This is a genomic window from Sulfitobacter sp. 1A13353 (genome assembly GCF_043557255.1).
Classification (GTDB): domain Bacteria; phylum Pseudomonadota; class Alphaproteobacteria; order Rhodobacterales; family Rhodobacteraceae; genus Sulfitobacter; species Sulfitobacter faviae.
Genome location: NZ_JBIFFS010000002.1, coordinates 282,177 through 336,153, shown reverse-complemented (window position 1 = coordinate 336,153; position 53,977 = coordinate 282,177). Strand labels below are relative to the sequence as shown.

Sequence of the window (53,977 nt, the reverse complement as noted above, 5' to 3'; positions counted from 1 at the left end):
TCAAGGAAGTTACGGGTCAGCGGGGCGGTGAGTTCGGATTGGTCCGAGAAATAGGCCCCGACCCGACAGATATGCGCCGCGAATTCAGGATGCACCCCGGCGTCGTCATAGCGTCGGATGCGGTCCTTGCTCAGCCAGCCGCGCTTCTTGGCCTCTTTGCTGATCAGTTTGAGCCGCTGCACCGCATGGAAGGTCAGGTAGACCGAGAGGTAATCGAGGTAGTCGGGCAGGGCGATGCCGCAGGTCGGATCGAAGGCGTCGATCACCACGTCAACCATATCCGGCGGGGCGATGGGCCATGCCTCATCCCCGATCAGCCAAGCGATGTCTTCGGCCCCGTGGCGCAGACCGGCATATTCAAAGTCGAACCAGCGCAGCTTGTCATCCGCCCCAATCGCGGCATTGCCTGAGCGGCAGTCCCATTTGACGAATTGCCGCGCCGGGGCGTTGATGCGCTCATAGGCGGCGGTGCGGTCGAACTGGTCCGAGATGCCGTCGCCGAGGTCTTTCAGAAAATCCACCGCATCGACAAAGTTCAGCACCCAGTCGCGGTTGTTGCCCAGATGCGGCATGATCGCGTTCAACTCGGTCTGGCGCGCGGCGCCGTGGATGCGGAAGATGGCTGAGACGGCCTCGGCTGCGAGGTCAAGCTGTTCGGCGCGTTCCACCCGCGCGATCTCGACGTTGAGGCGGCGCTTGCCGACGTCGGATTGGAACATGATCTCTCCCACAACGCCCAGACATTCGGGCAGGTCGCTGCAGTGGCGGCCAAGCTCGGTCAGCACATGGGCTTCGAGATGGGTGCGGCGGAAGTTCGGGCGCAGGGTGGCGATCACCGTGCGGTCGGTCAGATGCAGCCGAAAGCTCGACCGGTTTTCGCCGCCCGGGGCCGATACCCGCGCCACATCTTGCCCGAAATGCTTGCGCGCCGCCGCGACGATCTGGGCCTGAGCGCTTTGTTCCTTGGGTCGTGCCATGAGGCCTCCGCTGGTGTTTTCGCCTGTCTAGGTCGGCTGGCTGACGAGGGTACGGCGGGTTTTGGGCAAAACAAAGGCAATTTCCACCTATCCCGGCGGGAGTGATTCGCACCCCATCAGCGCATTTGACCTATACGAAAGAACAATGCCCGCTCGGGGTATCTCACTGTTTCGATTTATCGTGCTTTGTTGGCCTAATTTACCCGAAAAATGGAAAGAATTTGGCGGAAATAGGTGCCGCTGCTAGGTTCACAGGTCAGTGGGGGATGCGGCGCTGCAAAGCGGCCGCGGCTGCAAATGCATATGAGGGATTGGCGTCATGGGTTACAGATTCTCAAAGGGTTGGAACAGCAAGGACAATAGCTGGTCCACTGGCGGTGAAGCGGGCAGCGGTTGCGATGCCAGCGGAACGAAGTCCTATCACAACGGCGGGGTAGAGGGCTCCTCCTTCGCGAAGTGGTATGACAAGCACTTGGCCGAGAAGTTCGACTGAAACGATGACGGCAAAGGCTTTGGTTCGGGTGGGACCAAGGGTTCCGGTTCTGGCGGCACGAAAGGTTCCGGCTCGGGTGGTACAAAGGGTTCCGGTTCGGGTGGCACGAAGGGGTCTGGCTCTGGCGGCACGAAAGGCTCCGGCTCGGGTGGCACCAAGGGTTCCGGCTCCGGTGGAACGAAGGGTTCCGGCTCTGGCGGCACGAAAGGCTCCGGCTCCGGTGGCACAAAAGGTTCCGGTTCTGGCGGCACGAAGGGCTCCGGCTCGGGTGGGACCAAGGGTTCCGGCTCTGGCGGTACGAAAGGCTCCGGTTCTGGCGGTACGAAGGGTTCCGGCTCGGGTGGCACCAAGGGTTCCGGCTCCGGTGGCACCAAGGGCTCCGGTTCTGGCGGTACGAAGGGCTCCGGCTCGGGTGGCACTAAGGGTTCCGGTTCTGGTGGCACGAAGGGCTCCGGTTCCGGTGGCACCAAGGGTTCCGGTTCCGGCGGTACGAAAGGCTCCGGTTCTGGTGGCACCAAGGGCTCCGGTTCTGGCGGCACGAAGGGCTCCGGTTCTGGCGGCACGAAGGGCTCCGGTTCTGGTGGCACCAAGGGCTCCGGTTCTGGTGGCACCAAGGGTTCCGGTTCTGGCGGTACGAAAGGCTCCGGCTCTGGCGGCACCAAAGGTTCCGGCTCTTGCGGCACTAAGGGGTCTGGTTCGGGTGGTACGCAAGGGGGTCATACCGGTGGCGACGATAAGTCCGTTCTTAATTTCCTGATGGGAGAGAGTGGGGAGATCACAATCGCCGTCACGGAAACGCCGGAGGGGCAGTTGCACTTCAACCTCTCGCCCACTGATCCCGAAGCGGAATCCCACGCTGACATCAACGGGCTTTTCTTCAATGTGACTGATGGCAGCGCAATCGAAGAACTGAACTTCTTCCCTGATGTGAACGCCGAAGGCTATCACCTGACGGATGTGAAGGCCGCGGATGACGGTGTCGACGGTTTCGACGATGGTCCCCAAGCGGGAGGCAGCTTCGATGTGGGTCTGCAGTTCGGCACGACCGCTGACAGTTCCGATGGTGAAGTCCCAAGCACGAACTTCACCCTATGGACCTATCCCGGCTCGTTGTCTTTTGAAGATATCGATCTGAGCGGCATGCGTGTTGTGGTGGACTCGGATGAGAGCGGCGGCGAGGTGCTTGAGGTGTCCGGTATGGTCGATCCTGACATGGAGGACTCCGATGCCGATACCTCCGACCCCGCGAGCGCCCTCATGGACGCGCTGACCCTCACTTCCGTGCCGGAGGAGGAAGACGAAGGGGGCGACACCTGCGAGGATGACGCCTTCGACATGGCCTGAGGGGCCGTCAGTCTAAAAACGAAAGGCGCGTCCCTCGGGGCGCGCCTTTTGCTTGGCGGGCGTCGCCCTCAGCGTCCGCGCATCCAAAGGACGAAGGGCAGGGCCACCAGATACATCGTGATGCCATAGACCGCCGAGGGCAGAGCATAGGCGCTGAATCCCGACGCTTGGCCCGAGATCAATCCGGCGAGGGTGATGCCAAGCGTCGCGTTCTGGATGCCCACTTCGATCGAGATCGTCTTGCGGGTCTGCCATGCCAGCCCGGCCGCGGCGGCAATGCCCAGCCCTAGCAACATCAGCGCCGCGTTCATGCTAATAAGCGCGGGACCAAGCCGGGCGAGGTTCTCGGTGAAAACGCTCCAATTTCCGGCCAATGCGGCGAGGACAATCAGCACGAAGAGCAGCGCGGCGAGGGCGGAGAGGCCCGGTTCGATCCGCGCGGCAAAGCCGGGGGCGAGGTGGCGCAGGGCAAGCCCAAGCGCCACGGGCAGGGTGGTGATCACGAACATCGCCACCGCCAGCGCCGCGACCGAAACATCCGGCGCGGCATCGCCCATGAAATGCCGCACAGCGATGGCGGTGAAGACCGGCACGGTCAAGATGCTCAGAAGCGAGACCACCGCCGTCAAAGTCACCGAAAGCGCCACATCGCCCCGCGCGAATTTGCTGATCATATTCGAGGTCACGCCGCCCGGGCAGAAGGAGAGGATCATCAGCCCGACGGCCAGTTCTCCGCGCAGGCCAAAGGCCATGGCCACCGCCCATGCGGCAGCGGGCACCAACACCACTTGGCAAAGCGCGCCCAAGGCAAAGGCGCGCGGGTATTTCGCCACGCGGGTGAAGTCTGAAACCGTGAGGCCCACGCCCAGCGACAGCATGATGATCGCCAATGACAGCGGCAGTACGACGTTGATCAGAATGTCCATTTGTCCCCCCAAAGCTGGAAATCAGCCTAGGGGCGGCAAATGCGTTCTGGCAAGCCTCACGCGCGGGGATGCCGGGATTACAGCGGCCAGAAAAATAGGATCGCGGGGATCGAGACGGCGACCACGATGATCTCCAGCGGCAGCCCCATGCGCCAATAATCCCCAAAAGAGTAGCCGCCGGGGCCAAGGATTAGCGTGTTGTTCTTATGCCCTATCGGCGTGAGGAATGCCGAAGAGGCCGCCACCGCCACCGCCATCAGGAACGGATCGGGAGAGACGCCGAGCGACTGCGCCATCTGGATGCCCACGGGCGCCGCGACGATGGTCGTCGCCGTGTTGTTGAGCACATCCGACAGCGACATGGTCACCACCATCAGAACCGTGAGGACCACCCAAGCGGGCAGCCCCTCGGTCAGCCCCACCAGCGCGCCCGCGATCAATTCGGTCCCGCCCGAAGTCTCCAGCGCCGCGCCCAGTGGGATCATCGAGCCCAAGAGCACGATCACCGGCCATTCGATATGGGTATAGAGTTCCGACAGCGGCACGATCTTGGCCAGCACATAGCCGACCACGACGATTCCAAGCGCGATAGGCAGGTAGATCAGCCCGAAGGAGGCCGCCGCCACGGCCCCCGCGAACATCGCGATGGCAAGCCATGTCTTGCTGTCTTGCGTCACCGCAAGGCCCCGGTCGGCCAGCGGCAGCACGCCCAGCCAGTCGGTGACATGGGCCACCGTGTCGCGCGGGACCAGCAGCAACAGGATGTCCCCCGGTTTCAGCTCAGTCGTGCGCAGTTGCGAGGTGATCTTGCGGCCCTGTCGCGACAGGCCCAACAGCACCGTGCGCTGACGCCACGACAGGCCCACCGCCTGCGCTGTGCGCCCGTTGAGCCGGGAGCCATCGGTCACCACGACCTCGACAATCTCGACCCCGTCACCATCGGCCAGCAGGAGGTCTTCACGGTCCCGGTCGGCCAGCGCGAGGTTCAGCGTGCTGCGGAATTCGTCCAGTGCATCGGGCGTGGCCTCAAGCACAATCGCGTCTCCGGCTTGCAGCACCACGTTGCGGGCCGTGCCATAGCGCCGCTTGCCGTCGCGCATCAGGCCCAAGATCGCCACATCGGCGCGATGCGCCTCTTCTTGCAACTCGGCCAGCCGTTTGCCGATCTGTTTGTTGCCCTCGGGTACGGTTAGCTCGGCGATATATTGGGCGATGTCCTCGGCCTCGATCATCGCGTCTTCGCGGGCGGGGATCAGCCGCCAGCCGATCAGCGCGACAAAGATCAGCCCCGCGATGGCGGCCAGCCCACCGACTGGGGCGAAATCGAACATCTTGAAAGGCGCGCCCAAGGATTCCTGCCGGATGGAGGCGATGATGATATTGGGCGGCGTGCCGATCAGCGTAGCCATGCCGCCAAGGATGGTGGCGAAACTGAGCGGCATCAGGCTCAGCCCCGGCGCGCGGCCCGCTTTGCGTGCGGTCTGGATGTCGACCGGCATCAGCAGGGCCAAGGCGGCGACGTTGTTCATAAAGGCCGACAGCACCCCGCCCACGGCACCCATCATGGTGATATGCGCGCCCAAGTTGCGCGAACTGTCAACCAGCGTGCGGGTGATCAGCATCACCGCGCCCGAACGGACCAACCCAGCCGAAACCACCAAGACCAGCGCCACGATCAGGGTGGCCGGATGGCCGAAACCGTCAAAGGCGTTTTCCGTGGGCACCACCCCCAGCACCACGCCGAGCATCAGCGCCCCGAAGGCCACGATGTCATAGCGAAACCGCCCCCAAAGCAGCAGACCAAAGACCGCGCCGAAGAGGGTGAAAAGGATGATCTGATCAGTGGTCATAAATCCGGTCTAACGTAGTTGCCCCATTGGCGGAAAGCTAAGCACAGGCCGGGTGGCTTGTTCCAGCGGTGATGCTGGCATATAGAGTGGCGCAAACGCATTGCCAGAACGAGGTATTCATGGCCGGTCACTCCAAATGGGCAAACATCCAGCATCGCAAGGGCCGTCAGGACAAGCTGCGCGCCAAGGTGTTTTCCAAACTTTCCAAGGAAATCACCATCGCGGCCAAGATGGGCGACCCCGACCCGGACAAGAACCCGCGTCTTCGCCTTGCCGTGAAAGAGGCCAAGGGCCAGTCCATGCCCAAGGACAACATCGAACGCGCCATTAAGAAGGCCGTTGGCGGCGAGGGCGAGGATTACGAGGAAATCCGCTATGAGGGCTATGGCCCCAATGGCGTAGCCGTGATCGTTGAGGCGATGACCGACAACCGCAACCGCACCGCTTCGACGGTGCGCTCGACCTTCACCAAGAACGGCGGCAATCTGGGCGAGACCGGTTCGGTCGGCTTCATGTTTGAGCGCAAGGGCGAGGTGATCTATCCCGCTTCCGTCGGCGACGCCGACACCGTGATGATGGCGGCGATCGAAGCCGGTGCCGAAGACGTGGAAAGCTCCGAAGAAGGCCATGTGATCTATTGCGCCGACACCGACCTCAACGACGTGTCGACCGCGCTGGAGGCCGAACTGGGCGAGTCGGAATCGACCAAGCTGATCTGGCGTCCGACCACCACCACCGAGATGGATCTCGAGAACATGGAAAAGCTGATGAAGCTGATCGATGCGCTTGAGGAAGATGATGACGTGCAGCGCGTCACCACCAACTTTGAGGCCTCCGACGAGGTTATGGCGCAGCTTTAACGCGGCATTTGCACCAGCGCCTCGCGCGCCGCGGCTCTTATGGCGGCGGTGAGCGGGGCCAGCGCGGGCGCCATGATCCGCGCGACCTGCCAGTAAAGCGGCACATCCAGTGGCAGCGCCTCGTCCAGTGATACGAGCCGCCCCGCCGCCATATCCTCGGCCACCAGCGGCGCGGGGTTCATCGCCCAGCCCAGCCCTTGCCGCGCCGCTGCGACAAAGCCGTGGCTTGAGGGCAGATGGTGGCTTGGCGGGGTCAGTCGCTGCCCGGTCTTTCGCATCAGCCATCGCCCTTGCAGTTGATCCTTGTGGTCGAAGGTGAGCATCGGCGCGCGGGCCAGTGCCTCGGTCGTGACGCCCTCGGCAAACCACGTCTCGCGATAGGCAGGGCTGGCAGTGGCATGGTAACGTAGCGCCCCCAAGGGCAGCACGTCGCAGCCCGGTGCCGCGCGGGCTTGCCCCGTCACCGCCGCGCTGACCTCCCCCCGTCGCAGCCAATCGGCAGAGGTGTCTTGGTCGTCAATCATCAGATCGAAAAGCATGTCGGGCACCTGCGCCAGCGCCGGGATCAGCCATGTGGCCAAGACATCCGCAGGCACCGCAAGGCGCAGCCGGGGCGGGGCGGTGGCATCGCCCGCGCCAAGCGCCTGCGCTTCGAGCAGCGCCACATCCTCCGCATGTTTGGCAAGACGCTGGCCCATGGGCGTGCCGGTGCAGGGCTGTCCGCGCAGAACGAGGGTGGCCCCCACACGGTCCTCCAGCGCCTTCACCCGTTGCGAGATTGCCGAGGGGGTTAGCCCCAGCACCGCCGCCGCGGCATCAAAACTGCCGAGCCGCAGGATATGGGCCAATGCGGTTAGTTGCGCGCTGTCGAGCTGCATAAGTTTCGCTAATCCTGGCGTAGACTATTGAATTTGAGTAATCTGAACTGCCGGGCTAGGCAAAGGCAACCCATGTTATAGGACGCCTTTGATGTTCACCTCTCTCCTTCCCGGCTTCGCCCTCAGCCTCACCCTCATCATGGCCATCGGGGCGCAAAACGCCTTTGTCTTGCGCCAAGGGCTGCGCCGCGAACATGTGCTGCCGGTGGTGCTGGTCTGCGCTGCCTCGGATGCGGTGTTGATCATGTCGGGGGTCGCGGGTTTTGGCGCGCTGGCCGAGGCGGCCCCGTGGTTCGGCCCGCTGATGCGCTATGGCGGCGCGGCCTTCCTGCTGTGGTACGGCTGGCGCAACGCGGTTTCCGCATGGCAGGGCGGGGAGGCGCTGGAGGCCGAGGGGCAATCCACCCGCAGCCTGCGCAAGGCGATCCTAACACTGCTGGCGCTGACTTGGCTGAACCCGCATGTCTACCTCGACACCTTGGTGCTGCTCGGCTCGATCTCGGCGCAATATCCCGACCGGCTCAGCTTTGGCATTGGGGCGGTGCTGGCAAGCTTCGTCTTCTTCTTCTCACTGGGCTATGGCGCGCGGCTGCTGGCGCCGCTCTTTGCCAGACCGCGCAGTTGGCAGGTCTTGGACGCCATCATCGCCGTGACCATGTGGGCGATTGCCATCAAATTGCTTGCGATGTGAATAAAAATGCCGCGCCCATCTTGCCCTTGGCAGCGCTTTGGGAAAGGGTCGCGGCATGACACACTCTCCCGCCACCACCCCCGACATCCCCGCTCCGCCCAACCGTCCGCTTGTCGGGGTCTTTTGGATGTTGGTGACTGGGGCCTGTTTCATCGGCGTGACCGCGCTGGTGAAATACATGGGGCCGCGCTTGCCTTCGGCAGAGGCTGCTTTCCTGCGCTACGCCATGGGGTTGGTCTTTGTCCTGCCGGTCCTGCGGTCGCTGCTGGCCACACCGGTGAGCCGGCGGCAATGGGGGCTGTTCGGCATGCGGGGCCTGTGCCACGCAGGCGGGGTGATCCTGTGGTTCTACGCCATGACCCGCCTGCCCATCGCCGAGGTGACGGCGATGAACTACCTCGCGCCGATCTATGTCACCGTGGGTGCCGCGATCTTTCTGGGAGAGAAGCTGGCGGCGCGGCGCATCGTGGCGGTCTGTCTGGGGCTGGCCGGGGCGGCGATCATCCTGCGGCCCGGTTTTCGCGAAGTCTCTACCGGGCATCTGGCGATGTTGCTGGCGGCGGTGGTCTTTGCCGGGTCCTACCTCTTGGCCAAGGTGCTGGCGGATGAGGCGCGCCCGGTGATGATCGTGACCATGCTGTCAATCTTCGTCACCATCGGGCTGGCGCCCTTCGCCTTCGCCGTCTGGATCACGCCGACACCGCAGGAACTGCTGATCCTTGCCGGGGTCGCCTTTTTCGCAACGGCGGGGCATTTCACCATGACGCTGGCCTTTGCCGCCGCCCCGGTGACGGTGACGCAGCCGGTCACTTTCCTGCAATTGGTCTGGGCCACGATCCTCGGCGTGGTGGTCTTTGCCGAGCCGGTGGACCTCTGGGTCGTGCTGGGCGGGGCGGTGATCTTGGGCTCTGTCACCTTTATCACATGGCGCGAAGCGATGCTGAAACGGCAGGTCACGCCCCCCTCGCATGCGACGAAATTCTGACCTTCCGCCCCGTCGGTCGGTACTTGATTGACGAGTCAATAAAGATTCCCCTATCCTGAGGCGGTCAACACTGCCCCAAGGATCCGAATCCAATGCCCAAAGTCGGAATGGAACCCATTCGCCGCTCTGCGCTGGTCAAAGCCACCATCGCCGAGATCGGCGAGGCCCAGTCGCTGGATGTGACGGTGAGCCAGATCGCCAAACGGGCAGGCATGTCGAGCGCGCTGGCGCATCACTACTTCGGCGGCAAGAACCAGATCTTTCTGGCGGCGATGCGGCATATCCTGTCGGAATATGCCGCCGGGGTCCGCGAGCGGCTTGCCACGGCCCGCACGCCGCATGACCGCGCGGCGGCGATCATCGTGGCAAGTTTCGACGACACCGGCTTTCACCCCGGCACGATCAGCGCGTGGATGACACTCTACGCCCATGCCCGCACCAACCCCGAAACCCGGCGGCTGCTGACGGCTTACCAAAGCCGGTTGCGGTCCAACCTCACACATGCGCTGCGCCCGATCAGCCCTCAGCCCGAAGGCGACGCCGAAACCTTGGCGGCGTTGATCGACGGGCTCTACCTGCGCGCGGCGCTGTCGGACGGCGTCAGCGCGGCAGAGGCTATGACCCGCGCGCTCTATACACTCGACCTGCTGCTTAAAGCGGGCCGTTGAACACCGCGGAGACGGGCGGCACCGCCGCGCTCCGCCTCTCTGAACACTCCTCGCCTCAGGCAAGAAAGTCCCTTTGATGTCCTATGATCCCCAACCCACCGCCAGCCACTTTATCGACGGCGCCTATGTCGAAGACACCAATGGCACGCCGATCCCGGTGATCTACCCGGCAACGGGCGAAAAGATCGCCACGGTCTATGCCGCCACGCCTCAGATCGTGGAGCAGGCCATCGCCTCGGCCCGCCGCGCGCAGGCCGCATGGGGCGCGATGAGCGGCACGGAGCGGGGCCGCATCCTGCGCCGCGCCGCCGACATGATCCGCGACCGCAACCACGACCTCTCGGTGCTGGAAACCCAAGACACCGGTAAACCCTATCAGGAGACCTCTGTAGCCGATGCCACCAGCGGGGCGGACGCGCTGGAGTATTTCGGCGGCCTCGCCGGGAGCCTGACGGGCGAACATATCCAACTGGGCGAGGACTGGGTCTATACCCGCCGCGAGCCCTTGGGCGTCTGCGTCGGCATCGGTGCATGGAACTACCCCACCCAGATCGCCTGCTGGAAGGCCGCGCCGGCGCTGGCCTGCGGCAATGCGATGATCTTCAAACCGTCCGAAACCACGCCGCTCTGCGCCCTGAAGGTCGCCGAAATCCTGATCGAGGCCGGGCTGCCCGCGGGGCTTTTCAACGTGGTGCAGGGCATGGGCGAGGTCGGCCAGTCGCTGGTCACCGACGCCCGCGTCGACAAAGTCTCGCTCACCGGCTCGGTGCCCACGGGGCGCAAAGTCTATGCCGCCGCCGCCGAGGGCATCAAACATGTGACGATGGAACTGGGCGGCAAGTCGCCCCTGATCGTCTTCGAGGATGCGGATATCGACAATGCCGTCGGCGGCGCGATCCTGGGCAACTTCTACAGCTCCGGCCAGATCTGCTCGAACGGCACGCGGGTCTTCGTGCACCGCGACATCAAGGAGAAGTTCCTCACGCGGCTGTCTGAGCGGTTGGGCAACGCCGTGATCGGTGACCCGATGGACCCCGACACCAGCTTCGGCCCGATGGTCAGCGAGCGGCAGATGCAAATCGCGCTGGACTACATCGAGAAGGGCAAGGCCGAGGGCGCGCGGCTGGTCTATGGCGGCGCGCGGATCGAGCGTGAGGGCTTCTACATGCAGCCCACCGTCTTTGCCGATGTGAAAGACGACATGATCATCGCCCGCGAAGAGATCTTCGGCCCCGTCATGGCGGTGCTCGACTTCGAGGACGAAGCCGAGGTAATGGCCCGCGCCAACGCCACCGAGTTCGGCCTCGCCGCCGGTGTCTTCACTCGAGACCTCGCCCGCGCGCATCGCGTGGCCGCGAGGTTTGAGGCCGGGACCTGCTACATCAACAGCTACAACGACGCCCCGGTCGAGGCGCCCTTCGGCGGCATGAAGAACTCCGGCGTCGGCCGCGAGAACGCCAAGGCGGCCATCGAGCACTACAGCCAGGTGAAGTCGGTCTATGTGCGCATGGGCGATGTCGAGGCGCCCTTCTAAGGGGTGAATTTGCTGAGAGGTGCTTGAGGGATCGGCCTGATCCTCAAGTCACCTCGTCAATTCTGGGGAGCGATTCCCCACCGCCTCAAGGACAAGCCGCGCCTTCGCGCGGTGCTGCGCATCCTTGACCCGGCGGGGAATCACGGAAGGAAGAGCTATGGAAGCTGAATTTGTCATCGTCGGCGCGGGCTCCGCGGGCTGCGCCATGGCCTACCGTCTGGCCGAGGCGGGCCGGAAGGTCATCGTTATCGAACACGGCGGCAGCGATGCGGGGCCTTTCATCCAGATGCCGGCGGCGCTCAGCTACCCGATGAACATGCCGCGCTACGACTGGGGCTATAAATCCGAGCCCGAGCCGCATCTCAACAACCGCGAGCTGGTCTGCCCGCGCGGCAAGGTGATCGGCGGCTCGTCGTCGATCAACGGCATGGTCTACGTCCGCGGCCATGCCAAGGACTTCGACCATTGGGAGGAGGTCGGCGCGCGCGGCTGGTCCTATGCCGACGTGCTGCCCTACTACAAACGCATGGAGACATGGCACGAGAACGGCCACGGCGGCGATGCTGCATGGCGCGGCAAGGACGGCCCGATGCACGTCAGCCGCGGCCCGCGCGAGAACCCGCTTTTCGACGCCTTCGTGCAGGCCGGGGCACAGGCGGGCTACCCGGTGACCCATGACTATAACGGCGAGCAGCAAGAGGGTTTCGGCCCGATGGAGCAGACTGTCTGGAACGGGCGGCGCTGGTCGGCGGCCAATGCCTATCTGCGCCCGGCGCAGAAGACCGGCAACGTCACCCTGATCCGTGCGCTGGCGCAACGTGTCGTGATCGAAGAGGGCCGTGCTGTGGGTGTCGAGGTCAAGCGTGGCCGCGCGACGGAGGTGATTCGCGCCAGCCGCGAGGTGGTGCTGGCGGCCTCGTCGATCAACTCGCCCAAACTGCTGATGCTCTCGGGGATCGGCCCCGCCGCGCATCTGGCCGAACACGGGATCGAGGTGCTGGCTAACCGCCCCGGCGTTGGGCAGAACCTGCAGGACCATCTGGAGCTTTACATCCAGATGGCCTCGCGCCAGCCGATCACGCTCTACAAGCACTGGAACCTCTTGTCGAAGGCCGTCATCGGCGCGCAATGGCTCTTTACCAAGACCGGGATGGGGGCCTCGAACCAGTTCGAATCCGCGGCCTTCATCCGCTCGAAGCCCGGCGTGGAATACCCTGATATCCAATACCATTTCCTGCCCATTGCCGTGCGCTATGACGGGCAGGCGGCGGCCGAGGGGCACGGGTTCCAAGCCCATACGGGGCCGATGCGCTCCAAATCGCGCGGTGCCGTTACCCTGCGCTCCGCCGACCCGGCCGAGGCGCCGCGTATTCGCTTCAACTACATGTCCCATCCCGACGATTGGGAGGAGTTCCGCACCTGTATCCGCCTCACGCGGGAAATCTTCGCGCAGGATGCCTTCAAACCCTTCGTTAAACACGAGATCCAGCCCGGCGCCGCGCTGCAGTCGGACGCGGAGCTTGATGCCTTCATCGCCGAACACGCCGAGAGCGCCTATCACCCCTGCGGCACCTGCCGCATGGGGGCGGCGGACGATCCGAACGCCGTGGTCGACCCGCAGGCACGGGTGATCGGGGTCGAGGGGCTGCGCGTGGCCGACAGTTCGATCTTCCCGCGGATCACCAATGGCAACCTTAACGCGCCTTCGATCATGGTCGGCGAAAAGGTCTCGGACCTCCTTCTGGGCCGCGATCCGCTGCCGCGCGCGAATGACGAACCTTGGGTGCATCCGAACTGGCAGGTGGCGCAGCGCTGATCGTTAACTTGCCTTAACCTCCTGTCTTGAAGGCCGCGGGGCAGGGCGTCATACCTGCCTCATGTTAAGGATTTGTTCACTTTTCGCCCTCAGTCTGACACTGAGCCTCGCAACTGGATCGGCGGGGGCGCAGACCGTCTCGGGCGTGGTTCGCGTGATCGACGGGGATACTTTCGATCTCGGCGGTACGCGCATCCGCTTACACGGCATCGATGCGCTCGAATCCAGCCAGACCTGCGAGACCGAGGGCGGGCAGGCTTGGGCCTGCGGAGATTGGACAACGAGGGAGGTGCGCGACAGATACCAAGGGGCCAACGCGCATTGTGAGGCACTAGACCGCGACCGCTATGATCGCATCGTCGCCCGCTGCCATGTGGGCAACGTTGACGTGGGGCAGGCGCTGGTGCGTGACGGGCTGGCCTTTGCCTATCGGAAATATTCGATGGACTATGATCTGGATGAGAAAGCCGCCTTTGTCGCAGGCCGTGGGATTCACGGGTTCAAGACGGTTTCCCCCGCCCGCTACCGCGTGACCCGCCGCAGCGGGTCCGAGCCTGCCCGGCCCGAGGGGAGCTGCCAGATCAAAGGCAATATCAGCGCCAAGGGTGTCAAGATTTACCATATGCCGGGGCAGGAATTTTACAGCCGCACCCGCATCAGCGCCCGCAAGGGCGAGCGTTGGTTCTGCTCCGAAGCCGAGGCGCGCGGCGCGGGGTGGCGGCGCGCGCGGCGCTGATCACTCCACCTGGTAGGGCAGGGTGTCGCGCAGATGCGGGTCGACCACCAACTGCCGCTCTAGCGGCGGGACGGAGCGTTGATGGCAGTCCCGGCGCTCGCAAATCCGGCAGGAAATGCCTATCGGTTCAAAGGCATCGCTGCGGGTGACATCCATCCCATCGGCATAGACCAGCGCGGGCGCATGGCGCACCTCGCAGCCGAGTGAGATCGCGTAGCGCCGCACCGGCGCGCCAAACCGCCCCGCCGGTTTCGAGATGTCCCGCGCCAAACTGATATAGCGCACCCCATCCGGCGTCTCGGCCAGCTGCCGCAGGAACCGCCCCGGCGTCTCAAAGGCGCGGTGGACGTTCCAAAGCGGGCAGGCGCCGCCGAAACGCGCGAATTGCAGTCGGGTCGCGGAATGGCGTTTGGTGATCGTGCCTGCCTGATCGACCCGGACGAAGAAGAAGGGCACCCCCTTCGCGCCGGGGCGCTGCATCGTCGACAGCCGATGCGCCACCTGCTCGATCGAGGCACCGAAATGCCCGGCCAGCACCTCCAGATCATGGCGGCAGTCCTGCGCCTTTTGCAAAAACCGCCCATAGGGCAACAGGGCCGCCCCGGCGAAATAATTGGCCAGCCCAATCTTTGCGATATCCCGCGCCGCGGCGCTGTGGAAGCGGGCAAGGTCCAGCGTCGCCTCCAGCAGCGCATCCTGCTGGGTCAGCGCCACCTGCAACAACATCTGAAAGGTCTGCGTCTCAGGCGCTGCACGGGCCGATAGATGCAGCACCCTGCGTGCGGGATCATAGGCGCGCAGCCGGTCGTCATCCTCAAAAACCACGCGCACCCCGGCACTCTCAAGCGCACGCGCCGCGGTCGCCCGCGTATCACTTCCGCTGCCTTCGCGGGTCGCGAAATGCTCTGATGCACGGTCGACAGCATCGATGTAATTGTCGCAATAGTGAAAGAAGTCCCGCACCTCTTCCCAAGGGGAGGGCATCGCGCGGGCATCCTCACGGCCCAGGGCTTCGTCCAGCGAGGCCAACCGTTCATGTACCTGTCGGTAGCTTTGATGCAGCGCGAGAAAGGCATGTGCCAGCCCCGGCGCGTTGGAGGCGGTAAGGCGCAGATCGGCCACCGGGGGTGCCTTTCCGGCGAAAATCGGATCGGCCAGCGCCTCGCGCAGATCGCTGACCAACCGCTCCCCATCGCCGCTGGAAAGCTCGGTCACATCCAGCCTGAACTCCGACGCCAAGGCGAGCACGACATTGGTGCTGACGGGCCGGTTGTTGTTCTCCATCTGGTTGAGATAGGGCAAGGAGACGCCCAGCCGGGCGGCGAAATCTTTCTGCGTCAGCCCCGCGCGGGTGCGGGTCTCACGCAGTTTCACACCGGCATAGAGTTTCTGGATCGCCATCCGCGCACCTTTGCAACTTTGCAGTCAGGTGCAGCCTAGCTTTGCAAAGCTAGGGTCACAAGTCCGAGCAGCTTCGGGTTAAAGCCCTAAAGCTTTCTCGCGCCGGACCACCACCCAGATGGACGCGACCGAGGCAATGGCTGTCAGCAGCATCAGCCACAGCAGCGGATAGGCTCCGGTTTCGGGGGTGAGCAGGGCGCCCGCCAGCGCGCTGAGCGCCGCGCCGCCAACGATCATGATCGCCCCGCCCAGCCCGGAGGCCGTACCCGCCAGATGCGGGCGCACCGACAGCATCCCGGCGGTGGCATTGGGAATGCAGAGCCCGTTGCCCAGCCCCACCAGCGTCATCAGCCCGAAAAAGCTGAGCGGGGAGCCGTATCCTGCAAGGAAGATCAGCAGCGACACCGTGCCACCCACGGCATTGGAAATGCAGCCCCAAAGCACCAGCGTATTGACGCCAAACCGGGTCGCCGTCCGCGCGGTGACGAAGTTACCGATGAAATAGCCAATCGCGGGTGCGCCGAAATAGAGGCCAAGCACCGCAGGCTCCATCCCGAAGACCACGGTCCCCACAAAGGGCGCGCCGCCGAGATAGGCAAAGAAGGCGCCCGAGCAAAAGCCCGTGGCCAGAGCATAGCCCCAAAAGCGGGGGGAGCGGAGCAACTCGGGGTATTCGCCGAACTGCTGCCGCAGCGATTTGCCGCTGGCCCGGGCGGTTTCGCCCAAATCCGCCCAAGCCACCCAAAAGACCAACCCGCCGAGGATCAGCATCGCCCAGAAGGAAGCCTGCCAGCCGAAACCCTGCTCCAGCAAACCGCCCAGGGCGGGGCTGATCATCGGCACCAGCGCCATGCCCATCGTCACATAGCCGATCATGGAGGCGGATTCGTCTTGGGTATAAAGGTCGCGGATCACCGCACGGCTCAGCACCATGCCCGTGGCGATCACGGCCTGCGCCATGCGGAATACCAGAAACACGGCGATGTTCGGCGCCAGCAGACAGCCGACCGTAGCCACGAAAAAGATGCCCAAGCCCCAAAGCATCACCCGCCGCCGCCCGAGGTTGTCCGAAATCGGCCCGATGAAAATCTGCAGTATCCCGCTGAAGAACAGGTAGAGCGGCACCGAAAGCTGGATCACCGCATAATCCGTGCCGAAATGCTCTGCCATCTTCGGCAGACTGGGCAGGAAAATGTTCATGACCATGGCCGAAAGCCCGGCCAGCAGGATCAGCGTTGAGATATGGGGTGGGGTCGTCCGGTCTAAATACCGGACCCGGGGGATATCGCTCATGCAAATGCAAGTAGTCGCGGGTATGGGAAATGTCCATGTTAACTAGATTGTTTTGCAACTTTTCATTTTGCTTCACCACGCCTGTATTGATTTTGCAAATTTGCAAAATTGCGCTTTGGTCAGTTGCGCTCCTCCGGTAGACTGGTCGAAATCACAATAGGGGTGCGTCATGAAAGACATTCTCGAACAACTGGAGCGGCGTCGCGAAGATGCGCGTTTGGGCGGCGGTCAGGCACGGATCGATGCGCAGCACGGCCGCGGCAAGCTCACCGCGCGGGAGCGGGTCGATCTGCTGCTTGACGAAGGCTCGTTCGAGGAATTCGACATGTTCGTCACCCACCGCTGCACCGATTTCGGTATGCAAGATCAAAAGCCCGCAGGCGATGGCGTGGTCACCGGTTGGGGCACGATCAACGGCCGCCTCGTCTATGTCTTTAGTCAGGATTTCACCGTCTTCGGCGGCTCGCTCTCTGAAACCCATGCTCAGAAAATCTGCAAGATCATGGATATGGCAGTGCAAAACGGCGCGCCGGTGATCGGCATTAACGATTCCGGCGGCGCGCGGATCCAAGAGGGCGTGGCCAGCCTTGCAGGCTATGCCGAGGTCTTCCAGCGCAACATCGAAGCCTCCGGCGTGATCCCCCAGATCAGCGTCATTATGGGCCCCTGTGCGGGCGGGGCGGTCTATTCGCCCGCGATGACCGACTTCATCTTCATGGTCAAAGACAGCTCCTATATGTTCGTCACCGGTCCGGACGTGGTGAAGACCGTCACCAACGAAGTCGTCACCGCCGAAGAGCTGGGCGGCGCCACGACCCACACGCGCAAATCCTCCGTCGCCGATGCGGCCTTCGAGAACGATGTGGAGGCACTCGCCGAGGTGCGCCGCCTCGTCGATCTGCTGCCCGCCAACAACCGCGAAAAACCGCCGGTCCGCCCCTTCTTCGACGATCCCAATCGGATTGAGCCCTCGCTCGACACGCTGGTACCGTCGAACGCCCACACCCCATATGACATGAAGGAATTGATCCTCAAACTGGCGGATGAGGGCGACTTTTACGAAATCCAAGAGGAATTCGCTAAGAACATAATCACCGGTTTCATCCGTCTTGAGGGGCGTACCGTTGGCGTGGTGGCCAACCAGCCGATGGTGCTGGCCGGCTGCCTCGACATCGACAGTTCGCGCAAAGCGGCGCGTTTCGTGCGCTTCTGCGATGCCTTCGAAATTCCGATCCTCACGCTCGTCGACGTGCCCGGCTTCCTGCCCGGCACCGGTCAGGAATTCGGCGGCGTCATCAAACACGGCGCGAAACTGCTCTTCGCCTATGGCGAGGCGACCGTGCCAATGGTCACCGTCATCACGCGCAAAGCCTATGGCGGCGCCTATGACGTGATGGCCTCGAAACACCTGCGCTCGGATTTCAACTACGCTTGGCCCACCGCCGAAGTCGCCGTGATGGGCGCCAAAGGCGCAACCGAGATCATTCACCGCAAGGATCTGAACGACCCCGAAAAGATCGCCAAACACACTAAGGATTACGAGGATCGTTTCGCCAATCCCTTCGTCGCCGCCGAACGTGGCTTCATCGACGAGGTGATCCAACCCCGCAGCACCCGCAAACGGGTCGCCCGCGCCTTCGCCTCTCTGCGCAACAAGAAAGTGCAGACCCCGTGGAAGAAACACGACAACATCCCGCTTTGAGCGCCATCATGCAGCTTCATCCTTTCTTAAATACCGATCCCACGAGGGCCGCGCACGGAACCCTCGGCGGGCTGGGTGGTTTTCCTTGCAAAGGAGGACCGGATCATGCCGAATTCATCCATCAAGGACGAAGAGACCTACAAGTCCCTGCGCGAGGATGGGGCGAGCAAGGAGAAAGCCGCCCGCATCGCCAATGCGCAGGCCAACGACAGCCAGCATCCCGGCCAGAAGGGGGGCAAACAGCCGCCCTACGAGGATTGGACCAAGGACGATCTCTACGACCGGGCGCAGGAGCTCGGGATCGAAGGACGCTCGGACATGGACAAGGACGCGCTGATCGACGCGCTGCGCAACCACTAGGCGCTCTTCTGCGCTGGGCTTGGCTGCCAGCCCTGCTGGCGGTCGGGCTTGCAACCCCCGCGCGGGCCATTGATGTCCCCTCTGGCCAAACCGTTGACCTGCAAGAGGTCTTGGTCGAGGAGCTCGGCGGTGAAACTTGGCTTCGCTTCCGTTTTATCGCGCCGCAGATTGCCAAAGGGCCGGGGGCCATCGCCTATGACCGCGCCGCGCCGGATATGGAACATCTCTGCGCGGTCGTCGCACTTCCTTACATGACTGAACATGCGCTGGCGGGGCAGGTGATCGTCGTCTCCCTCGCCGACCGTCCGGTGGAATTCGGCGCGGCCGACCCCGAGGCGACCCAGTATTTCGAAGCTTTCCGGGCGCAGAATGACACCTGCATTTGGGAGGGTTTGTGATGCGCAGGCAATATCTTGCAAGAATCCGCCGATCCTCGGATTGGAATGATGCTTTGGAGTCACAACGTGACCGATTGCACTTGCAACCGTATCCATTGCCATGTGAATCGCATATGATGCGGTCAAGGAATACCCACGTATCCCTTACCTCAGAACCCGGGCTTGGCCGGCGTGTTGTCGTGTCAGGTTCATTTAACATTGATAGGAGATTTACATGTCCAAGAGCATCAAGTTGCTGGCAGCCATCGGTTTCGTTGCAGCGGTTTCGGCCTGCGCGCAGCAAGAAGAAGAGTTTGTCGTGGTCGAGCCCGAGCCCATCTCGGTTGAGCCCGTCTACACCGGCAAGTACAAGTAATGCCGTTGCAGGGCAGGCGTTTGCGCCTGCCCTGATCCCAGCCACCCCTGCAACCGGGAGGGGTGTCTGATGCCCGCCTATATGCTAAAACACCGCGGGTTCCCTGGGCGTTTGCCCGGCACCGATTTTCAATTCACCATTCGCCGCCCGAACCCCAAAGGGGTCACGCCCATCACCCGGCGTGAGCGTCGCCCCGACCGCCGCGCCCCGGACCGTCGCGCCGATACCGCCTTTGTCAAAGCCCTTTGGGAAGCCTTTGGCGAACATCCGTTCGAGCGGGGCAATCTGGATGCGGGCCGCCTCTCTTGGCTCTTTGGCCGTGAGGTTCTGCCCGCGACCGATCCTTTCGACCCTGCCGATTACGAAGCGCTGCTGGTGCTTGACGTGGCCGCCGCCCGCGCCGCCTTTCCCGAAGCGTTCGAGGATTGATCGGCATGATGTCGCCGCGCCTTTCCGCCGTTCAGCACACCTTTGCCGAAGTTCCGTTCGGGACTGGCGCAGGCTTGGCGCCGCTGCGGGCTTGGGCCAAGCTTGCCTTGGCTAGCGGCACATCATTTGTCCTTCGTGCCGTTGGACATGAAGACCATACCCCTTCCCCTATCGGGCAGTCGCGCGCTGGTGCGGGGCTGCCCGACTTTTCGAAAGGGTGGTTTTCGCGCCACAAGGCAGCAGACCGAAAAACCGACCGGGAACTTGTCAAACGGCAGGGCGTTGGTCGGATAGTAGATAGCAGTGAAGGAGCAGGCACATGTCCATTCGTAACATCATTCTCGCGCTTGGCGCGACAGCCGGTCTGGCCGCATGCGGCGACAACATCGGCGAACAAGGTTTGGGCGGCGCAGCCGTCGGCGCAGGTGCGGCAGCCGTCACAGGCGGGTCGCTGGCGCAGGGCGCAGCCATTGGCGCTGCAGCCAACGTCGGTTATTGCCAGCTCAATCCCGGCAAATGTAACTGATCCAGCTACAATAGCCGCTTTGCCCGCCATCCGCGCGGGCAGGGCGGCCTCCGTTTCATCTTTACCCCTACAGGCACCCGCGCAGCCCCGGCTGACGCGGCATTTTGCGTGGCCTGTCACCGTCAAAGGAACTGCTGATGTTTGACAAGATCCTCATTGCCAACCGGGGCGAAATCGCCTGCCGCGTGATCAAGACCGCCAAGAAAATGGGTCTGATCACCGTGGCGATCTATTCCGATGCAGATGCGCAGGCGCTGCATGTGGAAATGGCGGATGAGGCCATTCACATCGGCCCGCCCCCGGCGAACCAGTCCTATATCGTCATCGACAAGGTGATGGAGGCGATCAAGCAATCGGGCGCGCAGGCGGTGCATCCGGGCTATGGTTTCTTGAGCGAAAACAGCAAGTTCGCCGAAGCGTTGGAGGCCGCTGGCGTGGCCTTCGTCGGCCCGCCGAAAGGGGCCATCGAGAAGATGGGCGACAAGATCACCTCGAAAAAGATCGCCAAAGAGGCCGGGGTTTCGACCGTGCCGGGTTACATGGGGCTGATCGAAGACGCCGAGGAAGCGGTGAAGATCTCCAATGAGATCGGCTACCCGGTGATGCTCAAAGCCTCCGCTGGCGGTGGTGGCAAGGGCATGCGGATCGCTTGGAACGACGAGGAAGCACGCGAGGGTTTCCAATCGTCCAAGAACGAGGCCGCGAATTCCTTCGGCGATGACCGTATCTTCATTGAGAAATTCGTGACGCAGCCGCGCCACATTGAGATTCAGGTCCTTTGCGACAGTCACGGCAACGGCATCTATCTGGGCGAGCGCGAATGCTCGATCCAGCGCCGCAACCAAAAGGTGGTCGAAGAGGCGCCGAGCCCCTTCCTTGACGAAGAGACCCGCCGGGCCATGGGCGAACAGGCCGTCGCATTGGCGCAGGCCGTGGGCTACACCAGCGCGGGCACCGTGGAATTCATCGTCGACGGCGACAAGAATTTCTACTTCCTCGAAATGAACACCCGCCTGCAGGTGGAACACCCGGTGACCGAGCTGATCACGGGCGTCGATCTGGTTGAGCAGATGATCCGCGTGGCCAACGGCGAAAAGCTGTCGATCACCCAAGACGACGTGACCCTGACCGGCTGGGCCATTGAGAACCGGCTTTACGCCGAAGACCCCTACCGCGGCTTCCTGCCCTCCATTGGCCGCTTGACCCGCTACCGCCCGCCGCAGGAGGTGGCCGCGGGGCCGCTTCTGGAGCAGGGCACATGGCAGGGCGACGCGCCCGCGGGCGACATGGCCGTGCGCAACGACACCGGGGTTTACGAGGGCGGCGAGATTTCGATGTATTACGACCCGATGATCGCCAAGCTTTGCACTTGGGCGCCGACGCGCGCCGAGGCGATCGAGAAGATGCGCGTGGCGCTCGACAGTTTTGAGGTCGAGGGCATCGGGCACAACCTGCCCTTCCTCAGCGCGGTGATGGATCACCCCAAGTTCGTCTCGGGCGAGATGACCACCGCCTTCATCGCCGAGGAATATCCCGAGGGCTTCGAAGGCGTTGAACTGCCGGAGAGCGAGCTGCGCCGCATCGCCGCCGCCTGTGCCGCCATGCACCGCGTTGGCGAAATCCGCCGCGCCCGCGTCTCGGGCCGGATGGACAACCACGAGCGCAAAGTCGGCAGCGACTGGAACGTGAAGCTTCAGGGTGAGAACTTTGATGTGGTCACCAAGGCCGATCCCGAAGGAGCGACGGTGGCTTTCTCTGACGGCAGCGAAATGCGGGTCAGCGGCGATTGGACCCCGGGCGACCAACTTGCCGAGATGACCGTCGATGGCGCGCCTCTGGTGCTGAAGGTCGGCAAAATCTCAGGCGGCTTCCGCATCCGCACCCGCGGTGCAGACCTGAAAGTCCATGTCCGCACGCCGCGCCAGGCGGAACTGGCGGCCCTGATGCCCGAGAAGCTGCCGCCTGACACGTCGAAGATGCTGCTCTGCCCGATGCCGGGTCTGGTGGTGAAGCTCGACGTCGAAGTGGGTGACGAGGTTCAAGAGGGTCAAGCGCTCTGCACCATCGAGGCGATGAAGATGGAAAACATCCTGCGCGCTGAGAAGAAGGGCGTCGTCAGCAAGGTCAACGCCGGTGCGGGCGACAGCCTTGCGGTGGACGATGTAATCATGGAGTTCGAATAGGGTGCGACGCGCGGGCGATCAGGGCGGGCAGGGCGCGGGGCATCAGCGGTTGACGTCGCGCTCCTTCGCCTCTCTGATCTCTCGCTGCCTGAGCGGCATCTTGTCGATGCTGCGGGTGATCTCGCGCACGTCCCAAGGGAAGGGTTTGCGCAGCTCAATCTGGCCTTCCTTGTCGACCAGCACCAGCATGAAACCACGCGGGCGCATCCGCAGGCGCAGCGGGCTCTGCGCGGCGGGGTCGGTATCGGTCAGCACGACGACATCGCGCAGGCGCAACTCGTCCTCACGCTCGCGGAGGTATTCCATCTGCGCGACGAAGGCGGGGTCGTTCTCGGAATTGGCAAAGACCAGTACGGGCCGTTTGGTCCATTGGAAGGTGCTGAGATCGGCCATATCGGCAGGCAGGAACAGTGAGTCTTCCACCGGGGCATCGGCCCCTTGGGCCATGGCCGCCGTGGTCATCAATCCTGCAAAAACTAGTGAGATCAAACGTTTCATCAAGGCTCCTGTCCCCTCAAATATAGGGGGCCTGTGCCAGTTTGCGAAGGGCAAAGCGCCGCAGGGGGGATTTATCCCCCTAGGGGTGCGGCCTTTGACAATTCAGCCGCCCCAGTTGCGCAGGCCGATGCCTGCCGCCGGGCGCTAAGGGAGAAGGACAAGCATATGACATCCGACCAAAAGGACGCGAAGGCGCGTTGGCAGGAACTGGCTACCGGCGAATTGCGTGGGCGCAGCCTTGACGATCTCACGTGGAAGACGCTGGAGGGGATCGACGTCCAGCCGCTTTACACCGCCGAGGACGTGGACGGGCTGGAGCATCTGGGCAGCATCCCCGGCGAGGCGCCCTTCACCCGCGGCGTGAAGGCCACGATGTACGCAGGCCGTCCCTGGACGATCCGGCAATACGCGGGCTTCTCCACCGCCGAGGAATCTAACGCCTTCTACCGCCGTGCCTTGGCCGCGGGCCAGCAGGGTGTTTCCGTCGCTTTCGACCTCGCCACCCACCGCGGCTATGACAGCGACCACCCCCGGGTGGAGGGCGATGTGGGCAAGGCCGGCGTGGCCATCGACTCGGTCGAGGACATGAAGATCCTCTTCGACGGCATCCCGCTCGATCAGGTCTCGGTCTCCATGACGATGAACGGTGCGGTGATCCCGATCCTCGCGAGCTTCATCGTTGCGGGCGAAGAGCAGGGCCATGACCGCGCCAAGCTTTCGGGCACGATCCAGAACGACATTCTCAAGGAATTCATGGTCCGCAACACCTATGTCTATCCGCCGGAGCCGTCGATGCGGATCATCGGGGACATCATCGAATACACCTCGGACCACATGCCGAAGTTCAACTCGATCTCGATCTCGGGCTACCACATGCAGGAGGCGGGCGCGAACCTCGTGCAGGAACTGGCCTTCACCATCGCGGACGGGCGCGAATACGTGCGTACCGCCATCGCTGCGGGCATGGACGTCGACCGCTTCGCGCCGCGTCTGTCGTTCTTTTTCGCCATCGGCATGAACTTCTTCATGGAGGCCGCCAAGCTGCGCGCCGCGCGTCTGCTCTGGGCGCGGGTGATGGAGGAGTTCGAACCGAAGAACCCCAAGTCTTCGATGCTGCGCACCCATTGCCAGACCTCCGGCGTGAGCTTGGCCGAACAGGACCCCTACAACAATGTTGTGCGCACGGCCTACGAAGCGCTTTCGGCGGTGCTGGGCGGCACCCAGTCGCTGCACACCAATTCGCTCGATGAGGCGATCGGCCTGCCGACCGAGCATTCCGCCCGCATCGCCCGCAACACCCAGCTGATCCTGCAGGAAGAGACCGGCATCACCAATGTCGTCGATCCGCTGGCGGGGTCGTATTACGTCGAGAAGCTGACCGCCGATCTGGCCGAGGCGGCCTGGAAGCTGATCGAGGAGGTCGAGGAGATGGGCGGCATGACCAAGGCCGTGGCCTCCGGCATGCCGAAGCTCAGGATCGAGGAAGCCGCGGCACAGCGTCAGGCGGGTATCGACCGCGGCACCGAGGTGATCGTCGGCGTCAACAAGTACCGCCGCGACAAGGAAGAGCCGATCGACATTCTCGACGTCGACAACGTCAAGGTGCGCGCAGGACAAGTGGCCCGTCTGGAGCGCATCCGCGCCGAGCGTGACGAGGACGCCTGCACGGCGGCGCTCGATGAGTTGACACGGCGGGCAGCCGAGGGCGGCAACCTGCTCGACGCGGCGGTCGAGGCCGCGCGCGCACGCGCCACAGTGGGGGAAATCAGCATGGCGATGGAAAAGGAATTCGGACGGCACCGGGCCGAGGTCAAGACGCTCTCGGGGGTCTATGGCGCGGCCTACGAAGGCGACGCGGGCTTTGCCGACATCCAGAAATCGGTCGAGGAGTTCGCCGAGGCCGAAGGCCGCCGCCCGCGCATGCTGGTGGTCAAGATGGGCCAGGACGGTCATGACCGCGGCGCCAAGGTGATCGCCACCGCATTCGCCGACATCGGCTTCGACGTCGACGTAGGCCCGCTGTTCCAGACGCCCGCGGAGGCCGCGCAGGATGCGGTAGACAACGACGTGCATGTCATCGGCATCTCGAGCCAGGCTGCGGGGCACAAGACGCTGGCGCCGCAGCTCATTCAGGCGCTGAAGGACGCGGGCGCCGAAGATATCCTCGTGATCTGCGGCGGAGTGATCCCGCAGCAGGACTACAAGTTCCTGCAAGACGCGGGCGTGAAGGCGATCTTTGGTCCCGGCACCAATATCCCAACCGCCGCGCAGGATATCCTGAAGCTGATCCGCGAGACGCGGAAGTGATGCAAGACGACGGAAGCGCCGCCCTGAGGGGCGGCGCGATCCGCCCCGCCGTGGCGCAGGATGCCGCCGCCGTGGCGGCGCTGTGGAACGGTATGATCCGCGACAGCCTGTCGACCTTCACCACCGACGAAAAGACGCCGGCGGAAATCGCGGCGCTGATCGCCGCCCGCGCCGATGCCTTTTGGGTGGCCAAAGGGGAGGGCGCGGTGCTGGGCTTTGTCACCTATGGCAGCTTTCGGGGCGGGCCGGGCTATGCCGCGACGGTGGAGCATAGCATCGTCCTGTCCGAGGCGGCGCAGGGGCGGGGGCTGGGCCGCGACCTGATGACACAGGCCATAGAGGCGGCAGCGGCGCAGGGCCGTCACACCATGGTCGCAGCGATCAGCAGCGCCAATCCCGGCGCTGTGACGTTCCATGAAAAACTGGGCTTTGCGCAGGTCGGGCGGATGCCCGAGGTGGGGCGCAAACATGGCCAATGGCTCGATCTCATCTTGATGCAAAAAACGCTGACTGCATCCTGACTTCCCCGATGCCAGCGGTTAAGCTGGGGGCCGAATACCAAAGGGTCAGCCCATGTCGATCTGGACGCGCATCTCCGAAGCTCTGTCAGCCCTCACCGCGGGCGAGGGGCTGTCGGCTGTCTTTGACCGGCTGCGCAGCCCGCCCGAACGCTCGGTCGCCTTTACCATCGCGGTGATCGCGCTTGGCGCCAAGATGGCCAAGGCCGATGGGCTGGTGACCCGCGATGAGGTGACCGCCTTTCGCGAAGTGTTCCAGATCGCCGAAGCGGATCAGGAGGGGGCGGCGCGGGTCTTTAACCTTGCCCGCCAAGACGTGACCGGTTTCGAGGATTACGCCCGCCGCATCGCGCGGATGTTCAGCGACCAGCCCCAGACCCTGCATGACCTAATGGAGGGGCTGTTTCACATCGCGATGGCCGATGGCATCTACCACCCCAACGAAAACGCCTTTCTTGAGGATGTGGCCGCGATTTTCGGCATGGATGAAGAGGCTTTCGCCTCGCTCAAAGCGCGTTTCGTGCCCGATAGCTCGCCCCTGCCGCGCACGGTTCTGGGCATCGGCCCCAATGCGACGTTGGAAGAGGCCCGCCGCGCGTGGCGGCGGCTGGTGCGTGAAAACCACCCCGACGCGCTGGTGGCGCGCGGGCTGCCGCAAGAGGCGATCAAGATGGCCGAGAAGCGCATGATCGACATCAACCGCGCGTGGGAAACGCTCTCGGGCAAACACGCTTGATGCGCATCGCGACCTACAACGTGGAGTGGTTCGCGAGCCTTTTTGACGATGACAATCAGCTCTACGACGATGGCGAATGGTCTTCGCGCTATCAGGTGACCCGTGCGCAGCAGACGGCGGCTTTGGGCCAAGTGTTCAGCGCCCTGGATGCCGATGCGGTCATGGTGATCGAGGCGCCGAACCACGGGCGGTGGCAATCCACCGTGGCGGCGCTTGAGCATTTTGCCGCGCGGTTTTCCCTGCGCACGCGGGCCGCTGTCATGGGGTTTTCCAACGACACTGAGCAAGAGATCGCGCTGCTCTATGATCCCGACAAGCTCAGCGCCCGCCATGTACCTCAGGGTGCCACCAATGCCCCGCGCTTTGACCAGACGCTGCGGATCGACCTTGACGTGGATGCCACCGAAGACGCGGTGGTCTTTTCCAAACCGCCCTTGGAGTTGGAGGTGACCACGCAGGCCGGTTTCACCTTCCAGATGATCGGCGCGCATCTCAAATCCAAAGCGCCCCATGGGGCCAAGTCCGAGGCCGATGTGCTGCGCATCGCCATTGCCAACCGGCGCAAGCAATTGGCACAGGCGATCTGGCTGAGGCGGCGGATCGACATGCATTTGGCGGCGGAACGGCCCATAATGGTCTTGGGCGATCTGAACGACGGGCCGGGGTTGGATGAATTCGAAAGCCTGTTTGGTCGCTCTTCGGTCGAGATCGTGCTGGGGCAGGGGGCGGCGGCGCTGTTCGATCCTCATGCCAAACAGGCGCTCAGCCGCCGTTTGGGGGCCGCGCCGACCAGCGCGCGTTTCTGGATCGCGCCGGAGGAACGCTATCTTCAGGCGCTGCTTGACTACATCATGGTCAGCCCGCAGATCGCCGCCCGTGCGGCCCGCTGGCGGATTTGGCACCCGATGGATGACCCGGCCTGCTGGCAAGACGTCGCCCTGCGTGACGCGCTGCTGGCCGCCTCGGATCACTTCCCAGTCACGCTGGATGTCGATCTTTAGGCGGGGGGCTGCCAGCGGCGTGGCGTAAGACTGGACATGCGCGCGGCGCCGCCTACTTCAATCCTATGACACGCTTTATGCCCCTTATCGCCCTTTGTGCGGTACTGCCCCTCGCAGCCCATGCGCAGGAAGAATCCGAAGAACGCGGTCTCGGCCTGATGGAGCGCGGCGCGCAGATGTTCATGGACGGGATCATGGATGAAATGGGCCCGGTCATGGAGGGGTTTGAAGGGTTCACCGAGGCCATGCGCCCCGCGCTGCGTGACTTCGCGCGGGAGATGGGGCCGAAGCTTACGGAACTTTTGGACGAGGTCGAGGATTGGAGCGCCTATCAAGCGCCCGAGATGCAGCCCAACGGCGATATCATCATCCGCCGCAAGCCCGATCACCCGATGGTCCCGCCAGAGACTCCAACCGAACCCGCGCCGCAGATCGAGCTTTAACGCGCGGCGCGTTTGCCGGTGCGAACATGCACCTCTGCCTCAAGCGATTTGGCGAGTGAGTTCAGCCGCGCCTCTGCGACCTCTCCGAAAAGGGGGACCATGTCGGGGGTGAGCCAGAGTTCCAATTGCTTCTTCTTGGGGAACCAGCGCAATTCGCCGCGCTGTTCGCCCTTGTCCATCCAGAGCATCGCGCCAAAGCGCATGGCCTTGCCAAGGATTTCGGCCTCCAACCGGGTCTTTTCGTCGACCATTTCATAGAGGTCTTCGAAACGCGTGTTTTCACGCTTGTTGGAATAGCGGTGCAGCAGGGCCAGCCCGAGGTAGATGCGTTCGGCGTGTTTCAGCCCACCGAGATTGGCGCGGGTGGCATTGTCGAAACAGGTCTCGGCCCGGTAGTCGGGATGCGCGCGCCAACTGACATCATGCAAAAGGCAGGCCGCTTTGACCAAACGCCTACGGGCGTGGGGGGCAGAGCGGTAGAGCGGCAGGATGAAGTTATAAAGCACCTTGCCGAAACCGGGCATCCGCGCGTCCTTCGCCTCGGCAAAATAGCAGGCTTCGATCAGTGGATCCCGGTCGCGCAGGCGCTGCGGCATCTGCTCATAAAGCATGCCTTCGCGGATGCCGTAGCTGGAAATGGCGATGTCCTTGGGCCGGAAGGTTTTGACCAGACGGCTCAGCACCTCGGCGGCGTAGGGCACCAGCGACATCCGGCTGGCGGAGACGCCGCAGGCATTGCGCAGCTCTTCCAGATCGGAGGATTGGATGAACTTCACCGTCTCGCGAACCGAGGTCACGGTCATGCGGTATTCATGCAGCACATGCAGCGGATAGCCCCGGCGGTACATGTCGATCCGCGCGATCGCCCGCCATGAGCCGCCCACAAGGAACAACCGGTCGCGCTGGCTGCCCATTTTTTCCTGAAGCCCGGTGATGACCTCTTTGATATGCGCGTGCCGCCCCTTGGCCCCGCCCTTGAGGTCGCGCAGCTTAAGGGGGCCAAGCTGGGAGGTGACCCGCCGCCCGACGCGCCCGCCCGAGATTTCGGCAAGCTCCATCGAAGAGCCGCCGATGTCGCAGACAAGGCCGTAAGCGCCGGGCCAGCCCAAAAGCACCCCTTGCGCCGAGAGCCGCGCCTCTTCCTCGCCGTCGATCACCCAGATGCGGAGCCCGGTTTCGCGCAGCACATCGGCGCAGAAGGCGCGCCCGTCACTGGCATCGCGCACCGCCGCCGTGGCGACGACGGTAAGCTCCGACAGGCCCATGCCATCGGCCAATTTGCTGAACCGCCGCAGGGCCGAGAGCGCGCGGGCGCGCCCTTCGGGGGACAGATGCCCGGTCTCGGCCATGCCCGCGCCCAAGGCGCACATGATCTTTTCGTTGTAGAAATAGGCCGGAGAGCGCGCCGCGCCGTCAAAGACCACCAGCCGGACGGAGTTCGACCCCACATCCACCACGCCGACGCGGGCCAGCGCCCGCGCGCCCGGATCCTGAAACAAGGGTTTTCCGAAAAGGCCCAGTTCCGCCACGCCCGTCTCAGGGACGGGGGCGGCTCGGGAAGGGTCGGTCTGGTCTGCCATCAATGCTCCTGCGGGCCATCCGTTTCACTGGATAATTGGCGCAGGGGGGCGGTGAGGTCAATTGCCAAAGGGGCGCTTGCCGGTCAATCCTCGGTATGGGTTAGCTTTGGCACATCCGACGCCCCGGCGCTGCCCCGACCTGAAAGTGAGGGATTTTCCATGAAAAACCGGTGGCAATTGAAGGCAAAAGTGCCTTCAGGGATCGCCGGGCGGGTGAATTTACCATCCGGCCCCATGACCCAGCTTTGCGCCACGTCAGCCAGATTGGCCGCCATGATCTGGCTGGTGATTTGCGCCTTCACGGTGGGGTTTTCGATCTCGACCAATGTCTCGACCCGCCGGTTCAGGTTGCGGCCCATCCAATCGGCAGAAGACATGAAGACCCGTGCCTTTTTATGCGGCAGCCCGTGGCCATTGCCGAAACAGACGATGCGGCTGTGTTCCAAAAAGCGCCCGATGATGGATTTGACGCGGATGTTGTCCGACAGCCCCTTCACCCCGGGGCGCAGCCCGCAGATGCCGCGAATGACGAGGCTGATTTCCACCCCGGCTTGGCTTGCGTCATACAGCGCGTCGATCACCTCGGCATCAATGAGCGCGTTCATCTTGGCCCAGATCACGGCGGGGCGTCCGGCGCGGGCATGTTCGGCCTCGGCGCGGATCATCTCAAGCAGGCGCGGCTTGAGCGTCGTGGGCGAAATGGCAAGGTTTTCTAACTGCTCCGGCGGGGCGTAGCCCGACAGAAAGTTGAACACTTTTGTCGCATCGCGCCCAAGGCTCGAGTCGCAGGTAAAGAGCGACAGGTCCGTATAAATCCGCGCGGTGATCGGGTGATAGTTGCCGGTGCCGTAGTGGGTATAGGTCACCAGTTGATCGCCCTCACGGCGCACCACGGTCGAGATCTTGGCGTGGGTCTTGAGATCGAGAAAGCCGTAGACCACATGCGCGCCCGCGCGCTCCAAACGGCGCGATTGGCGGATGTTGGCGGCCTCATCAAAGCGGGCCTTCAGCTCGACCAGTGCGGTGACCGATTTCCCATCCTCCGCCGCTTCGCAAAGCGCGCTGACGATGGGGCTGTCGCGCGAGGTGCGGTAGAGCGTCTGCTTGATCGCCACCACATCTGGGTCGCGCGCCGCTTGGGCAAGGAAACGCACCACCATGTCGAAGGTCTCGTAAGGGTGGTGCAGCAGCATGTCTTTCTGCCGGATCGCCGCGAACATATCGCCGTCATGGTCGCTGACCCGCTCAGGCACGCGCGGGGTAAACTGCGGCCAGAGCAGGTCTGGCCGGGCATCGGTCACCAATTTCGACAGGTCAGCGATGCCCAACATGCCGTCGATCTCGATCACGTCTTGGGGGCGCACGCAGAGCTCGCGCATGACGACGGATTTCAGCTTTTCCGGCGCGCCTGCGGAATGGGTCAGGCGCACGACTTCGCCCCGGCGGCGGCGTTTCAGGGCGACCTCGAATTCCCGTACGAGGTCTTCGGCCTCATCCTCGACCTCAAGATCGCTGTCGCGCAGCACGCGGAATTCGAAATGCGCCTTGAGTTTGTAGCCCGGAAAGAGGTTGGGGATATTGATGATCAGCAGATCTTCCAGCGGCAGGTAGCGCAGGCAGCCATCAGGGGCGGGCAGGGGGACGAAACGGTCGATCTGCGCCGGGATCGGCAGCAGCGCCTGTAGCGGGCGTTTGTCGCGGGTCCGCTCCAGTTGCAGCGCCAGCGCATAGCCGGTGTTAGGGATGAAGGGGAAGGGGTGCGCCGGGTCGATGGCCAGCGGCGACAGGACGGCAAAGACTTGGTTGAGGAAGACCCCTTCGAGATGTTTGTGATCGGCCTCGGTCAGATCGGCGGTGCGCTCCAGCATGATGTTCTGCGCGTCCATCTCGGCCATGAGGTCGACCAGCACGCGCTGCTGGGACATCATCAGATTGCGCGCGTCTTCGTTGATCAACACCAGTTGCTCACCGGGGCTCAGCCCATCGGCGGCGGCGGTGGTGTTGCCCGCCTGCGCAAGCTCGCGCAGGCCCGCCACGCGCACGGTATAGAATTCATCCAGATTGGTTGCCGAAATCGACAGGAAGCGCAGCCGCTCCAACAGCGGCACGCGCGGGTTCTCGGCCTCTTCCAGCACCCGCCAGTTGAAGTCGAGCCAGCTCAACTCACGGTTAAAGAACCGGCCCGGCCCGGCGGTGTCGAGATCGGGCAGATCGGTGGCGGGCGGAAAGGGCGCTTGCAGGAAATCGGCTTGGGTCATGCGGGCCTCATGACATTGGAATGTAACGGGTTTGCGAAGGCTTGCGTTAATTATTCCAGTATCACGTGCGCGGCGGGGCGATGTCCAGCACCTGCGCGGCTAGTGCGCGGGTCAGGGGGCGCTTCTGTGCAAGGCTGGCGGCATCCAGCCGGTCAACCAGCGCGATGGCGGCGGCAAAGGATCGGTCCATCCGCGTCATGAGGTAGTTGATTAGCTCCGGCTTGGGCGTCAGTTGCCGGTCGGCCAGCAGTTTGACCAGCAGGGCCGAGAGCAGCGCATCGTCGGGCGCCTCCATCTCGACCATCGTGGCGCCGCGCATCCGGCTGACCAGATCGGGCAGGGTGAGCCCCCAATGCGCCACCGGCCCGGTGCCGGTGAGCAGCAGCGCCTGACCTTCGGCCAGCACGAGGTTGTGCAGATGGAACAGCGCCGTTTGCGCCGCCGCGTCACCGGCGATCAGATGCACATCCTCCACCGCCACGGGGCCACGGGCGAGGGCGGGAATGTCGGCCTCCAACAGATCCACCGCACTGATGATCCGCGCGCCCGAAAGGTCTGCCCAAACATGCGTCAGATGCGTCTTGCCCGAGCCTTGCGGCCCGGTCAGCGCCAGCTTGCCGCCCGCCCAACCGCGCCAGCCGTCGATCATCGCCATGGCCATGGCGTTGGAGGGGGCGACAAAGAAAGCGTCGCGGCCCAGAGCCGTTCGGCTGGGCAGGTTCAACCCGAGTTGGTGGGCCATGTTAGCGGATGTCCTCGTCGACGGTCGTTTCAGGCTCTCGGCCTTTGTAGAGCACGCTTTCGCGGTAGCGGGCCGTGGCGAAACGCGCGATCACCCCGATGGCGGCGGCCACGGGCACTGCAACCAAGAGGCCCACGAAGCCGAAAAGCGTGCCGAAGACGGACAGTGCCAGCAGCAGCCAGACCGGGTGCAGACCGACCGAGTTGCCCACGAGCTTTGGCGTCAGCAGGTTGCCCTCGACCACTTGGCCCAGCACAAAGATGCCCGCGACGAGACCGATGGAGAGCCAATCCCCCCAGAATTGAAACAACGCCAGACCGATCGCCAGCGCCCCGCCGATCAACGCGCCGAGGTAGGGGATGAAGGTGACCAGCCCCGCGACAAAGCCGACGACGAGGCCGAATTGCAGCCCCACCAGCATCAACGCCACGGCGTAATAGGTGCCAAGGATCAAGCAGACCGTGCCCATGCCGCGCACGAAAGAGGCCAACGTCGCGTCAATCTCGCGTGCCAACTGGCGAATCGTCGGGGCATGGTCGCGCGGCAGCAGCCGGTCGATCGCGGCGACCATACGGTCCCAATCGAGCAGCAGGTAAACCGCGACCACCGGGACGATGACGAACAGGAGCAGGACGTTGATCAGCGAGGCAAAGGAGGCCAGCGCGGTTTGCAGCAATTGCCCGCCGCGTTCCTGAATGGTGGTGCCCAGCGTCGTCAGCGAGGTGCGCAGGGTCGAATCGTCATCCAAGAGAGAGGGGAAACGGTCGGTGATGAAATCGGTGAAATTGCGGGTGAGCTTGGGGGCGGTCTCGATCAAGTTCACGGTCTGATTGACCAGCGTCGGGATCACCAAAAGCGCCATCAGCACGAAGACCAAAAGCGCCACCACGGTGATGACGGCGGTGGCCATCGTACGGCTGAGCCCCAAACGTTCCAACCGGTCGGCCACGGGGTCGAGAAAATAGGCAATCGCCCCGCCCAGCAGGAAGGGCAGCATCACATCGCCGATGAACCACAGCGCCACCATGAACACCGCTGCCGCGATGCCCCAGTACTTCAATTGGTCTCTGATTGGCAGGGCCATGGCGCTCTCCGGCAGGGAATGCCATCACATCGCCCATGTGGCGTTTCGTTTCAAGCCTTGGCTGCGGGTGGCGCGCGGGTGAGAGGCGCGGAGCGGGGTCGTGGTGGAACTGGCCCGGCGGGCCGCCAGACCTCTGCGATGTGATTGTCTCGCCCTTTGACATGCACTAGTCAGGGGGCAATGCGTCAATGAGGAAACACCATGCGTCTGTCCCAATATTTTCTGCCCGTGCTGAAGGAAAACCCTGCCGAGGCGCAGATCGTCAGCCACCGGTTGATGCTGCGGGCGGGGATGATCAAGCAATCCAGCGCGGGGATCTATTCTTGGCTGCCGCTGGGCTACAAGGTGCTGCGCAAGGTCGAAGAGATCGTGCACCAAGAGCAGCAGCGCGTGGGCCATATCCCGATGCTGATGCCAACGCTGCAATCGGCGGACCTGTGGAAGGAATCGGGCCGCTATGACGCCTATGGCCCCGAGATGCTGCGCATCCGCGACCGGCAGGACCGCGACATGCTCTATGGTCCCACCAACGAAGAGATGATCACCGACATCTTCCGCAGCCATGTCGGCTCTTACAAGGACCTGCCGCTGACGCTCTACCACATCCAGTGGAAATTCCGTGACGAGATCCGCCCGCGTTTCGGCGTGATGCGGGGGCGTGAGTTCCTGATGAAGGACGGCTACAACTTCGACCTCACCAAAGAGGACGCGTTGCACGCCTATAACCGCCATCTGGTCAGCTACCTGCGCACCTATGAGCGGATGGGCCTGCAAGCGATCCCGATGCGCGCCGACTCTGGCCCCATCGGCGGCGACGACACGCATGAGTTCCTCGTGCTGGCCGAAACGGGCGAGTCGGAGGTTTTCTATGACAGCGAGATCACCGATCTGACCTTCGGCGACCGCGAGATCGACCCCAATGATCACGACGCCTGCCGCGCGGTGCTGGAGGAGTTCACCTCCCGCTACGCCCGCACGGATGAGACCCATGATCCGGAGGTATTTGCCAAGGTACCGGAAGAACGCCAGCGCAGCGCCCGCGGCATCGAAGTGGGGCAAATCTTCTATTTCGGCACCAAATATTCCGACGCGATGAACGCCAAGGTGCAGGGGCCGGACGGCAAACAGGTGCCGGTGCATATGGGCAGCCACGGCATCGGCGTCAGCCGTCTGCTGGGCGCGATCATTGAGGCCAGCCATGACGACAAGGGCATCATCTGGCCCGAAGGGGTGACGCCCTTCCACGCGGGGATCGTGAACCTCAAACAGGGCGATGCGGAGGCCGACGCGGCCTGTGACGCGCTTTACAAGAGCCTCAAGGCGCTGGGCCTCGATCCGCTTTATGATGACCGCAAGGGCGGGGCGGGGATGAAGTTCGCCACGATGGATCTGATCGGCCTGCCGTGGCGGATCACCGTCGGCCCGCGCGGGCTGAAGAACGGCGTGGTCGAACTCACCAGCCGCCGCACGGGCGAGAGCGAGGAACTGCCGCCCGAACAGGCGGTTGAGAAGATCGCCAAGATCTACGCCGGTATCGTCTGAGGGCCGCGATGATCCTGCGGGCGCTGACATTGGCCGGTGGGATCGTAAGCGCAGGCATTGCCGCACAAGGCCCGGGGTTCACCCGGGCCTATGTGTTTCAACTGGAGGCGGCAGAGCAGCGCCTCGCCAAAGTCGTGGCGGATTTCGATGCCGCCGCGCAGGCCGCGGGGCTCGACCGGGAAGGCGCCGTGGCGCGGCTGCGTGGATCGGCGCTGCTGGAGCGTCGGCGCTTGGACATGCGCCGCAACATCGAACGGCAAGGGTGGCTTGAGGCCACATTGCCGAGGCTCCAATCAGCGGGCCCGTTCCTGCGTTGCTATCTGCTATGGCGTAACCCGGATGCCGAAGCCTTGCGCGCCGCCCTGCGCGGCTTTGCCCCCACAGCCCCGCGCAGCCGGGCCGAATGGCTCTTCGCCGGTTTGGGGTTCATCGCGGGGGCCAGTCTTACCCGCCTGCTGCTATGGCTGCCCACATGGCCCGCGCGCTTCCGCCGCCGCCGGGCATTGCGTTCTTGACCCTGGTGGGGCAAAGCCTCAGGTTGCGCGCACCTCAGACCGGAGCCTTCCCCCATGGCCAGCAAACCCACACGCACCGCCCCATTCGCGGCCTTTGAATGGATGATCGCTTGGCGCTACCTGCGCGCCCGCCGCGCCGAAGGGGGCGTCAGCGTCATGACGTGGATCAGTCTCATCGGCATCACGCTGGCGGTCTTCGCGCTGATCGCCACGCTTTCGGTCCGCTCAGGGTTCAGGGCCGAGTTCGTCGACACGATCCTCGGGGCCAATGCCCATGTCACCGTCTACACGATGGGAGAGGTGCTGCCCAACGGCCAGATCGACCGCACCATCGACGATTACGAGGCCATGGCCGAGCGGGTGGCAGCCGTCGAAGGCGTGACCCGTGTGGCCCCGCTGGTGCGGCAACAGGTCATGGCCAATCGCCGCCAGTCGAACGCGGGGGTCGAGGTTTTCGGCATCGCTTCGGACGATTTGATGACCATCCCCGGCATCCAGCCTTCGGAGCGTTCTTTCGGTGACATCACGCGTTTTGAAGATGGCATGGCCATCGGCAGCGGCGTGGCGCAGTCCTTGGGCGTGCAGGTGGGCGATAGCGTCAAGCTGATCTCGCCCAATGGGGTAAAGACCGCCTTTGGCACCAGCCCGCGGGTCAATGCCTATGAGGTGGTCTATATCTTCTCTGCCGGGCGCTACGATATTGATAAGACAAGGGTTTACCTGCCAATTGCCGAGGCGCAGAGCTTTTTTAACCGCGAGGGCGTGGCGGATGAGCTGGAGGTTATGGTCGAGGATCCCGAGGGGGTGGACGCCATGGCGCACACGCTCATGCAGGCGGCGGGCGAGCGGGCGCAGGTCTGGACTTGGCGCGACGCTTCGGGTTCCTTCCTCTCGGCGCTCGACATAGAAGACCGGGTCATGTTCGTGATCCTCAGCGTGCTGGTGCTGATTGCGGCGATGAACATCGTTTCGGGGCTGATCATGTTGGTCAAGAACAAGGGCCGCGACATCGGCATCCTGCGTACCATGGGGCTCAGCGAAGGCTCGGTGCTGCGGGTGTTCTTCATCTGCGGTGCCTTCACCGGCATCATCGGCACCATTGCGGGCGTGGTGCTGGGGGTACTGTTTGCAATTTACGTCGACCAGATCTTCGCCTTTGTGAACTACCTCAGCGGCGGCAATGCCTGGGATGCTTCGATCCGCGGCATCTATTTCTTGCCCGCGAAACTGCAATTGGGCGATGTGCTCTCAGCCGTGGCGCTCTCGCTCGGCCTGTCTTTCGTCGTCACGATCTTTCCCGCCCGCCGCGCGGCGCGGATGAACCCGGTGGAGGCCCTGCGCTATGAATGATCCCGTCCTGCGCCTGAGCGGCATTTCCAAGTCCTACAACCCCGGCAAGCCGAACGAGGTGCAGGTGCTGCGCGGCATCGACCTTGAGGTGGCCCCCGGCGAGGTGGTCGCGCTGGTGGCGCCCTCCGGGGCGGGTAAGTCGACGCTGCTGCATATCGCGGGGCTTTTGGACACCGCCGACAGCGGCACGGTGCAGATCGCGGGCGATGACCTGACGGGCCAGAGCGACCGCCGCCGCACGGCCGTGCGCCGCGCCGACGTGGGCTTCATCTACCAGTTCCACCACCTGCTGCCCGAGTTCACGGCGCTGGAAAACATCGTGCTGCCGCAGCTGGCAAATGGCGTGGTGCGCAAGGAGGCCGAGGCGCGGGCGCGGGAGCTACTGACGCAGGTCGGCATCGCCGAGCGCGCCGATCACCGCCCCGCCGCCATGTCGGGCGGTGAGCAGCAGCGGGTGGCCTTTTGCCGCGCGCTGGCCAATGCGCCACGCCTGCTGCTGGCGGATGAGCCAACGGGCAACCTCGACCCTTCGACCTCGGATCAGGTTTTCGCCGCGCTGATGGCGCTGGTGCGCGGCACCGGGCTTTCGGCGGTGATCGCTACCCATAACCTCGAGCTGGCGGCCCGGATGGACCGGCAAATCCGGCTCGACGCGGGGCAGTTGGTGCCGGTCTGACTCAGCCGCAGATGTTTTCTAACTCGACCCCGTCCCAGGGCAGGCCCACGTCATAGGGGCGGCTCTGGGGCAGGGGGGCCACGGGCATGACCTCCGACAGCATCGCATGCAACCGCTTGGTGCGCGGCGCCTGCGGGTCGAGCGCGCGGCAGCAGACGAATTCCTCCACGATCGAGCCTTGCTGTTCATAGCCGAAATCGAGGAAGCGCGGCTTGGTATCCACGTCGAAGAGGTAGGGGTCCGGGCTGGAGAACTGCTCGGAGGCCGCGCGCAGGGGCGAATAGCCGGTGAGGTCGCGGTTCTGCCATTGCCAGACATGGGTGATCTCATGCGCCAGCAGCATGGCGGCGATCAGCCCGATGCGGTCGGGATGGTCGGGCAGGTAATCCTCAAGGTACCAGTCCTTGTCGAAGAGCACATGGTTGAAGAGCGCCACGGCGGCGGGTTTCGAGGTGACGGTCTCGCCCACCTGCGGCGGCAGGATACGCTCGCGGCAGGTGGTGCGCGGGCGCGGCTTGCGGCGGAAGGTGACCGCGCGGGTGGGCGCGCCGTCGTGCAAGCGCACGCGGTCGTAGTTGAGGGTGGGCCCGTGGATGGTGGCGAGATAGGCGCGTTCGTTGTCCGTCAGCGGCCGACCGCAGGCGGTGAGGAGGAGGCAGAGGAGAAGTGCGCGGATCATGGAATGAGTTAGGCGCGGGGCAGGCTGTGGATCAAGGGGGAAGTTTGGACAGCCGCGAAACAGTAGGGCCGCGCCCGACCTCGGGCCGGAGGGCTACTTGGAAAAGGTCCAGTGGACCTTTTCAGCCCGGAGGGCGGCGCAAGCCGCGGGGTGCACGCATGTGCGCCCTCCCCGTGGGGGAGGGTGAAGACCGTCTCGCAAACTCTCTGGGGGAGAGTTTGAGGTCTGAACGGGCGGAGCCCCGGACAGGCGCGGCCCGGGACGGGGTCCCGGGCTGGTTTTTCAGATGACTTCGATTTGAGCGTAAACGCCTTACTTCTTGGAAGAAGGGGCGCTGATGCTGCTGGGCTTAGAGCCGACGATGACCTGCCAGCACCTAAGAAAAGACGTTTAAAGAGGCCGAATTGTAGCGGCATTAAGCAGTCGTTTGATCACAGCAGGCCAGTAAACAAAATACGCCAAGCCTAATGTGATGATCGACAGTAGAAGCCAGAACAATGCGTGCCCTATGATGTCCGCGAAAGAGACTTCAACATTGATCTTCCCCACAGTGTTTCCCGCAGGGTCGACCAAGGTGGATCGGTTCATCGGCGCCTTCAAAAAGTAATAAGGCAGGACGAACAAAGCCAAACCAAAAGTTATAACGGAAAGCAGAATCCAAATGATGATTTGGCCTATCGCTTCCCCAACCGAAAAATCGCATTTAAGCTTATAGCCGTTTAGGGTCATGGGAAATTACCTCAGTTAAAAAAGTAACTATTCCCATAGTTGTTTTCTTCGGTCAAACTCAACTTAAGCTTCGGGTTGGCTCTTTTCAGCCCCCTCAAACATCCAACTCCTCCACAAACTGCGCATTTTGCTGAATATAAGCAAAGCGCATCTCCGGCTTCTTCCCCATCAACCGCTCCACCAGATCCCCGGTCTCGCCCGGCACGTCCTCGTCCACGGTCACGCGGATGAGCTTGCGGGTCTCGGGGTCCATCGTGGTCTCCTTAAGGTCCTTCGCGTCCATCTCGCCCAGACCCTTAAAGCGGCTGACGTCGATCTTGCCTTTCCCGCCCAAGCCCTTCTCCAACCACATGTTTTTCTCAGCCTCATCAAGGCAATAGACCCGTTTTGCACCTTGGGTGAGGCGGAACAGCGGCGGGCAGGCGAGATACAGATGCCCGGCATCGATCAGCGGGCGCATCTGGGTGAAGAAGAAGGTCATCAAAAGCGAGGCGATATGCGCGCCGTCGACGTCGGCGTCGGTCATGATGATGATCTTGTCATAGCGCAGATCGTCGAGGTTGAACTTGGTGCCCATGCCGACGCCAAGCGCCTCGCAAAGGTCGTTGATCTCGGCATTGGTCGTCAGCTTGCTGGAGGCAGCGCCCAGCACGTTGAGGATCTTGCCCTTAAGCGGCAGCAGCGCTTGTTTCTCGCGGTTGCGCGCACCCTTGCCGGAGCCGCCGGCGCTGTCGCCCTCGACAATGAAAAGCTCCGTGCCCTCGCGCGATTTGCTGGTGCAATCGGTCAGCTTGCCGGGCAGGCGCAGTTTCTTGGTGGCGGATTTGCGGGCGGTTTCTTTCTCCTGCTTGCGGCGCATCCGCTCCTCGGCGCGCAGCACCAGAAAGTCGAGGATCGCGCCCGCGGATTTCGTATCCGCCGCCAGCCAGTTGTCGAAATGGTCGCGCACCGCGTTTTCGACCAGCCGCTGCGCCTCGGTGGTGGCCAGACGGTCCTTGGTCTGGCCCACGAACTCCGGCTCGCGGATAAAGCAGGAGACCAGCGCACAACCCCCGGTGATCAGGTCGTCGCGGGTGATGTCCTTGGCCTTGCGGTTGTTGGCCAACTCGCCGTAGGCGCGGATGCCTTTCAGGATCGCGGCCCAGAAGCCGCTTTCATGGGTGCCGCCCTCGGGCGTGGGGACGGTGTTACAGTAGGACTGGATGAAACCGTCGCGCGCGGGCGTCCAGTTGATCGCCCATTCGACCTTGCCCGGCACGCCAAAGCGCTCTTGGAACTCGACGGTGCCCGCAAAAGGGTTCTCGGCATAGGTCGTGGCCTTGCCCAGCGTCTCGCGCAGGTAGTCGGCCAGGCCGCCGGGGAAGTGGAAGGTCGCCTCCATCGGCGTGTCGCCGTCTTCGATCTCGGACTTCCAGCGGATCTCGACGCCGGAGAAGAGATAGGCCTTGGAGCGGACCATCTTGAGCAGGCGCGAGGGTTTGAAGCGGTGCGCGCCAAAAATCTGTTCGTCGGGGTGGAAGGTCACGGTGGTGCCCCGGCGGTTGGGGGCCGCGCCGATCTTCTCCACCGGGCCCTGCGGGATGCCGCGCGAGAAGCGTTGCTCAAAGAGTTCACGGTTCCGCGCGACCTGTACGACCATGGAATCGCTGAGCGCGTTGACCACCGAAGCGCCAACCCCGTGCAGACCGCCCGAGGTCTGATAGGCCTTGCCCGAGAACTTGCCGCCCGCGTGCAGGGTGCAGAGGATCACCTCGAGCGCAGATTTGTCGGGAAACTTCGGGTGCGGGTCGATCGGGATGCCGCGGCCGTTGTCGCGGATGGTGACCGAGTAATCGGCGTTCAACTCCACCTCGATCCGGTTGGCATGGCCCGCGACAGCCTCGTCCATCGAGTTGTCGAGCACCTCGGCCACCATATGGTGCAGCGCGCGCTCATCGGTGCCGCCGATATACATGCCGGGACGTTTGCGGACGGGCTCCAGCCCCTCCAGCACTTCGATGGAGGAGGCATCGTATTCGGTGGGTTCCTGGCCGGAAAGAAGGTCGGTCATGCGGGCCTGCTCTTTGTTTGTGGGTGGGGGCCATTTTGACAGCCCCGCGCGCCGGGGGCAATCGCGGGTTTGTCTTGGGCTGCTGTTTTGCCCCGGTCAGCCAGCTTTGGCGCGCAGCCAATCGGCAAGGGTCTCTTCATCGATGCGGCCTTGGGCCACTTCGCGGATCAGATCGCCTGCCTCGATGGTTTCGTGGTCAAGCTGCACCCCATTGAGATCAAGGCAGATATCGAGAACGAGATGCGCGGTTCGCTTGTTGGCGTCGTTAAAGACATGCCCGGTGGCAACTGCCACGCAATAGGCCGCGGCAAGGTCGAAAACATCTTCGATCATGCCGTAGACTAGCCGGTTATCGACCCGCGCCAATGCCCCTTCTAGCGATTTGTCCAAGGCCATGCCGGCCAACTCGCCTGGGTTCAGTGCGGAATCGTGAATTTTGACGACGAGGTCAGGTGAAAGCAGCACATAGGTCATTTATCTTTGAGGTAGTCCAGAACGGGCTGATTGATGTGCTTCCTGCGGGCAATGCTCTCCATCACCTCATCCAGCGTGGCCACACGCGGCTCTTCTTGCAACGTCGCCTCGGCGGGTACGAAATAGCCCACGCAGCGCGAGTTCTTCATCACCGCCACGGGCTTGCCGCCCGAGCGTTCCAATACCTTATGCGGCTCGCGCATCTCGGTCATGGTGGCGATGTGGTTGGTGTGAATGCGGGTCATGGCGCGGCTCCTGAATGCATATCTTAATATACATTATTTCGCCCATTTTACAAGGGCCGCTGCCTGCTCCAGTCCAGCACCGCCGCCGCGACCTCCGACGGCTTTTGGTGGTGCAGCCAGTGATCCGCCCCTTCGATCTCGACCCGGGTGAGGTCCGGCGCGAAAGCCTCCAACCCGGCGGTGGCTTCGGGCAGAAGGGCGGTGTCCTCCGTTCCCCAAATCAGCAGATGCGGGCAGGTGATGCGCAAACGGTCGACCGGGAATTCTGGCAGGTCGCGTAGGGGCTTGCCGGGCGCGGCGACTTGCAGGGGGGAGGCGCGATACCAGTTGATCATCGCCCTGAGCCGCCCCGGCCGCCCCCATTCCGCGCGGTAGTCCTCAAGCCGCGCGGGCGTCAGCCAGCTGAGGTCCATATGGGCGGAAAAGAGGTCGAGCAGGCCCGCGAAATCGTCCCGCGCCAACCGCACCGCGCTGCCTTCGGCGCGCAGGGCGTTAATATATTGCGAGGCGCGCGACTGCGCACCGCCTGCGGCCATGGCGCGCTGAAACGGCACGGGATGCACGCCGTTGAGGACGACCAGCCGGGCCACCAGCTCAGGCCGGAACATCGCCAAAGCGTAGCCCACGGAGGCCCCCCAGTCATGTGCCAAGACGGTCACCGGCCTGTCGCCGATCAAAGCGGCCATATCGGCCATGAGATGCGCCATCGCATAGGGTTCGATCCCCTCGGGCGCGCTGCTTTGGCCATAGCCGCGCTGGTCGGGGGCGATGCAGTGGAAGTCTTGGCTCAACAGCGGTGCCAGATCACGCCACGCGCCGCCGTATTCGGGAAAACCGTGAAGCATCAACAACGGCGGCAGGCTCTCATCGCCCCAGTGGCGAATGAAAATCTCCTGACCGTTCAATCGGCGGGTTTCGGTCCGTGTCGGTTCCATCGCGAGCCCTCCTGCCATCAGCTTTGCTGTTAAGGGCCGCGGACGCAAGGATTTCATGGCAAAACAGTGGCATCGACGCCGCGCAAACCCATGGCAGAGCGTAAAAACCGCACTTCCCCTTTGCAGCGACCCGGCGTAAGGCTTGGGCCATGAGCAAGACTATGACCAACCGCAATCACGTCCGGGCGATCCTGACACTCGGCCTGCCGCTGATCGGCGGGCATCTGGCACAGATGGCCATCGGCGTGACCGATACCGTCATGCTCGGCTGGTATTCGGTCGAGGCACTGGCGGCGGTTGTTCTGGGCAGCACTTATTTCTTCGTGCTGTTCATTTTTGGTTCGGGCTTTGCCATGGCGGTGATGCCCTTGGTGGCCGCCTATGACGCCGAGGATGACGAGATCGGCCTGCGCCGCGCCACGCGCATGGGGCTGTGGCTCTCGGTGGGGTTCGCCATGATCGCGCTGCCCGCGATGATCTGGTCGCCCGCGGTGCTGGACCTTTTGGGGCAGGGGCCGAACCTTGCTGACCGGGCGGGCGATTACCTCAAAGTGGCGGGCTGGGGGATTCTGCCCGCGCTTTTGGTGATGGTGTTGAAATCCTACCTCGCTGCGTTGGAGCGCACGCAGGTGGTGCTGTGGATCACCCTGCTGGCCGCCGGGGTCAATGCGTTGGCGAATTACGCGCTGATCTTCGGCAACTGGGGCGCGCCGGAGCTTGGCGTGATGGGGGCGGCTGTGGCCTCGGTCACGACGCAATGCGTCTCGTTGATCGGGGTGGTGATCTATGTGCTGATCGCCCTGCCGCAGCACAGCCTGTTCGTGCGCCTCTGGCGGGTGGACGGGCAGATGTTGCTGCGGGTGTTTACGCTGGGCCTGCCGATTGGCCTGACCACGCTGAGCGAAGTCGGCCTTTTCGCCGCCTCCTCGCTGATGATGGGCTGGCTGGGGACGATCCCGCTGGCCGCACATGGCATCGCGATCCAACTCGCCTCACTGACCTTCATGGTGCATCTGGGGCTGAGCAATGTCGCCACGATCCGCGCGGGCAATGCCTATGGCCGCCGCGACGTGCCGCATATGAAGCGCGGCGCGGTGATCGTGCTGGTCCTGTCGCTGGTCTTTGCGCTGATCACTATGATCGGTTTCGTCGGCTACCCCGAGCCGCTGATCTCGGTCTTCATGCAAGAGAATGAGCCTGCGCGGGCCGAGATCCTTGCCATCGGCACCGGCCTTCTGGTGATGGCGGCGCTGTTCCAACTGGTCGATGGGGCGCAGGTGGTAGCCCTTGGTCTGTTGCGCGGGGTGCAGGATACCAAAGTGCCGATGGTCATGGCCGCGGTCAGCTATTGGATCGTCGGCATGCCCTGCTCCTACCTGCTGGGCTTTGTGCTGGGCTTCGGAGCGATGGGCATCTGGGCCGGGTTGGTGGCGGGGCTGGCCGTGGCCGGGCTGCTGCTGAATGCGCGGTTCTGGGGTGTGATCGTGAAGCGGCTGGCGGTCTAAGCGTCAGCCCCGGTCCATCCGATCCGCCTTTTTGCGTACCAGCGTGCTGCGCAGGTCGTGCATGGCCAGCAGCAACTCATCCGTCACCGCCTCAAGCTCGGCATCCGTGGCGCGGGACTGCGCCCATTGGGTGGTGAGGTTCAGATGCTCCACCGCGCGGCGGATGTCATCGATCTCGCGCGCCGCAAGGGTCACGCGGCGGGCCTTGGTCCAGCGGGCAATCTCGGCCTGATCGGCCTCGGTCAAACGGTGCTGCCCATGGGGCTTTACCTCTCCGTTGCGGATGTTGACGACGGCGATCTGCTCCATCTCGATCCGGCGCTGGCGGTTCGCGGCATCCAGCCGAAACACCGCCGCGCCATTCTCGCGGACCCTGAAGTAATAGTCGGGAAGATCGCCCGCCATGGTGTTGTCCCTTACGTTAGCCCGGCGCAGAAGCTCTGGATGCGGCTGCACGCCTCTTTCAGCGCCTCATCTGAAGTAGCGTAGCTGACCCGGAAATTCGGCGAAAGCCCGAAGGCCGCGCCAAAGACGACCGCAACGCCGGTCTCCTCAAGCAAAGCGGTGGCGAAAGCCTCGTCATCCGTGATCTTGGTGCCCGCCGCCGAGGACTTGCCGATCAGCCCGGCGATGGAGGGATAGACGTAAAACGCCCCCTCGGGCGTGGGGCAGGTAATGCCCTCGATGGCCGAGAGCATCTCAACCACCAGATTGCGGCGGCGCACGAAAGTCTCGTTGTTTTCGGCGATGTAATCCTGCGTGCCGTTGAGCGCTTCCACAGCGGCCCATTGGCTGACCGAACAGGGGTTTGACGTGCTCTGCGACTGGATCTTGCGCATTGCACCGATCAGCTTTTCCGGCCCTGCGGCATAGCCGATGCGCCAGCCGGTCATGGCATAGGCTTTCGACACGCCATTGACCGTCAGCGTGCGGTCGTAGAGCGCGGGTTCCACCTGCGCAGGCGTGCAGAACTCGAAACCATCGTAGGCGAGGTGCTCATACATGTCGTCCGTCATCACCCAGACATGCGGGTGGCGCATCAGCACATCGGTGAGCGCCTTCAGCTCGTCGCGGCTGTAGCCTGCCCCGGTGGGGTTTGAGGGTGAGTTGAAGATGAACCACTTGGTCTTGGGCGTGATCGCCTCTTCCAGTGCCTCGGGGGTGAGCTTGAAATCATTCTCCAGCGTCGCGGGGGCAATGACCGGCGTGCCGCCTGCCAAGAGCACCATATCGGGGTAGCTGACCCAATAGGGCGCGGGGATCACGACTTCTTCGCCGGGGTTCATCGTGGCCATCAGCGCGTTGTAGAGGATCTGCTTGCCGCCGGTGCCGACGCTGACCTGTGCGGGCGTGTAGTCGAGGCCGTTGTCGCGCTTGAACTTGGCGCAGATCGCCTGTTTCAATTCGGGGATGCCGTCGACGGGGGTGTATTTCGTCTTGCCCGCGTTGATCGCGGCCACGGCTGCGTCTTTGATGTTCTGCGGCGTGTCGAAATCCGGCTCGCCCGCGCCAAGCGCGATGATGTCGCGCCCTGCGGCCTTGAGTTCTGCCGCTTTGGTGGTGACGGCGATGGTGGGCGACGGTTTGACCCGATCAAGGGTCGCGGACAGCAGTTCCATTTCAGCCTCGGGTTGCTTATGAATATCTCCACGTTCATAGGGGGCGTCCCCGCACCCGGCAAGGGTGTCTGGCAGGAGATAAAGCATGACCGACGAGATTGACTGGTACGGCCCCGAGGCCGCCACCTTTGGCGACCGGGTCGCGGCGGCCCGCGAACAGACCGGCATGACACAGGCGATGTTGGCCAAACGGCTGGGCGTGCGCCTGTCCACCCTGCGCGGCTGGGAAGACGACCTGTCAGAGCCGCGCGCCAACCGGCTGTCGATGCTGGCGGGGCTGCTCAATGTCTCGATGATGTGGTTGATCACGGGCGAAGGGGAGGGCGTCGATGCCCCCGAAGCGGGCGAGACCGCGCGCCGTGTCGACCTCGAAGAGGTGCTGGCCGATATGCGCGCCCTGCGCAGCGACCTGCTGAAAAAGGCCGAGACTGTCGGCAAATTGGAAAAGCGCATTCGGCGCCTCATGACGGAGCCCGCAGATGGCTGAAGCCCCCGAACACCGGATCAAACGCCTGCAAATGCGCTCTATGCGCCGGGGCATCAAGGAGATGGACCTGATCCTCTCGGCCTATGCCGAGGCGCGGTTGCCGCAGATGGATGACGCGGGCCTCACGCTTTACGACCAGGTGCTGAACGAGAATGACCACGACCTCTATCTTTGGGTCAGCGGACAGGCCGAGGTACCTGCCGAATATGCGGCTTTGATCGCGGATATCCGCGGGCAATTGGCCGAGGCGCGAGGCTAATTCAGAAAACCCGAAAGGGTTTAACGAATTATTCTGATTTTTTAGCGAGTTTCCGGTTCAAACAAAGTGAACCGGAGATTTCGCATGAGCATTCAAGACCCCGCCACGCAGCCGATGGCCATAAAGGGTTTCATGGCAGGCTATCTTGAGTCCCTGTCTTTGGTCGAGCGGTTGCACCGCTTGCTGCTGGACGTGATCAAGGACGAATTCGAACGCGTCGGCGTGTTGGAGATCAACGCGGTGCAGGCGCTGCTTTTGTTCAATATAGGCGATAATGAAGTGACCGCGGGAGAGCTTAAAAGCCGCGGTTACTATCAGGGCAGCAACGTCAGCTACAACCTCAAGAAACTGGTCGAAATGGGCTATATGCACCACCAGCGCTGCGAGATTGATCGCCGATCCGTGCGCGTGCGGCTGACCGAAAAGGGGCGCTATATCCGCGATGTGGTCGCCGATCTTTTCTCGCGCCATGCGGATGGGATGGAAAACAAGGGCGTCTTGGGGGATGCGGGGATCGAGGATATCACCCGCTCGCTCAAACGGATGGAGCGGTATTGGACGGACCAGATCCGCTATATCTACTGATCGCGGGCAGGGGGGAGGTGGGCATAGGCCCGCCCGTCCAATTCACGCAGCAGTTTTTGCGTCATGGCGCGGGCGTAATCTTCGAACCCCTCTGCCTTCTCAACGAATGCCCCGGGGCCGAGGACGACTTCGGCCCGGTAGTATGACGCCAACGCGCCGACCTCGGCTTGCCCATCGTCGTCAAGGCCCGCGTATTTCGCGCCGATCACCAAGCCGTTGATGATCAGCCCTTGTGGCCCAAGGGGCGTGTTTTGCAGACTGTCGCGTATATCCCGGGGCCGCGGGCCGAAGTTCGAGATACCATCGCCCGAAATATCCAGCGTGTGTTTCCGGCAGTCCGAACGCGTCGCCAACTGCCGCGCGCCGAATTGCATCGCATCGCCCAAGGCCGTGCCGGGAGAGGCCGCAATCCGCTCGGTGCTGCGCAAAAGGGTAATGGCATCGTCAAGCGTAGCCGCATCGCGCAGAGACGTCCAAGGCAGTATCACCCGCTGATCGCTGGACCCGCTCCACTCATAGACCATCAGATCGACGTGATCTCCGGGCTGCGCCAGCAGAGCGTCCCGCAGGCGCGGATCGTCCAACGCCTCGGCCAAACCGCCCATCTGCAACCGATACTCCCGCGCATCGACAGAACCGGAAACGTCCAGCCCCAAGGCCAGCGCCTGCCGACAGGCGGCCTCGGCCCATTGCGAGCCTGATAGGGTGAGAGAAAGGGCGAGGGCGGCGCGGATCATCTCTCTGCCTTCGGCAGGGCATCAGAAAAACGCGGCTCGTGCGCGGGAGGCGGAAAAGCCCTCCGCGCTACAATCACCAGCGCCGGGGCGGCGCGGGGGCTACCCCTTACCAATGGCCGGTGTTTTCCATGCTGGCCCATGGCTCCTGCGCGGGCAGGGCGTCACCCTCTTGCAGCAGTTCGACGGAAATATTGTCGGGCGAGCGGACAAAGGCCATGCGCCCGTCGCGCGGCGGGCGGTTGATGGTCACGCCGTTGTCTTGCAGGTGCTGGCAGGTCTCATAAATGTTCTCGACCGTATAGGCGAGGTGGCCGAAATGGCGGCTGTCGCTGGGCAGCGCGTCGTCGCCGTCCCAATTGTAGGTCAGCTCAACATCGGCGTGACCGTCGTCCATGCCCGGGGGGCAGAGGAAAACCAGCGTGAAACGGCCCCCTTCGTTGTCGATGCGGCGGCGCTCGACAAGGCCCAGAAGTTTGTAAAATGCGATGGAGGCGTCGAGATCTTTCACGCGCACCATGGTGTGCAGGTATTTGATGGGCATCGGTTTTCCTTTGGTTGGCTGGCCTGAACGGGGCGGCGCCCCTTCCAAGCTTGAATGTCGTTCAAAGCGGGCGGGGGCAAATCAACCCTTCGCGCTTCGCGGTGGAGTTTAGGGGCGAAACCGGCGGTGTCAAAGTGGGCGGGCGATGTCTGTTGATCGGCTTGAGGCCGAGGGCCCGGAAGGCTATGCAGAAGCAACCGCCACGAATGATGAGGAAGCCCGCGTGAAACAGTACCATGATGCGCTGCGCGAAGTGCTGGAGCAGGGGGTGACCTCGACCGATCGCACGGGAACGGGGACGATCTCTCATTTCGGGATGCAGCAGCGTTACCGGATGGCCGATGGCTTTCCGCTGGTCACCACGAAAAAGCTGCATCTAAAATCCATCGTGCATGAGCTTTTGTGGTTCCTCGCCGGGGATACGAACATTGCCTATCTCAAGGAAAACGGTGTACGCATCTGGGATGAATGGGCCGATGAAAACGGCGATCTCGGCCCGGTTTACGGCCACCAGTGGCGGCGTTTCCCGATGGTGGGCGAACCGATGCCCCAGCCCGATGGCACGGTGCTGCATCAGGCCGGGCAGGTCGATCAGATCGCCAAACTGGTCGAGGCGATCCGCAAGACCCCCGACAGCCGCCGCCTGATCGTTTCGGCGTGGAACCCCGGCGAGGTGGACCAGATGGCGCTGCCGCCCTGCCATACGCTCTGGCAGGTGCGTATCGCGGGCGGCAAGCTGCATTTGCAACTTTACCAGCGTTCGGCGGATATGTTCCTCGGCGTGCCGTTCAACATCGCCTCCTACGCGCTGCTCTTGGAAATGCTCGCCCATGTCACCGGCTACGCGCCGGGTGATTTCGTGCATTCCATGGGCGACGCGCATATCTACTCCAACCATCTGGAACAGGTAGAGACCCAGCTTGCGCGCACGCCAAAACCGCTGCCCAAGCTGCGGATCAACCGCGAGGTCAGTTCGATCTTCGATTTCCGCTATGAGGATTTCACTTTCGAAGGCTATGACCCCGACCCCGCGATCAAAGCGCCGGTGGCCGTCTGATGCTGAGCCTGATCGTCGCCCGCGCCCGCAACGGAGCCATTGGCAAAGACGGGGATATCCCTTGGTCGCTGCCCGAAGACCTGAAATTCTTTCAGCGTGAAACCACCGGCGGGGCCATCATCATGGGACGCCGTACCTGGGAGAGCTTGCCCTTCAAGCCGTTGAAAAACCGGCTGAATTGCGTCGTCTCCAGCAGCGAGGTCGAGGGCGTCCATGTGGCGCGCGACCCGCAAGCCGCTTTGGGCTATTGCGCGGCAGAGGGCTATCGCCGGGTCTACGGCATCGGCGGCGAAGGCATCTACCGTGCGCTTTTGCCCCTTGCGGACCGGCTTTTGGTGACCGAAGTGGATGTGGAAATCGACGGCGCCGATGCGTTCTTTCCCGAATTCGACCCAGACGAATGGATCGAATTGGGCAACCTTTGCCTGCGCACATCCGGTCCACGTGCCGTCGCGCGGGAGTGGCTGCGCCGCTGCTGACCGGCCATTGACATAGGCCGCGCGGCGGGCATCACTGCGGGCCATGTTTGATCTATCCGCACCGCCCGAAGGGTTTGTCGAGAACCCGTTCCCCCATTACGACCGCCTGCTGCGCGAGGCCCCGATGCTGCGCCAGCCTGACGGCTCGGTCCTGATTTGCCGCCATGCGGATCTGAACGCGATCTACCGCGACACCACGCTTTATATCTCGGACAAGAAACTCGCTTTTGCCCCGAAATTCGGCCCCGGCAGCCCCTTGTTCGAACATCACACCACCAGCCTCGTTTTCAATGACCCGCCTTTGCATACCCGCGTGCGGCGGATCATGACCTCGGCCCTCACGCCCAAGGCGCTGGCGCGGATGGAGCCGGGGTTGATCGACACGGTAGACCGGCTGCTTGAGGGGCTGAGCCCCACGCCGGACCTGATCGAGGACTATGCCAGTTGCATCCCGGTGCAGATCATCGGCAACCTGCTGGACGTGCCGATGGAAGAGCGTGGCCCGCTTCGCAATTGGTCGCTGGCGATCCTCGGCGCGCTGGAGCCGACCTTGAGCGATGCAGAACTTGAGGCGGGCCATACCGCGGTGCGCGAGTTCAAAGCCTATCTGCAAGACCTCATCGCGCGGCGCCGGGCCGCGCCGGGGGATCCTGAAACCGATGTGTTGACCCGGTTGATCGCGGGGGATGACGGGGGGCAGCTGACCGAGATCGAGTTGATCCAAAACTGTATTTTCATCCTGAACGCGGGCCATGAGACGACGACCAATCTGATCGGCAGCGCCCTTGCGCTGCTGCATGACCATCCCGACCAAAAGGCCCGGCTGCTGGCCGAGCCTGCTCTGATCGGGCCTTGTATCGAAGAGGTGCTGCGCTTCCGCTCGCCCAATCAATTCGGCAACCGGGAAACCACGGCCCCGGTCACCATCGGCGGGGTCGAGATTGCCGCGGGCAGCAACCTGCATCTCTGTATCGGCGCTGCGAACCGCGACCCGGAAGTCTTTGAGGCGCCGACAAAATTCGATATCGAGCGCAAGCCCAATCGGCATCTGGCCTTTGCCGGTGGCCCGCATGTCTGCGTGGGGCTGACCTTGGCGCGGATGGAAGGGAAGATCGCGCTTCAACGCTTTCTGAACCGCTACCCGGATTATGAAATTAGCGCGGCGCGCCAAGGGGGCGGGCGCATCCGCTTTCACGGCTATGCAACCCTTCCGGCCCGGCTGAACTAAAGCGGGCCTGCCATAAAAGACTGGACTAAAAGAAATCGCCCCGGCAATCTTCGTTAATATTATACATAATTACGAGGGTTATCATGCGTGTAACGACAGCTATTGCAGTGGCGGCAGGGCTGCTTTCAGCCGGGCTGGCCGGTCAGGTCTCGGCAGAGCCCAAGGTCTACGCCTATCCCAGTTCCGCAAATTATTGCCCGGCGGGGCTGCAGCCGGTGTCCCTTGGCGGGGCGATCTGCTGCGGCACGCCGAACCAGACCATGACCTATGCTGAGGTCAAGGCGCACCCCGTGCAGCGCCGTCACCGCGTGGTCACACCGCGCCGTTCAGCCCGCGTGCCTTGCCCGGTTGGGACCAAGGGCTGTTCGTATAACTGATCTTTCAAGCAACGCCCGGCGCGGGACGCCGGGTATTTTCTTGCAATATCGTGGCTAGAGCGGCGCGAGGTCGGTGGCCATCTGCCGTCCGTCGCGGCCTTCGGTCAATTCATAGCTGACCTTTTGATCGTCCGCCAAGCCGGTCAGGCCAGACCGTTCGACCGCCGAAATATGAACAAATACATCGTTACCGCCGCTTTCGGGGGCGATGAACCCGTAGCCTTTGGTGGTGTTAAACCATTTCACGGTGCCAGTTGGCATAATCTCCGCGCCTCCTTTGTCTTTGCGTCTCTGCGTCCAGCAGAATGGCGAAAGCGATTGAATTGCGACCCGCCATAATAGAAAGATCGCGCGGACTGGAAAAAAATCAAGCGATCAGCTGCGAGATCCGCAAATGGGCGCGGGATCGCGAGGCTGAGGGAGACGGATGTGCTAATTTATGGGCTGAAAAATTGCGACACCTGTCGCAAGGCGAAAAAGGCGCTGCCAGAGGCGCAATTGGTCGATGTGCGGGAGGAGGGCGTGCCCACAGCGGTCTTGGAGAAGGCCCACGCGCAGTTTGGTGCGGCCTTGCTCAACACCCGTTCGACAACCTGGCGCGGGCTGGATGGCGCGGCCCGCAAGGAAGAGCCGCTGGCCCTGATTAAAGCCCATCCGGCCCTGATGAAGCGGCCCCTGATTGCGGTGGGTGATCGGCTATTTCTGGGGTGGAACAAAGAGATAGAAGCTGACGTTCGAGCGATGCTTTAACCGCGGCCCGTCATGAGCCGGTCCAGTGACAGGGGGCCGGCCCCTTTGATGACCAGCACCAAAAGCAAGAAGACCCAGAGCGCCCGCTGGTCGAGGATATGGGCGTCGGGGAAACGGTCGAACCACGCGCCGAGGGCGCTGCCGTGGCCGTAGAGATCGGTCAGCGATTGCACCACGACAAAGCCCACCATCGCCAGCGCGGCCAGCCGGGTCAGCAGGCCGATGACGATAAGCAGGGGCAGGATGAACTCCGCCACTGTTCCGGCGACGACGACGAGCCAGTGAAACAGCCCAAGCGCGTCGCTGTCATAACCGACCGCCTCGAAAACGCGAGGGAAGATCTGGGCGTAGGCCCCGGTGGAGGGGGTGAAGATGCCTAAAGGGCCGGGGCCGAGTTTGGTTAGACCGGCGTTCAGGAAGTAGACCAGCAACACCGCGGCAAAGAGGAACCGGGCAAGGGTCGGAAGCAGCCAGTCGGCCCGCTCCAGTCGGTCGGCGGTGGTGCGGTAAAGGGGCAGAAATCGGGTCATTGGCTTTCCTCCACGGAAATCGCGCTGAAGACGCCGTGGCTCAGGGCAAAGCCTAGGGCGGCGGCGAGGTCGAACTCAGGTGCGGCACCGACTGTGGCTTCATGGGCCGCCCCGAAGGTCCGCCCCTCGGCAAGGTGACCGAACCATTGCGCCGCGCCGGGCGGTGTCAGATGCGGGGCGGGGTCATAGGCGGGGCGGGTGATCACCACGTCCTGCGCCACGTTGCGCGGCTTGGGCGCGTTCTCGGTGAAATTATAGCGCCAGATGTCAAAAAGCGGCCAATCTGATCGCAGAAGGCGGGTCGCGGGGGCGAGGGTCAGCTTGGCCCCCATCAGCGCATCGGGAGGGAGCGCCTCGAAGGTCTGCGGATCCAGCGGTGCCGCGTCGGCGGCGTGGTAGGAGGACCGCAGCGCGAGGTCGAGCCTTGCGGCATCGGCGAGATAGCCGATCCTCGCCAGTGGCGCGAAACCTGCGATGAACCCCGGGAAATCCGCGCCATAATGCATCATCATCGGCGATTTCGGCGGATGCGCTCGGACATAGCGCGGCGCGAGTTCGGCAAAATTGCGGGCACCGATCAGCTTGCGCACCAGCGGAAAGGCCACTTCGAGGGCCGCGATCAGGGAATGGGTGACATTGTTGCGATAGACGCCATAACGCGCGCCCGCCGGTTGCCCCTTGCCATCGCGCAGCCCCGCGGGGGCGGGGCGTGCGGGGTCAAGCAGCCCCGCGCGAAAACTGTGCTGGTCGGTCACGCCAGAACCTCGGCGGCGCGATTGGCTTCGGCCCGCAGGACGGGCCAGTCGGGCACGTCATTGTCCCACTCGACCAGTACCGGCTTTGGACCGGTTTGGGCCAGCGTGTAGCTGAGCAGGTCCCAGACCGGATCGACGACCTCTTTGCCATGGCTGTCGATCAACAGCGGCGCGCCGTGATCGTCGGTGTCGTCGTCATGGCCGCCCACATGGATCTCCCCCACATGGTCTGTCGGGAAGGCGTCGATGTAGCCCTGCGGCGATAGGCCGAGGTTGGTGGCCGAAATGAAGACATTGTTGA

At 63.4% G+C, this 53,977-nt stretch carries 59 protein-coding genes (2 of these 59 only partly in view); 34 read left to right on the top strand and 25 right to left on the bottom strand.

The annotated features are described in order from the left end of the window. Positions 1-977, bottom strand: the 5' portion of a protein-coding gene (locus ACGYLO_RS05350) for a hypothetical protein (protein ID WP_271687947.1). Its footprint begins 58 nt before the window's first position; 977 of the gene's 1,035 nt are visible here — the first part of the coding sequence; it begins with the start codon at positions 975-977; the stop codon falls past the left edge of the window. Positions 978-1,296: 319 nt separating this feature from the next. Here ACGYLO_RS05350 and ACGYLO_RS05345 point away from each other — a divergent pair, with 319 nt between their 5' ends. Together ACGYLO_RS05345 and ACGYLO_RS05340 are read left to right on the top strand one after the other, a co-directional pair. Next, entirely contained in the window at positions 1,297-1,470 is a 174-nt protein-coding gene (locus tag ACGYLO_RS05345; protein ID WP_394376366.1) for a hypothetical protein, read from the top strand. Between the two features lie 756 nt (positions 1,471-2,226). Further along, positions 2,227-2,814, top strand: a complete 588-nt coding sequence (locus ACGYLO_RS05340) for a hypothetical protein (RefSeq protein ID WP_394376365.1) — start codon at positions 2,227-2,229, stop codon at positions 2,812-2,814. 68 nt (positions 2,815-2,882) lie between these two features. On the opposite strand, the gene ACGYLO_RS05335 is transcribed toward ACGYLO_RS05340, so the two are convergent. Next, on the bottom strand, positions 2,883-3,752 hold the full coding sequence (locus ACGYLO_RS05335) for a bile acid:sodium symporter family protein (RefSeq protein ID WP_295037354.1): 870 nt from the start codon (positions 3,750-3,752) through the stop codon (positions 2,883-2,885). A 65-nt stretch (positions 3,753-3,817) separates the two neighbouring features. Further along, entirely contained in the window at positions 3,818-5,590 is a 1,773-nt protein-coding gene (locus ACGYLO_RS05330) for an SLC13 family permease (RefSeq protein WP_276154288.1), read from the bottom strand. A 119-nt stretch (positions 5,591-5,709) separates the two neighbouring features. On the opposite strand from ACGYLO_RS05330, the gene ACGYLO_RS05325 reads away from it, so the two are divergent. Then, the gene (locus tag ACGYLO_RS05325; RefSeq protein ID WP_271687943.1) at positions 5,710-6,450 is read left to right on the top strand and encodes a YebC/PmpR family DNA-binding transcriptional regulator; all 741 of its coding nucleotides are present in this window, start codon (positions 5,710-5,712) and stop codon (positions 6,448-6,450) included. Here ACGYLO_RS05325 and ACGYLO_RS05320 read toward each other — a convergent pair. Next, the gene (locus ACGYLO_RS05320; RefSeq protein WP_271687942.1) at positions 6,447-7,328 is read right to left on the bottom strand and encodes a LysR family transcriptional regulator ArgP; all 882 of its coding nucleotides are present in this window, start codon (positions 7,326-7,328) and stop codon (positions 6,447-6,449) included. The genes ACGYLO_RS05325 and ACGYLO_RS05320 overlap by 4 nt on opposite strands. Positions 7,329-7,419: 91 nt before the next feature. Here ACGYLO_RS05320 and ACGYLO_RS05315 point away from each other — a divergent pair, with 91 nt between their 5' ends. From ACGYLO_RS05315 to ACGYLO_RS05290, 6 genes are all read left to right on the top strand, one after another. Next, positions 7,420-8,019, top strand: a complete 600-nt coding sequence (locus tag ACGYLO_RS05315) for a LysE/ArgO family amino acid transporter (RefSeq protein ID WP_209219057.1) — start codon at positions 7,420-7,422, stop codon at positions 8,017-8,019. A 55-nt stretch (positions 8,020-8,074) separates the two neighbouring features. Beyond that, positions 8,075-9,004, top strand: a complete 930-nt coding sequence (locus ACGYLO_RS05310; protein WP_136720479.1) for a DMT family transporter — start codon at positions 8,075-8,077, stop codon at positions 9,002-9,004. A 92-nt stretch (positions 9,005-9,096) separates the two neighbouring features. Continuing rightward, positions 9,097-9,672, top strand: a complete 576-nt coding sequence (betI, locus tag ACGYLO_RS05305; protein ID WP_209219056.1) for a choline-responsive transcriptional repressor BetI — start codon at positions 9,097-9,099, stop codon at positions 9,670-9,672. A gap of 76 nt (positions 9,673-9,748) precedes the next feature. Continuing rightward, a complete protein-coding gene (gene betB / locus ACGYLO_RS05300; protein ID WP_271687940.1) occupies positions 9,749-11,206 on the top strand; it encodes a betaine-aldehyde dehydrogenase in 1,458 nt (485 codons plus the stop codon). Between the two features lie 157 nt (positions 11,207-11,363). Beyond that, positions 11,364-13,022, top strand: a complete 1,659-nt coding sequence (gene betA / locus ACGYLO_RS05295; protein ID WP_271687939.1) for a choline dehydrogenase — start codon at positions 11,364-11,366, stop codon at positions 13,020-13,022. A gap of 61 nt (positions 13,023-13,083) precedes the next feature. Further along, complete coding sequence (locus ACGYLO_RS05290; protein WP_271687938.1) at positions 13,084-13,758, top strand: thermonuclease family protein; 675 nt, start codon at positions 13,084-13,086, stop codon at positions 13,756-13,758. On the opposite strand, the gene ACGYLO_RS05285 is transcribed toward ACGYLO_RS05290, so the two are convergent. Both ACGYLO_RS05285 and ACGYLO_RS05280 read right to left on the bottom strand, forming a co-directional pair. Then, on the bottom strand, positions 13,759-15,159 hold the full coding sequence (locus ACGYLO_RS05285; protein ID WP_271687936.1) for a short-chain fatty acyl-CoA regulator family protein: 1,401 nt from the start codon (positions 15,157-15,159) through the stop codon (positions 13,759-13,761). 78 nt (positions 15,160-15,237) lie between these two features. After that, a complete protein-coding gene (locus ACGYLO_RS05280; protein ID WP_271687935.1) occupies positions 15,238-16,452 on the bottom strand; it encodes a multidrug effflux MFS transporter in 1,215 nt (404 codons plus the stop codon). Between the two features lie 169 nt (positions 16,453-16,621). Here ACGYLO_RS05280 and ACGYLO_RS05275 point away from each other — a divergent pair, with 169 nt between their 5' ends. The 7 genes from ACGYLO_RS05275 (at position 16,622) to ACGYLO_RS05245 (ending at position 22,405) form a co-directional block, all read left to right on the top strand. Further along, positions 16,622-18,154 (top strand): acyl-CoA carboxylase subunit beta, encoded by a 1,533-nt coding sequence (locus ACGYLO_RS05275; RefSeq protein WP_271687934.1) that lies wholly within the window; start codon positions 16,622-16,624, stop codon positions 18,152-18,154. 105 nt (positions 18,155-18,259) lie between these two features. Beyond that, complete coding sequence (locus ACGYLO_RS05270; protein WP_271687933.1) at positions 18,260-18,514, top strand: Rho termination factor; 255 nt, start codon at positions 18,260-18,262, stop codon at positions 18,512-18,514. Then, positions 18,412-18,912 (top strand): DUF6497 family protein, encoded by a 501-nt coding sequence (locus ACGYLO_RS05265; protein WP_276154290.1) that lies wholly within the window; start codon positions 18,412-18,414, stop codon positions 18,910-18,912. The genes ACGYLO_RS05270 and ACGYLO_RS05265 overlap by 103 nt, the downstream gene beginning before the upstream one ends. Positions 18,913-19,126: 214 nt before the next feature. Then, a complete protein-coding gene (locus ACGYLO_RS05260) occupies positions 19,127-19,267 on the top strand; it encodes a hypothetical protein (RefSeq protein ID WP_162931863.1) in 141 nt (46 codons plus the stop codon). A gap of 81 nt (positions 19,268-19,348) precedes the next feature. Continuing rightward, complete coding sequence (locus ACGYLO_RS05255) at positions 19,349-19,696, top strand: hypothetical protein (protein ID WP_067261657.1); 348 nt, start codon at positions 19,349-19,351, stop codon at positions 19,694-19,696. Between the two features lie 319 nt (positions 19,697-20,015). Continuing rightward, the gene (locus ACGYLO_RS05250) at positions 20,016-20,222 is read left to right on the top strand and encodes a hypothetical protein (protein WP_067261646.1); all 207 of its coding nucleotides are present in this window, start codon (positions 20,016-20,018) and stop codon (positions 20,220-20,222) included. Positions 20,223-20,359: 137 nt separating this feature from the next. Further along, positions 20,360-22,405, top strand: a complete 2,046-nt coding sequence (locus ACGYLO_RS05245) for an acetyl/propionyl/methylcrotonyl-CoA carboxylase subunit alpha (RefSeq protein WP_271687929.1) — start codon at positions 20,360-20,362, stop codon at positions 22,403-22,405. Between the two features lie 42 nt (positions 22,406-22,447). Here the strand turns inward: ACGYLO_RS05245 and ACGYLO_RS05240 are convergent, their stop codons facing one another. Beyond that, positions 22,448-22,903, bottom strand: a complete 456-nt coding sequence (locus ACGYLO_RS05240) for a DUF4174 domain-containing protein (RefSeq protein ID WP_271687928.1) — start codon at positions 22,901-22,903, stop codon at positions 22,448-22,450. 165 nt (positions 22,904-23,068) lie between these two features. Here ACGYLO_RS05240 and scpA point away from each other — a divergent pair, with 165 nt between their 5' ends. From scpA to ACGYLO_RS05215, 5 genes are all read left to right on the top strand, one after another. Beyond that, positions 23,069-25,210, top strand: coding sequence for a methylmalonyl-CoA mutase (gene scpA, locus ACGYLO_RS05235; protein WP_271687926.1), 2,142 nt, complete (start codon positions 23,069-23,071; stop codon positions 25,208-25,210). After that, positions 25,210-25,731 carry a GNAT family N-acetyltransferase gene (locus ACGYLO_RS05230; protein ID WP_271687925.1) on the top strand — a complete coding sequence of 174 codons (522 nt, stop codon included), beginning with the start codon at positions 25,210-25,212 and terminating at the stop codon, positions 25,729-25,731. The genes scpA and ACGYLO_RS05230 overlap by 1 nt, the downstream gene beginning before the upstream one ends. Positions 25,732-25,783: 52 nt before the next feature. Beyond that, entirely contained in the window at positions 25,784-26,464 is a 681-nt protein-coding gene (locus tag ACGYLO_RS05225) for a molecular chaperone DjiA (RefSeq protein ID WP_067261634.1), read from the top strand. Continuing rightward, a complete protein-coding gene (locus ACGYLO_RS05220) occupies positions 26,464-27,465 on the top strand; it encodes an endonuclease/exonuclease/phosphatase family protein (protein ID WP_271687924.1) in 1,002 nt (333 codons plus the stop codon). Before ACGYLO_RS05225 ends, ACGYLO_RS05220 begins: the two co-directional genes overlap by 1 nt. A gap of 77 nt (positions 27,466-27,542) precedes the next feature. After that, complete coding sequence (locus ACGYLO_RS05215) at positions 27,543-27,908, top strand: hypothetical protein (RefSeq protein ID WP_271687923.1); 366 nt, start codon at positions 27,543-27,545, stop codon at positions 27,906-27,908. Here ACGYLO_RS05215 and ACGYLO_RS05210 read toward each other — a convergent pair. The 4 genes from ACGYLO_RS05210 to ACGYLO_RS05195 all read right to left on the bottom strand — a co-directional run bounded on the left by ACGYLO_RS05210 (position 27,905) and on the right by ACGYLO_RS05195 (position 33,572). Beyond that, the gene (locus ACGYLO_RS05210; protein ID WP_271687922.1) at positions 27,905-29,488 is read right to left on the bottom strand and encodes a Ppx/GppA family phosphatase; all 1,584 of its coding nucleotides are present in this window, start codon (positions 29,486-29,488) and stop codon (positions 27,905-27,907) included. The two genes, ACGYLO_RS05215 and ACGYLO_RS05210, sit on opposite strands and share 4 nt — an antisense overlap. Before the next feature lie 83 nt (positions 29,489-29,571). Next, the gene (locus tag ACGYLO_RS05205; protein ID WP_209219043.1) at positions 29,572-31,746 is read right to left on the bottom strand and encodes an RNA degradosome polyphosphate kinase; all 2,175 of its coding nucleotides are present in this window, start codon (positions 31,744-31,746) and stop codon (positions 29,572-29,574) included. Positions 31,747-31,807: 61 nt separating this feature from the next. Next, positions 31,808-32,488, bottom strand: coding sequence for a DnaA ATPase domain-containing protein (locus ACGYLO_RS05200; protein ID WP_271687921.1), 681 nt, complete (start codon positions 32,486-32,488; stop codon positions 31,808-31,810). 1 nt (position 32,489) lies between these two features. Beyond that, positions 32,490-33,572 (bottom strand): AI-2E family transporter, encoded by a 1,083-nt coding sequence (locus ACGYLO_RS05195; RefSeq protein ID WP_067265471.1) that lies wholly within the window; start codon positions 33,570-33,572, stop codon positions 32,490-32,492. Positions 33,573-33,773: 201 nt separating this feature from the next. On the opposite strand from ACGYLO_RS05195, the gene proS reads away from it, so the two are divergent. The 4 genes from proS to ACGYLO_RS05175 are packed head-to-tail and all read left to right on the top strand — an operon-like array spanning position 33,774 to position 37,655. Beyond that, the gene (gene proS / locus ACGYLO_RS05190) at positions 33,774-35,114 is read left to right on the top strand and encodes a proline--tRNA ligase (protein WP_271687920.1); all 1,341 of its coding nucleotides are present in this window, start codon (positions 33,774-33,776) and stop codon (positions 35,112-35,114) included. Between the two features lie 8 nt (positions 35,115-35,122). After that, entirely contained in the window at positions 35,123-35,629 is a 507-nt protein-coding gene (locus tag ACGYLO_RS05185) for a DUF2937 family protein (protein ID WP_271687918.1), read from the top strand. Between the two features lie 54 nt (positions 35,630-35,683). Then, positions 35,684-36,979 (top strand): lipoprotein-releasing ABC transporter permease subunit, encoded by a 1,296-nt coding sequence (locus ACGYLO_RS05180; protein WP_271687916.1) that lies wholly within the window; start codon positions 35,684-35,686, stop codon positions 36,977-36,979. Further along, positions 36,972-37,655, top strand: coding sequence for an ABC transporter ATP-binding protein (locus ACGYLO_RS05175; RefSeq protein WP_271687915.1), 684 nt, complete (start codon positions 36,972-36,974; stop codon positions 37,653-37,655). Before ACGYLO_RS05180 ends, ACGYLO_RS05175 begins: the two co-directional genes overlap by 8 nt. Position 37,656: 1 nt before the next feature. Here ACGYLO_RS05175 and ACGYLO_RS05170 read toward each other — a convergent pair whose 3' ends face one another. The 6 genes from ACGYLO_RS05170 to ACGYLO_RS05145 all read right to left on the bottom strand — a co-directional run bounded on the left by ACGYLO_RS05170 (position 37,657) and on the right by ACGYLO_RS05145 (position 42,767). After that, entirely contained in the window at positions 37,657-38,334 is a 678-nt protein-coding gene (locus ACGYLO_RS05170) for a hypothetical protein (protein ID WP_271687914.1), read from the bottom strand. Between the two features lie 390 nt (positions 38,335-38,724). Continuing rightward, entirely contained in the window at positions 38,725-39,063 is a 339-nt protein-coding gene (locus ACGYLO_RS05165; protein ID WP_271687912.1) for a DUF6693 family protein, read from the bottom strand. A 94-nt stretch (positions 39,064-39,157) separates the two neighbouring features. After that, entirely contained in the window at positions 39,158-41,113 is a 1,956-nt protein-coding gene (parE, locus tag ACGYLO_RS05160; protein WP_271687910.1) for a DNA topoisomerase IV subunit B, read from the bottom strand. A gap of 96 nt (positions 41,114-41,209) precedes the next feature. Beyond that, positions 41,210-41,587, bottom strand: coding sequence for a type II toxin-antitoxin system death-on-curing family toxin (locus tag ACGYLO_RS05155; protein WP_271687909.1), 378 nt, complete (start codon positions 41,585-41,587; stop codon positions 41,210-41,212). Then, positions 41,584-41,832, bottom strand: coding sequence for a hypothetical protein (locus ACGYLO_RS05150; RefSeq protein ID WP_093926785.1), 249 nt, complete (start codon positions 41,830-41,832; stop codon positions 41,584-41,586). The genes ACGYLO_RS05155 and ACGYLO_RS05150 overlap by 4 nt, the downstream gene beginning before the upstream one ends. A 47-nt stretch (positions 41,833-41,879) precedes the next feature. Continuing rightward, positions 41,880-42,767, bottom strand: coding sequence for an alpha/beta fold hydrolase (locus ACGYLO_RS05145; RefSeq protein WP_271687908.1), 888 nt, complete (start codon positions 42,765-42,767; stop codon positions 41,880-41,882). A 149-nt stretch (positions 42,768-42,916) separates the two neighbouring features. Here ACGYLO_RS05145 and ACGYLO_RS05140 point away from each other — a divergent pair, with 149 nt between their 5' ends. Then, positions 42,917-44,272 (top strand): MATE family efflux transporter, encoded by a 1,356-nt coding sequence (locus ACGYLO_RS05140; protein ID WP_271687907.1) that lies wholly within the window; start codon positions 42,917-42,919, stop codon positions 44,270-44,272. 3 nt (positions 44,273-44,275) lie between these two features. On the opposite strand, the gene ACGYLO_RS05135 is transcribed toward ACGYLO_RS05140, so the two are convergent. Together ACGYLO_RS05135 and ACGYLO_RS05130 are read right to left on the bottom strand one after the other, a co-directional pair. Then, a complete protein-coding gene (locus ACGYLO_RS05135; protein WP_276154291.1) occupies positions 44,276-44,677 on the bottom strand; it encodes a hypothetical protein in 402 nt (133 codons plus the stop codon). Positions 44,678-44,688: 11 nt separating this feature from the next. Beyond that, positions 44,689-45,891: a pyridoxal phosphate-dependent aminotransferase gene (locus tag ACGYLO_RS05130; RefSeq protein WP_271687904.1), complete on the bottom strand. Its 1,203-nt coding sequence runs from the start codon at positions 45,889-45,891 to the stop codon at positions 44,689-44,691. 85 nt (positions 45,892-45,976) lie between these two features. On the opposite strand from ACGYLO_RS05130, the gene ACGYLO_RS05125 reads away from it, so the two are divergent. The 3 genes from ACGYLO_RS05125 to ACGYLO_RS05115 all read left to right on the top strand — a co-directional run bounded on the left by ACGYLO_RS05125 (position 45,977) and on the right by ACGYLO_RS05115 (position 47,222). Then, positions 45,977-46,378, top strand: a complete 402-nt coding sequence (locus tag ACGYLO_RS05125; protein ID WP_209219029.1) for a helix-turn-helix domain-containing protein — start codon at positions 45,977-45,979, stop codon at positions 46,376-46,378. Then, positions 46,371-46,637, top strand: a complete 267-nt coding sequence (locus ACGYLO_RS05120; protein WP_271687902.1) for a succinate dehydrogenase assembly factor 2 — start codon at positions 46,371-46,373, stop codon at positions 46,635-46,637. Before ACGYLO_RS05125 ends, ACGYLO_RS05120 begins: the two co-directional genes overlap by 8 nt. Positions 46,638-46,721: 84 nt before the next feature. After that, positions 46,722-47,222, top strand: coding sequence for a MarR family winged helix-turn-helix transcriptional regulator (locus ACGYLO_RS05115; protein ID WP_271687900.1), 501 nt, complete (start codon positions 46,722-46,724; stop codon positions 47,220-47,222). Here ACGYLO_RS05115 and ACGYLO_RS05110 read toward each other — a convergent pair. Next, positions 47,216-47,959: a DUF1194 domain-containing protein gene (locus ACGYLO_RS05110; RefSeq protein WP_271687898.1), complete on the bottom strand. Its 744-nt coding sequence runs from the start codon at positions 47,957-47,959 to the stop codon at positions 47,216-47,218. The genes ACGYLO_RS05115 and ACGYLO_RS05110 overlap by 7 nt on opposite strands. A 106-nt stretch (positions 47,960-48,065) precedes the next feature. Further along, positions 48,066-48,500, bottom strand: a complete 435-nt coding sequence (locus ACGYLO_RS05105) for a VOC family protein (protein WP_067262125.1) — start codon at positions 48,498-48,500, stop codon at positions 48,066-48,068. A gap of 223 nt (positions 48,501-48,723) precedes the next feature. Here ACGYLO_RS05105 and ACGYLO_RS05100 point away from each other — a divergent pair, with 223 nt between their 5' ends. From ACGYLO_RS05100 to ACGYLO_RS05085, 4 genes are all read left to right on the top strand, one after another. Next, positions 48,724-49,557, top strand: a complete 834-nt coding sequence (locus ACGYLO_RS05100; protein ID WP_271689985.1) for a thymidylate synthase — start codon at positions 48,724-48,726, stop codon at positions 49,555-49,557. After that, entirely contained in the window at positions 49,557-50,036 is a 480-nt protein-coding gene (locus ACGYLO_RS05095; protein WP_271687895.1) for a dihydrofolate reductase, read from the top strand. The genes ACGYLO_RS05100 and ACGYLO_RS05095 overlap by 1 nt, the downstream gene beginning before the upstream one ends. 43 nt (positions 50,037-50,079) lie before the next feature. Next, on the top strand, positions 50,080-51,264 hold the full coding sequence (locus ACGYLO_RS05090) for a cytochrome P450 (RefSeq protein ID WP_271687893.1): 1,185 nt from the start codon (positions 50,080-50,082) through the stop codon (positions 51,262-51,264). A gap of 83 nt (positions 51,265-51,347) precedes the next feature. After that, positions 51,348-51,641 (top strand): hypothetical protein, encoded by a 294-nt coding sequence (locus ACGYLO_RS05085; protein ID WP_271687891.1) that lies wholly within the window; start codon positions 51,348-51,350, stop codon positions 51,639-51,641. 54 nt (positions 51,642-51,695) lie between these two features. On the opposite strand, the gene ACGYLO_RS05080 is transcribed toward ACGYLO_RS05085, so the two are convergent. Then, a complete protein-coding gene (locus tag ACGYLO_RS05080) occupies positions 51,696-51,902 on the bottom strand; it encodes a cold-shock protein (protein WP_271687890.1) in 207 nt (68 codons plus the stop codon). Positions 51,903-52,070: 168 nt separating this feature from the next. On the opposite strand from ACGYLO_RS05080, the gene ACGYLO_RS05075 reads away from it, so the two are divergent. After that, entirely contained in the window at positions 52,071-52,391 is a 321-nt protein-coding gene (locus ACGYLO_RS05075; RefSeq protein WP_271687888.1) for an arsenate reductase family protein, read from the top strand. Here ACGYLO_RS05075 and ACGYLO_RS05070 read toward each other — a convergent pair. The 3 genes in view from ACGYLO_RS05070 to ACGYLO_RS05060 are tightly spaced (each overlapping or abutting the next) and all read right to left on the bottom strand, a layout consistent with a single transcriptional unit that may run on beyond the window. Next, entirely contained in the window at positions 52,388-52,921 is a 534-nt protein-coding gene (locus ACGYLO_RS05070) for a DoxX family protein (protein WP_271687887.1), read from the bottom strand. The genes ACGYLO_RS05075 and ACGYLO_RS05070 overlap by 4 nt on opposite strands. Further along, entirely contained in the window at positions 52,918-53,676 is a 759-nt protein-coding gene (locus ACGYLO_RS05065; protein WP_271687886.1) for a DNA-binding domain-containing protein, read from the bottom strand. Before ACGYLO_RS05065 ends, ACGYLO_RS05070 begins: the two co-directional genes overlap by 4 nt. Next, positions 53,673-53,977, bottom strand: partial view of a DUF692 domain-containing protein gene (locus ACGYLO_RS05060; protein ID WP_271687885.1) — the end only. It continues 541 nt past the right edge of the window; the window shows 305 of its 846 coding nt (coding positions 542-846); the start codon falls outside the window, past its right edge; it ends in the stop codon at positions 53,673-53,675. The genes ACGYLO_RS05065 and ACGYLO_RS05060 overlap by 4 nt, the downstream gene beginning before the upstream one ends.

Coding starts and splice junctions, on each gene's coding strand:
- ACGYLO_RS05345 (WP_394376366.1), top strand. CDS start 1,297: ATGGGTTACAGATTCTCAAAGGGTTGGAACAGCAAGGACAATAGCTGG.
- ACGYLO_RS05340 (WP_394376365.1), top strand. CDS start 2,227: ATGGGAGAGAGTGGGGAGATCACAATCGCCGTCACGGAAACGCCGGAG.
- ACGYLO_RS05330 (WP_276154288.1), bottom strand. CDS start 5,590: ATGACCACTGATCAGATCATCCTTTTCACCCTCTTCGGCGCGGTCTTT.
- ACGYLO_RS05325 (WP_271687943.1), top strand. CDS start 5,710: ATGGCCGGTCACTCCAAATGGGCAAACATCCAGCATCGCAAGGGCCGT.
- ACGYLO_RS05320 (WP_271687942.1), bottom strand. CDS start 7,328: ATGCAGCTCGACAGCGCGCAACTAACCGCATTGGCCCATATCCTGCGG.
- ACGYLO_RS05315 (WP_209219057.1), top strand. CDS start 7,420: ATGTTCACCTCTCTCCTTCCCGGCTTCGCCCTCAGCCTCACCCTCATC.
- ACGYLO_RS05310 (WP_136720479.1), top strand. CDS start 8,075: ATGACACACTCTCCCGCCACCACCCCCGACATCCCCGCTCCGCCCAAC.
- betI (WP_209219056.1), top strand. CDS start 9,097: ATGCCCAAAGTCGGAATGGAACCCATTCGCCGCTCTGCGCTGGTCAAA.
- betB (WP_271687940.1), top strand. CDS start 9,749: ATGTCCTATGATCCCCAACCCACCGCCAGCCACTTTATCGACGGCGCC.
- betA (WP_271687939.1), top strand. CDS start 11,364: ATGGAAGCTGAATTTGTCATCGTCGGCGCGGGCTCCGCGGGCTGCGCC.
- ACGYLO_RS05290 (WP_271687938.1), top strand. CDS start 13,084: ATGTTAAGGATTTGTTCACTTTTCGCCCTCAGTCTGACACTGAGCCTC.
- ACGYLO_RS05285 (WP_271687936.1), bottom strand. CDS start 15,159: ATGGCGATCCAGAAACTCTATGCCGGTGTGAAACTGCGTGAGACCCGC.
- ACGYLO_RS05280 (WP_271687935.1), bottom strand. CDS start 16,452: ATGAGCGATATCCCCCGGGTCCGGTATTTAGACCGGACGACCCCACCC.
- ACGYLO_RS05275 (WP_271687934.1), top strand. CDS start 16,622: ATGAAAGACATTCTCGAACAACTGGAGCGGCGTCGCGAAGATGCGCGT.
- ACGYLO_RS05270 (WP_271687933.1), top strand. CDS start 18,260: ATGCCGAATTCATCCATCAAGGACGAAGAGACCTACAAGTCCCTGCGC.
- ACGYLO_RS05260 (WP_162931863.1), top strand. CDS start 19,127: ATGTCCAAGAGCATCAAGTTGCTGGCAGCCATCGGTTTCGTTGCAGCG.
- ACGYLO_RS05255 (WP_067261657.1), top strand. CDS start 19,349: ATGCTAAAACACCGCGGGTTCCCTGGGCGTTTGCCCGGCACCGATTTT.
- ACGYLO_RS05250 (WP_067261646.1), top strand. CDS start 20,016: ATGTCCATTCGTAACATCATTCTCGCGCTTGGCGCGACAGCCGGTCTG.
- ACGYLO_RS05245 (WP_271687929.1), top strand. CDS start 20,360: ATGTTTGACAAGATCCTCATTGCCAACCGGGGCGAAATCGCCTGCCGC.
- ACGYLO_RS05240 (WP_271687928.1), bottom strand. CDS start 22,903: ATGAAACGTTTGATCTCACTAGTTTTTGCAGGATTGATGACCACGGCG.
- scpA (WP_271687926.1), top strand. CDS start 23,069: ATGACATCCGACCAAAAGGACGCGAAGGCGCGTTGGCAGGAACTGGCT.
- ACGYLO_RS05230 (WP_271687925.1), top strand. CDS start 25,210: ATGCAAGACGACGGAAGCGCCGCCCTGAGGGGCGGCGCGATCCGCCCC.
- ACGYLO_RS05225 (WP_067261634.1), top strand. CDS start 25,784: ATGTCGATCTGGACGCGCATCTCCGAAGCTCTGTCAGCCCTCACCGCG.
- ACGYLO_RS05220 (WP_271687924.1), top strand. CDS start 26,464: ATGCGCATCGCGACCTACAACGTGGAGTGGTTCGCGAGCCTTTTTGAC.
- ACGYLO_RS05215 (WP_271687923.1), top strand. CDS start 27,543: ATGCCCCTTATCGCCCTTTGTGCGGTACTGCCCCTCGCAGCCCATGCG.
- ACGYLO_RS05210 (WP_271687922.1), bottom strand. CDS start 29,488: ATGGCAGACCAGACCGACCCTTCCCGAGCCGCCCCCGTCCCTGAGACG.
- ACGYLO_RS05205 (WP_209219043.1), bottom strand. CDS start 31,746: ATGACCCAAGCCGATTTCCTGCAAGCGCCCTTTCCGCCCGCCACCGAT.
- ACGYLO_RS05200 (WP_271687921.1), bottom strand. CDS start 32,488: ATGGCCCACCAACTCGGGTTGAACCTGCCCAGCCGAACGGCTCTGGGC.
- ACGYLO_RS05195 (WP_067265471.1), bottom strand. CDS start 33,572: ATGGCCCTGCCAATCAGAGACCAATTGAAGTACTGGGGCATCGCGGCA.
- proS (WP_271687920.1), top strand. CDS start 33,774: ATGCGTCTGTCCCAATATTTTCTGCCCGTGCTGAAGGAAAACCCTGCC.
- ACGYLO_RS05185 (WP_271687918.1), top strand. CDS start 35,123: ATGATCCTGCGGGCGCTGACATTGGCCGGTGGGATCGTAAGCGCAGGC.
- ACGYLO_RS05180 (WP_271687916.1), top strand. CDS start 35,684: ATGGCCAGCAAACCCACACGCACCGCCCCATTCGCGGCCTTTGAATGG.
- ACGYLO_RS05175 (WP_271687915.1), top strand. CDS start 36,972: ATGAATGATCCCGTCCTGCGCCTGAGCGGCATTTCCAAGTCCTACAAC.
- ACGYLO_RS05170 (WP_271687914.1), bottom strand. CDS start 38,334: ATGATCCGCGCACTTCTCCTCTGCCTCCTCCTCACCGCCTGCGGTCGG.
- ACGYLO_RS05165 (WP_271687912.1), bottom strand. CDS start 39,063: ATGACCCTAAACGGCTATAAGCTTAAATGCGATTTTTCGGTTGGGGAA.
- parE (WP_271687910.1), bottom strand. CDS start 41,113: ATGACCGACCTTCTTTCCGGCCAGGAACCCACCGAATACGATGCCTCC.
- ACGYLO_RS05155 (WP_271687909.1), bottom strand. CDS start 41,587: ATGACCTATGTGCTGCTTTCACCTGACCTCGTCGTCAAAATTCACGAT.
- ACGYLO_RS05150 (WP_093926785.1), bottom strand. CDS start 41,832: ATGACCCGCATTCACACCAACCACATCGCCACCATGACCGAGATGCGC.
- ACGYLO_RS05145 (WP_271687908.1), bottom strand. CDS start 42,767: ATGGAACCGACACGGACCGAAACCCGCCGATTGAACGGTCAGGAGATT.
- ACGYLO_RS05140 (WP_271687907.1), top strand. CDS start 42,917: ATGAGCAAGACTATGACCAACCGCAATCACGTCCGGGCGATCCTGACA.
- ACGYLO_RS05135 (WP_276154291.1), bottom strand. CDS start 44,677: ATGGCGGGCGATCTTCCCGACTATTACTTCAGGGTCCGCGAGAATGGC.
- ACGYLO_RS05130 (WP_271687904.1), bottom strand. CDS start 45,891: ATGGAACTGCTGTCCGCGACCCTTGATCGGGTCAAACCGTCGCCCACC.
- ACGYLO_RS05125 (WP_209219029.1), top strand. CDS start 45,977: ATGACCGACGAGATTGACTGGTACGGCCCCGAGGCCGCCACCTTTGGC.
- ACGYLO_RS05120 (WP_271687902.1), top strand. CDS start 46,371: ATGGCTGAAGCCCCCGAACACCGGATCAAACGCCTGCAAATGCGCTCT.
- ACGYLO_RS05115 (WP_271687900.1), top strand. CDS start 46,722: ATGAGCATTCAAGACCCCGCCACGCAGCCGATGGCCATAAAGGGTTTC.
- ACGYLO_RS05110 (WP_271687898.1), bottom strand. CDS start 47,959: ATGATCCGCGCCGCCCTCGCCCTTTCTCTCACCCTATCAGGCTCGCAA.
- ACGYLO_RS05105 (WP_067262125.1), bottom strand. CDS start 48,500: ATGCCCATCAAATACCTGCACACCATGGTGCGCGTGAAAGATCTCGAC.
- ACGYLO_RS05095 (WP_271687895.1), top strand. CDS start 49,557: ATGCTGAGCCTGATCGTCGCCCGCGCCCGCAACGGAGCCATTGGCAAA.
- ACGYLO_RS05090 (WP_271687893.1), top strand. CDS start 50,080: ATGTTTGATCTATCCGCACCGCCCGAAGGGTTTGTCGAGAACCCGTTC.
- ACGYLO_RS05085 (WP_271687891.1), top strand. CDS start 51,348: ATGCGTGTAACGACAGCTATTGCAGTGGCGGCAGGGCTGCTTTCAGCC.
- ACGYLO_RS05080 (WP_271687890.1), bottom strand. CDS start 51,902: ATGCCAACTGGCACCGTGAAATGGTTTAACACCACCAAAGGCTACGGG.
- ACGYLO_RS05070 (WP_271687887.1), bottom strand. CDS start 52,921: ATGACCCGATTTCTGCCCCTTTACCGCACCACCGCCGACCGACTGGAG.